This is a genomic window from Jutongia hominis (assembly GCF_014384965.1).
Classification (GTDB): Bacteria; Bacillota; Clostridia; order Lachnospirales; family Lachnospiraceae; genus Butyribacter; species Butyribacter hominis.
This window is the reverse complement of record NZ_JACRSW010000027.1, coordinates 288,358-346,028: the sequence shown is the minus strand read 5'-3', so window position 1 is coordinate 346,028 and position 57,671 is coordinate 288,358. Positions and strand designations below refer to the sequence as shown.

General features: G+C 38.7%; 42 protein-coding genes (1 of these 42 running past the window's edge). 8 read left to right on the top strand and 34 right to left on the bottom strand.

Annotation, left to right across the window (positions count from 1 at the left end; genetic code table 11):
- Positions 1-48: 48 nt before the first annotated feature.
- The 12 genes from H8700_RS07010 to H8700_RS06955 all read right to left on the bottom strand — a co-directional run bounded on the left by H8700_RS07010 (position 49) and on the right by H8700_RS06955 (position 13,642).
- Entirely contained in the window at positions 49-780 is a 732-nt protein-coding gene (locus H8700_RS07010; protein ID WP_249304618.1) for a PP2C family protein-serine/threonine phosphatase, read from the bottom strand.
- Positions 781-984: 204 nt separating this feature from the next.
- The gene (locus H8700_RS07005) at positions 985-2,451 is read right to left on the bottom strand and encodes a helix-turn-helix domain-containing protein (protein WP_249304615.1); all 1,467 of its coding nucleotides are present in this window, start codon (positions 2,449-2,451) and stop codon (positions 985-987) included.
- A gap of 691 nt (positions 2,452-3,142) precedes the next feature.
- Positions 3,143-4,072 carry a cation diffusion facilitator family transporter gene (locus tag H8700_RS07000; protein ID WP_249304769.1) on the bottom strand — a complete coding sequence of 310 codons (930 nt, stop codon included), beginning with the start codon at positions 4,070-4,072 and terminating at the stop codon, positions 3,143-3,145.
- A 144-nt stretch (positions 4,073-4,216) separates the two neighbouring features.
- Complete coding sequence (locus H8700_RS06995; RefSeq protein WP_249304612.1) at positions 4,217-4,726, bottom strand: DNA-deoxyinosine glycosylase; 510 nt, start codon at positions 4,724-4,726, stop codon at positions 4,217-4,219.
- A 41-nt stretch (positions 4,727-4,767) separates the two neighbouring features.
- Positions 4,768-5,637, bottom strand: coding sequence for an Rpn family recombination-promoting nuclease/putative transposase (locus H8700_RS06990; protein ID WP_249304608.1), 870 nt, complete (start codon positions 5,635-5,637; stop codon positions 4,768-4,770).
- A 636-nt stretch (positions 5,638-6,273) separates the two neighbouring features.
- Entirely contained in the window at positions 6,274-7,749 is a 1,476-nt protein-coding gene (locus tag H8700_RS06985; RefSeq protein ID WP_249304606.1) for a DUF4340 domain-containing protein, read from the bottom strand.
- A 55-nt stretch (positions 7,750-7,804) separates the two neighbouring features.
- Positions 7,805-9,385, bottom strand: coding sequence for a GldG family protein (locus H8700_RS06980; RefSeq protein ID WP_249304603.1), 1,581 nt, complete (start codon positions 9,383-9,385; stop codon positions 7,805-7,807).
- Between the two features lie 59 nt (positions 9,386-9,444).
- Positions 9,445-10,311: an ABC transporter permease gene (locus H8700_RS06975; RefSeq protein ID WP_249304600.1), complete on the bottom strand. Its 867-nt coding sequence runs from the start codon at positions 10,309-10,311 to the stop codon at positions 9,445-9,447.
- Positions 10,312-11,253, bottom strand: a complete 942-nt coding sequence (locus tag H8700_RS06970; RefSeq protein ID WP_249304597.1) for an ABC transporter ATP-binding protein — start codon at positions 11,251-11,253, stop codon at positions 10,312-10,314.
- A 361-nt stretch (positions 11,254-11,614) separates the two neighbouring features.
- The gene (rpmF, locus tag H8700_RS06965) at positions 11,615-11,797 is read right to left on the bottom strand and encodes a 50S ribosomal protein L32 (protein ID WP_022140658.1); all 183 of its coding nucleotides are present in this window, start codon (positions 11,795-11,797) and stop codon (positions 11,615-11,617) included.
- A gap of 163 nt (positions 11,798-11,960) precedes the next feature.
- Positions 11,961-13,148 (bottom strand): acetate/propionate family kinase, encoded by a 1,188-nt coding sequence (locus H8700_RS06960; RefSeq protein ID WP_283242219.1) that lies wholly within the window; start codon positions 13,146-13,148, stop codon positions 11,961-11,963.
- 317 nt (positions 13,149-13,465) lie between these two features.
- Positions 13,466-13,642 carry a hypothetical protein gene (locus H8700_RS06955; protein ID WP_249304595.1) on the bottom strand — a complete coding sequence of 59 codons (177 nt, stop codon included), beginning with the start codon at positions 13,640-13,642 and terminating at the stop codon, positions 13,466-13,468.
- A gap of 240 nt (positions 13,643-13,882) precedes the next feature.
- Between H8700_RS06955 and H8700_RS06950 the strand changes: the two genes are divergently transcribed.
- Positions 13,883-15,181, top strand: a complete 1,299-nt coding sequence (locus H8700_RS06950; protein WP_249304592.1) for a nucleotidyltransferase — start codon at positions 13,883-13,885, stop codon at positions 15,179-15,181.
- Between the two features lie 296 nt (positions 15,182-15,477).
- On the opposite strand, the gene nifJ is transcribed toward H8700_RS06950, so the two are convergent.
- The gene (gene nifJ, locus H8700_RS06945; protein ID WP_249304590.1) at positions 15,478-19,041 is read right to left on the bottom strand and encodes a pyruvate:ferredoxin (flavodoxin) oxidoreductase; all 3,564 of its coding nucleotides are present in this window, start codon (positions 19,039-19,041) and stop codon (positions 15,478-15,480) included.
- Between the two features lie 415 nt (positions 19,042-19,456).
- Here nifJ and H8700_RS06940 point away from each other — a divergent pair, with 415 nt between their 5' ends.
- The gene (locus H8700_RS06940) at positions 19,457-20,485 is read left to right on the top strand and encodes a 3-deoxy-7-phosphoheptulonate synthase (protein ID WP_249304587.1); all 1,029 of its coding nucleotides are present in this window, start codon (positions 19,457-19,459) and stop codon (positions 20,483-20,485) included.
- A gap of 310 nt (positions 20,486-20,795) precedes the next feature.
- Complete coding sequence (locus tag H8700_RS06935) at positions 20,796-21,056, top strand: DUF4321 domain-containing protein (RefSeq protein WP_022140665.1); 261 nt, start codon at positions 20,796-20,798, stop codon at positions 21,054-21,056.
- Between the two features lie 212 nt (positions 21,057-21,268).
- Here H8700_RS06935 and H8700_RS06930 read toward each other — a convergent pair whose 3' ends face one another.
- Positions 21,269-23,560: a hydratase gene (locus tag H8700_RS06930; RefSeq protein ID WP_249304585.1), complete on the bottom strand. Its 2,292-nt coding sequence runs from the start codon at positions 23,558-23,560 to the stop codon at positions 21,269-21,271.
- A gap of 161 nt (positions 23,561-23,721) precedes the next feature.
- On the opposite strand from H8700_RS06930, the gene pyrB reads away from it, so the two are divergent.
- Positions 23,722-24,645, top strand: coding sequence for an aspartate carbamoyltransferase (pyrB, locus tag H8700_RS06925; RefSeq protein ID WP_249304583.1), 924 nt, complete (start codon positions 23,722-23,724; stop codon positions 24,643-24,645).
- 80 nt (positions 24,646-24,725) lie between these two features.
- Positions 24,726-25,151: an aspartate carbamoyltransferase regulatory subunit gene (locus H8700_RS06920; protein WP_022140669.1), complete on the top strand. Its 426-nt coding sequence runs from the start codon at positions 24,726-24,728 to the stop codon at positions 25,149-25,151.
- A gap of 222 nt (positions 25,152-25,373) precedes the next feature.
- Here the strand turns inward: H8700_RS06920 and H8700_RS06915 are convergent, their stop codons facing one another.
- From H8700_RS06915 to spoIVA, 20 genes are all read right to left on the bottom strand, one after another.
- Positions 25,374-27,044: a formate--tetrahydrofolate ligase gene (locus H8700_RS06915; RefSeq protein ID WP_022140670.1), complete on the bottom strand. Its 1,671-nt coding sequence runs from the start codon at positions 27,042-27,044 to the stop codon at positions 25,374-25,376.
- Between the two features lie 162 nt (positions 27,045-27,206).
- Complete coding sequence (locus H8700_RS06910) at positions 27,207-28,139, bottom strand: ATP-grasp domain-containing protein (protein WP_249304581.1); 933 nt, start codon at positions 28,137-28,139, stop codon at positions 27,207-27,209.
- A 96-nt stretch (positions 28,140-28,235) separates the two neighbouring features.
- A complete protein-coding gene (locus tag H8700_RS06905) occupies positions 28,236-29,195 on the bottom strand; it encodes an ATP-grasp domain-containing protein (RefSeq protein ID WP_249304579.1) in 960 nt (319 codons plus the stop codon).
- Positions 29,196-32,711 carry a DNA translocase FtsK 4TM domain-containing protein gene (locus H8700_RS06900; protein ID WP_249304577.1) on the bottom strand — a complete coding sequence of 1,172 codons (3,516 nt, stop codon included), beginning with the start codon at positions 32,709-32,711 and terminating at the stop codon, positions 29,196-29,198.
- Positions 32,712-32,736: 25 nt separating this feature from the next.
- Positions 32,737-33,612, bottom strand: a complete 876-nt coding sequence (locus H8700_RS06895) for an undecaprenyl-diphosphate phosphatase (RefSeq protein WP_249304574.1) — start codon at positions 33,610-33,612, stop codon at positions 32,737-32,739.
- 122 nt (positions 33,613-33,734) lie between these two features.
- On the bottom strand, positions 33,735-34,403 hold the full coding sequence (locus H8700_RS06890; protein ID WP_249304572.1) for a ClpP family protease: 669 nt from the start codon (positions 34,401-34,403) through the stop codon (positions 33,735-33,737).
- A 134-nt stretch (positions 34,404-34,537) separates the two neighbouring features.
- Positions 34,538-35,035 carry a Gx transporter family protein gene (locus H8700_RS06885; RefSeq protein ID WP_249304571.1) on the bottom strand — a complete coding sequence of 166 codons (498 nt, stop codon included), beginning with the start codon at positions 35,033-35,035 and terminating at the stop codon, positions 34,538-34,540.
- Positions 35,036-35,240: 205 nt separating this feature from the next.
- Positions 35,241-37,928 (bottom strand): HD-GYP domain-containing protein, encoded by a 2,688-nt coding sequence (locus H8700_RS06880; RefSeq protein ID WP_249304568.1) that lies wholly within the window; start codon positions 37,926-37,928, stop codon positions 35,241-35,243.
- A gap of 197 nt (positions 37,929-38,125) precedes the next feature.
- Positions 38,126-40,213: a polyribonucleotide nucleotidyltransferase gene (locus tag H8700_RS06875; protein WP_249304566.1), complete on the bottom strand. Its 2,088-nt coding sequence runs from the start codon at positions 40,211-40,213 to the stop codon at positions 38,126-38,128.
- 202 nt (positions 40,214-40,415) lie between these two features.
- Positions 40,416-42,689, bottom strand: a complete 2,274-nt coding sequence (locus H8700_RS06870; protein ID WP_249304564.1) for an EAL domain-containing protein — start codon at positions 42,687-42,689, stop codon at positions 40,416-40,418.
- 162 nt (positions 42,690-42,851) lie between these two features.
- Complete coding sequence (rpsO, locus tag H8700_RS06865) at positions 42,852-43,118, bottom strand: 30S ribosomal protein S15 (RefSeq protein WP_022140679.1); 267 nt, start codon at positions 43,116-43,118, stop codon at positions 42,852-42,854.
- A 163-nt stretch (positions 43,119-43,281) separates the two neighbouring features.
- Positions 43,282-44,613 carry a S1C family serine protease gene (locus tag H8700_RS06860; protein WP_249304562.1) on the bottom strand — a complete coding sequence of 444 codons (1,332 nt, stop codon included), beginning with the start codon at positions 44,611-44,613 and terminating at the stop codon, positions 43,282-43,284.
- A 103-nt stretch (positions 44,614-44,716) separates the two neighbouring features.
- Positions 44,717-45,280, bottom strand: a complete 564-nt coding sequence (locus H8700_RS06855; RefSeq protein ID WP_249304561.1) for a 5-formyltetrahydrofolate cyclo-ligase — start codon at positions 45,278-45,280, stop codon at positions 44,717-44,719.
- On the bottom strand, positions 45,270-45,491 hold the full coding sequence (locus H8700_RS06850) for a DUF896 domain-containing protein (protein ID WP_022140682.1): 222 nt from the start codon (positions 45,489-45,491) through the stop codon (positions 45,270-45,272). The genes H8700_RS06855 and H8700_RS06850 overlap by 11 nt, the downstream gene beginning before the upstream one ends.
- An 86-nt stretch (positions 45,492-45,577) precedes the next feature.
- Positions 45,578-47,275 (bottom strand): NAD(P)/FAD-dependent oxidoreductase, encoded by a 1,698-nt coding sequence (locus H8700_RS06845; RefSeq protein WP_249304559.1) that lies wholly within the window; start codon positions 47,273-47,275, stop codon positions 45,578-45,580.
- A 30-nt stretch (positions 47,276-47,305) separates the two neighbouring features.
- Entirely contained in the window at positions 47,306-48,583 is a 1,278-nt protein-coding gene (locus H8700_RS06840; protein WP_249304556.1) for a BaiN/RdsA family NAD(P)/FAD-dependent oxidoreductase, read from the bottom strand.
- Between the two features lie 116 nt (positions 48,584-48,699).
- Positions 48,700-49,386 carry a BofC C-terminal domain-containing protein gene (locus H8700_RS06835; protein WP_249304552.1) on the bottom strand — a complete coding sequence of 229 codons (687 nt, stop codon included), beginning with the start codon at positions 49,384-49,386 and terminating at the stop codon, positions 48,700-48,702.
- 77 nt (positions 49,387-49,463) lie between these two features.
- Entirely contained in the window at positions 49,464-51,149 is a 1,686-nt protein-coding gene (locus tag H8700_RS06830) for a MutS-related protein (RefSeq protein WP_249304548.1), read from the bottom strand.
- 256 nt (positions 51,150-51,405) lie between these two features.
- Positions 51,406-52,671, bottom strand: coding sequence for a C40 family peptidase (locus H8700_RS06825; protein ID WP_249304546.1), 1,266 nt, complete (start codon positions 52,669-52,671; stop codon positions 51,406-51,408).
- 218 nt (positions 52,672-52,889) lie between these two features.
- Positions 52,890-54,365 (bottom strand): stage IV sporulation protein A, encoded by a 1,476-nt coding sequence (gene spoIVA / locus H8700_RS06820; RefSeq protein ID WP_249304544.1) that lies wholly within the window; start codon positions 54,363-54,365, stop codon positions 52,890-52,892.
- Positions 54,366-54,532: 167 nt separating this feature from the next.
- Between spoIVA and H8700_RS06815 the strand changes: the two genes are divergently transcribed.
- The 3 genes from H8700_RS06815 to H8700_RS06805 all read left to right on the top strand — a co-directional run.
- Complete coding sequence (locus H8700_RS06815) at positions 54,533-55,345, top strand: class B sortase (RefSeq protein ID WP_249304542.1); 813 nt, start codon at positions 54,533-54,535, stop codon at positions 55,343-55,345.
- Between the two features lie 78 nt (positions 55,346-55,423).
- Positions 55,424-57,277: a collagen-binding domain-containing protein gene (locus H8700_RS06810; protein ID WP_249304541.1), complete on the top strand. Its 1,854-nt coding sequence runs from the start codon at positions 55,424-55,426 to the stop codon at positions 57,275-57,277.
- A 205-nt stretch (positions 57,278-57,482) separates the two neighbouring features.
- Positions 57,483-57,671 carry the 5' portion of a cellulase family glycosylhydrolase gene (locus tag H8700_RS06805; RefSeq protein WP_249304539.1) on the top strand. It continues 1,491 nt past the right edge of the window, so only the first 189 of its 1,680 coding nucleotides appear in the window; its start codon is at positions 57,483-57,485; its stop codon lies off the right edge, out of view.

The following is a 57,671-nucleotide window of genomic DNA, read 5'->3' as shown; positions in this document are numbered from 1 at the left end:
TGTTTTGTACTTTTATTTTTCTTCCATTTACTTTTGTCTGCTGCCTGCTTATTCATGCATAAACACGGCAATTGCGGAATAATTATCCATATTCGTTCCTAACCCGTTTTTTAAGACGATTTCTCTCATCTTTTCTAACCACTCTCGCGGTGTTTTCGATTTCTTCAATGTTTTACACATCATTTTTTCATCGATCAGTTCCCAAAAACCATCACTGCATAGCAAAAAAGCACTTTTATCTGTAAGCATAACAGGTTCACTGATCTGATACTTTGGTGTACTCCATTCCACTCCCATTACACGAAGCAGACGACTTCTGTCTTCGTGATGGCGAATGTCTTTTTCTTTAATATCTCCGTTGTTGACTAACATCTGTGGCACGCTGTGATCTAATGTCCGCAACTTGTACTTGTTCTTTTCGAAATAATACACACGAGAATCCCCCACATGAGCAAAGCATGCTCTGCCGTTTGAAATCCAAAGCCCTGTCAATGTTGTCTTCATTGAGGATTCTTTCTTTTCAATCCTCTGCTTTCGCAATAGTCCGTTCTGTGCCCGCAAAATACTTTGATCGATTGGCATATGATCTGCCCATGCTTCCATCATTTCCTGTACAACAAAACCGGAGGCCGCATCTCCATCGCCATGTCCGCCTAACCCGTCACACAGGACAAAAAATGCATCCGATCCCTGCACATCACCTGCCAGCGAATCTTCATTCACTCTACGTTCCCCTTTGTCCGTAATACTGTAATAACTGATCCTTGCTTCCATTGCCATATTCGCAGCCTCCGTATTATATTCATATTGAGATTCTGTTATAAAGATTTCTTTGAAAATCTTTTACGAAAATCTTATTGTTTCTTTTGTTTTTTATTTCTGCCATTTGCGATATTCATATAAATTTAGTATAAGATAACTTACTTTTATGCTTCAATATGTGCTACTTACTGTGCTCGTTTTTTTTATTTTTTGCACGAAACGTTACGTTCTCTGATACAATTTATTGATCCACTTTTGAATGATCCTGCTGCTCTTTTCAAGCTCATAGACCAGCCCCATCTCATCCAAGGAATCAAAAAAGTCCTCGAATGCCTCACAAATACTGCTTTCTTCAATAAAAATCACCTTTTGCGGTTTTTTCTCCTGATATTTGATGATCGCTAAGCTTCCATTTTCAAAAAGTTCCATGCTGATTTTTTCCAGTCCAAAATATTGTGAATTGCACAGATATGACTTTCGCTCACCACTCCTGTTGCTTTCTACCATCTTCTCTAAAATGGCAATTCGTTCCCGTACACTAAATCCCTGCTCTTTTTCATTTGCCAGTTCCTGTACCGCCACACAGCCTGTATTACAAAAATACTCCAGACCCTGCTCTGAAAAGACATTAAAGCATTCCTCTTCTTCATTATCAAAAATCTGTCTGGAAATAATATCTGAATATTCTTCACACAGATCAGACTCTAGCATTGTTTTCATTCTCAAAACAGCATCTTCTTCCTTCAAGTGTTGTATGTAATTAGGACAATAACGTATGCTTTTTACCATTTTTCCATAATCCTGTATGGTATCCAGATAAAATCCATTAAAATCTTCTGACTCATTTCCTACTAATACAAATTTCTTCATGTTTTCCTGTGCTTTTTTAAGAGTATCTCTAAACAGACTTATCTGCTTTGCATTTGTAATACAGATCGCACTCGATAAATCCGCATTGTAGAACAAAGCGTATTCTTTTGTCAGTACATAATAGATCCATATCTGACTGACCAGATCCTCCGGCATACAGCTACTGTAAGAGTAATAAGGAACATATTCCTGACGTTCTGATATGATCCATGGAAAAATGTTATGCAGGATCTCTAAGTTGCAATTGGGATTCCGATATCTTTTCGGATTAGAATGTATCGTCAGATAATGATATACCGGAACCTTTTTATAGTAAGACATTGCATATTTTTCCATATACTCAAAAAAATACTGCTTTTCCACCGGAAAATTCGTCAGGATCGTCTGTTTTTTTCCATCTGAAAATGTATTCGATATCAACTGTTCTAACATCCTTTTGCCCTGCAGGCGGTCATTTGTGCTTGCTGCTATCTTAGATATCTCACTGTTTGTCGTAAGTAAAGGCTCTGTTTCTGTATCAACATGATGCATTTGCAAGGCATCCATATCACATAACATCTTCAAAATATAACTTCTATTTTGATACAATTCCTTTCCTATCTTTTCCTTCATATATAATTGCTGCAACTGCTCGTATTCACCCGGTGTAATCCGCAGCACACTGCAAAATCGATCTACAAAATCTTTTGCCGGCAGTCGTTTTCCGGCAATCATCCGATTCAAAGAAGTTCTTTCAATCTTAGCTTCTTTTGCAATTCCGTAAATCGTCATTTCGCAATTATCAATTAATTTTTTACAAAAAATACTAAACTCAGACATTCTTTCATCCTCCAAATATGACTTTTTGATCTCAGCACATGTTGCAAAGAAACCATACCGTTGTCCTTTTTCGTAAAATTTTCCTCATTTTTTGAAGTATAACACAGCAACATTTCCTTTCTTCGTTAACGGTCACAAGTCATACTTTTTCGGTCACAAAAAATGAATCAAAACGACAAATATATTCACACTATGATCATTTTTGTCTCAAATCTACTGTTTTTTATATTTATGAACTTTTAAGCTATACATATAAAATATTATCAGTTATTTGAGTATAATCCTATATGTGCAACTTAGTGTGCATACTTTTATTACTTTTTTGAACGAAACCATTTCGTTATTTTTCTCCTTTCGACACTTTCATCCTATCTTTTTTGTCGGTCTTATTGTCAGAAATGCCATTTTTAACGGATTTCGTGATTTTTTTCTTTTTTTTGACAAAATGACTGCTTTTTATGTCATGTACGTTTACTGTTTTTTCCCTTATACGCAATCCTGACAACTACTTCATACACAAAAAAAAGCTGCTACCTTACGAATTACGCAAAGTAACAGCTTTTTATCACTGTAGTAAAAAAGTGCAAAGCCAGCGCTTTGCACTCCAAGAATTGCTAAAGCAATTCTTGTTGATGTACCTCTACTGCACGAGCAGTTTCCTATTCCATAAAAAAATACAACCTATATTCTATTATTTTTCTTTCTCTGACACTTCCGCTTCACTGGTTTTCCCCTTATAAGGATTCACATGTACCATACAATGTTTTACAAGCACAAATTCCTTTTCAATCGCATCGTGTACCTTTTGTGCTATATCATGTGCTTCGATCAATGTCTGCTTTCCGTCTGCTTCTATTTCCACATCCACATAAATTTTTGAGCCAAACATGCGGGTTTGCAAACTACTGATGCCAAGTACACCATTCTGTGAATAAATGCATTTTTGTAATGCATCGACAACACTATCATCACAAGCTTTATCAACCATTTTATTAACAGCATCCATAAAAATGTCAATAGCAGCTTTCAGAATGAATGCGCAGATCAAAACACTCGCTAACGGATCTAATACCGGATATCCCATACGTGCTCCGATAATACCGATCAAAGCGCCGATTGAAGATAATGCATCCGAGCGATGGTGCCATGCATCTGCTTTTAATGCACTGGAATGAATCTTATCCGCAGCGATTTTTGTATACCAATACATCCATTCTTTAACAACAATGGATATAATCGCTGCAGCCAGGGCAAGCATTCCCGGAACAGCGATCGAACTACTGTTACCGGAAATGATCTTTTCAATACCGGACCATCCAATGCCTGCACCGGTCGCAAAAAGAACGACCGCAAGTACAATAGCAGCAACACATTCCAGTCTCTCATGCCCATATGGATGTTCTTTATCTGCTTTTTTACTTGATATATGTATTCCTATCATCACAATAATTGTACTAAATACATCTGATGCCGAATGAATCGCATCAGAGATCATTGCACCGGAATTGGCAATAATTCCGGCTAAAAGCTTTCCCGCTGACAGCAAAAGATTCACAATGATACTCACTCTCGATACTTTCATCGCCACTTTCTTCTGTGTGTCTGTTTCCTGCTGTGACATTTCCATAATAATCCCCCATTCTATAAAAAACAACCTGCGTATCCATGCAGATTGTTTTTACTTTCATATATATTCCGTTTATTGTAACACATTCCAAATGTTTTGTGAAGAAACTTTATAATATCTCTTTCCACGTATAAAATTTTATAATATCTCTTTCCATGCTTCGCAAAGCCGTTCAAAATCCCATGCTGCATTTGCCGGACTCGTAGATGGTAATTGATGCAGAGGATATCCTTCTACATCTGTAACATATCTCTGGAAAAGCCGGTATGCTTTTGCACCATTTGCATAGATTGCCTGAATTTTGCTGTTTTTTAAGATACTTTGAATATCATTGACTTTCACGTTCCGGATACTGCTATCACTGGAACCTATGATTTCACAGGAATCAATGACATCCCATATAGCAATATGCCGGCTTCGCAACAATCTTTTCTTTTGCTCAATCGTTTTCGGAACTTCCTGTCCGGTAATCTTAGCAATTACTTTCCAAAAACGATTTTGCGGATGCCCATAATAAAATGCCTGTTCTCTGGATTTTACAGATGGAAAGGATCCTAAGATCAAAATTTTAGAGTTTTCATCATATACCGGTTCAAAAGTATGTTTGACCGTTTCATATTGCTTTTTCTTCTGCTTTGTGGATGGCATATATTCTTTCCTCCAGCCTTCATCTGTTTATGTTTACCGGGTTATTTTTCTTCTTCGATAATCTCGCTTGCAATCTTCTTTTCATCCCATTCCGGATGGGCAAGGATCTGCTCTGTCATTTTTTGAATCATATTACAGTCAAATTCCAACAAAGATGCTAATTCTTCAACGGAATACTGTGACATATTTCTTTTTACCTGACGTATTCCTCTTGACAGATCACCTAATTTCTCACCAATCTCTTTTCCTTTTTCTATATTTTCCTGATCCCGCATCAACAATGTCATATATTCCCGCCTCCATTCTTCACTTGCCTTCACAGCATCTATTTCTTTTTCTAACGATTCTGTATATCGGTCCGAAGCTTTTCCATTTTTAAGGAAGTCCATAAATGCATGAAAACCTTTTCCTAGTTTCTCTTCCTGTTTTCCAAATGGATTTATAATAATTTTAACAGAGTCGTCTTCTAATTTCAATTCCTGATCGTCAACACAGATGCTTTCAAAACGATAAAAACATCTTCCCTTTTGAAATGGATCATATCTACAAATAAAGATAACATAGCTTTTCTTTAATTTATTATAATCCTCACCTTTATTTATAATATTCAGATCTATCATTCCCTGATAATAACGTGACCGCTTGGGAAGATTCTTTTCATTTGTAGCCTGTATTTCTATATCATATACTGTATTTTCATCATCCTCTATATAAACATCCAGCCGAATGCTTCTTGCATCATATTGCAAATTAATGGATTTTTGAAGTTCCGGGTATTGGATATCTTTGATCTTCTTTTGCAAGATCATTTCTAATAACGGCTTACACAATTCTTTGTTACTCATAACCGCACCAAACATAAAGTCATCCCATAACTCTAATTCTTCTAATTTTTTATATTTTCTTGTCATTCTACTCCTCCATATTATTTAAAAATGCTTTTCTATACAGAGAAATTTCCAAGCTCTAGATGATATTTCGACTGCTTTTATCTTTATTCACTAAAAACATAGCATGCAAATAAATTATGCTTTTTACATTATAAAATAACATTCTTTCTCTGGTATTTGAAAATTCATTTTTAGCATTACTCAATTTTTAAATTCCATCAGGATACTACTGCCAGATATGCAGTTTAAAAGAAGCCATCGGAAAAATAGTGACACCACACACTATAAAAGCCTATTTCCGATGGCGAAGAAACCAATAGAAAGATCTCGGTTAAAGAATTTTAGATTACGCGTAAAAGATCGTTGCTTTTCTAAAGTATAGCAATTTCATTATGGAGATACTATTGACAATGTTGCTAAATTCACTTTTTGATTTGTTGCACTTTTTCCTAAAAAAGCTCCAATTTTAACATTTTATGATTGTCATAAAAAATATCCGTCATTTTTACTAATTTTACAATGTGCATTTTATACTATATTTTCTTGCATAAAACACCTGCACGAATATAATTTCACCCAAAAAAAATCATTAAAAAAGTTCTTACAACACTTTACGAATATACATAAAGCATTGTAAGAACAATCGTTTTATATTTCTTATTTCACGGCTGCTAAATCTTTTAAGCAGCTGTCAACAGTTGTCATATCGGCTACAAACAAACATACATCATTTACTTTTACACGATAAAAGTTTGATCCGTCATATGGCAAGAACGATACCGTAAAGTTTTTATTATCTTCTGCAAATTGCAAAGTTGCAACCGGTGTATCCGATGAAGGCTTTACACCTGACTGGATCGCAGCAGAATATGTGATATTTCCTAATGCTTCATATGCTTTTCGGAATGTTTTGTCACTCACTTTCTTTCCATTGACTTTGGATGTATAGTTATATTCTTTCGATGAAGAGGTGCTTGGTTTTTCTTCTTTATCCAATGTCATCGTATACTTTTTACCCTGATAATTCAAAGTCAGACTCTTTAGTGAATCCGTATTTGCCGGGCACGGTGTCTTATAAACACAGCTAAATGCTTCAAACTCCGCAATCGATGCAATCGTGTCTGCTGACACCAGATAGATACCGTTACTGCCGGATGGCTGAACATAATAATTTTGCTGTGTATCATCCAGATTACCAACTAAAAGTTTAAATGTATGATATGTTTTATCTTTTTCGGCAATTTCTGTACTGTCAGAACTGTCATCGTCCGTATCATTTACAGTATAATATCTGACATTCAATGTATACTTAGGATTGCTGATACCATATTGTTTTTCTTCTTTTTTTGTTGCATGGTACACAACACCCTCTGTATATTCTAAACCGGAAAGAGCGGAAAATACAGTTTGTAGTCCATCCTCATCACCGGCAACGGTCTGATCATATGCTTTTGTGATATCCCATCCATAGATATCTTTATATTTGGCTTTCTTATTATCATAAGTTGCTAAAAAGTTCGTTCCTTTTTTCTTATCGACTTCATAGGATGTGACGTACTGTGCCGAAATATCCGGTGCATCCGGCAATGTCATAAGCTGTGCCTGTGTATAAGAAAAGTCATCTGTCACATTCGATGGCACCACATATACTTCTTTGGTATTATCACCGGTATAAGCATAACAGCCTTCGGCTGCTGCGGATTCCAGGCCATAAGAAATCGACTCTGTCTTTCCATTCTTATCTGTTAATTCTATGACCAGTGACGGAGAATCCAGTGCATATTCTGACAGATCATTACAATCTTTTGTAATTTGTCTGGATGCCGTCACGGCTGCCATGTCACTGACCATTGTTTTGACTTTACTCTGGTCAACCGGAAAATCCCTGTCATTTTCCAGTTTCCAGGTATTCTTTTCTTTTACAAATGTAATATTTGCATTGCTGTTCTTATAATGCAATTTCGTAATATCATTTTCTTTGAATTTGTATAATGATACACTTTTTGTTGCACTGCTCTCTTTCTTTTCTTTTGATTTCTGATAATTGCTAGCAAAAAGATACGCACCGCCTAACAGGATCAGGAGAAGCAAAAGAACAAGTATGGTAATTGTCTGTTTTTTCTGCTTTGTCATAATTCTCTCCATTTCTATATCATGTATTTAATAGAAAATACAATATTTCCGGCTGTTATTTTCTTCTTCTAAAGAACCAGATCAGGAAACCACATATCAAAAGTCCTCCCGGAATGATCACAATAATGATTGCTGCCCATAAAAGCTGCGTACCGGATGTCAGTGATACATAAGAATAAGAAAGATTTTTCTTATCAATGGATGCTTCTTTTACATCTGACTTTGACAAAGAACTTGCCGCTTTCTTAAATACCGTTGCATTTGCAAGCTGTGTTGTCTGTGTAAATGATTCTGAAAATGCTCCCGAAGAGGCAAATACCAACAAGTTTGTTTCTTTTTTGTCAACAGTCTCTGTAATCGAATAACCAACAGAAAACGGACCATCCACATCACCATCTTCTTTACTTGCACTACCCGAAGAAGGATCTACTTTAATAAATGAACTGTCTGATGTATCTAACAGATCTGTGATCTTAACGGTACTGCGAACAGAATCGCTCGAAGCTTTTGACAATCCTGCTGCATCAGGGAAGATAATATACCCCGAAAGATCCGAAAGCAATGAACTGTCACTTCCCACAGAAGGCACAATATAATTAGGATATGTTGCATAATTTCCGGTACCTTCACAGATAATTCCTGATGTAACATTGACACCATAATAAGCAAGTATTTCTTTAAAGTTCGTCATCTTTTCTGTTGTATAACCGACATTAATGATAGCCGAGCCGCCATTCTTCAGATAATCAAGAATTTTATCTTTCTCTTCTGTTGTAATATCCGTTGTCGGACCATTGATATATAATACATCACAATCCGAAGGCACACTATCTTTGGTTGCCAATTCCAGATCAGAGATTTCATAATTCATCTTTTCTAATGCAGATTTTAATGTATCACCAAGCTCTGTTTCGGAATGCTTTGTCAAGACATACATCTTTGTGGAAGAATCTGATATTACATTCTGAATGGCGGCTGTCACCTGACCTTCTACATCGAGAGAGGTAGATGATGAACCTGAAGAATACATACTGTTGCTCTCAATATACATATCTTCATTAGAAATGTATTTCGCACTCTTTGTTTTGTTATTTACAACAATAACATCATTTGAAGAAATCTCGTCATCAATGCCCTGCTTCTTTGCAAATCCCGGATTAACTACCGGATCGATCCTTTTGACCTTAACATGTTTTGAAACCTTATTATACTGCTTCAATGCATTGCTGATATAATCCTGTTCAGAACCATCCTGCACCATATAATAGATCGTAATATCCGAATCGACCTGTTTTAAGATCTTTTTAGTAGTCTTTGATAAGGTAAAGTAACTACCGGAACTAAGATCGGTTGACAGATCCAGCTTACCAAATACCAGATTGACAACAACAACAATTGCGATCACAAGTACCGTCAATACAGAACTGTATGCACCGGAACGGAATTGTTTATTTGTAAAAGATCGTTTGATATTATCAAATACCTTTTTTAAATTGAATTTCTTTTTCGTTTTCTTTTCCTGCTTTTTTTCTAGGCTATTATTTTCTGTTGCAACAGCATCTATTTTCTGTTCTGTTTCATTGCTTTCTTTTGACGCAGCAATATCCAGATTTTTTTCTTTCTTTTCTTCGCTCATACAAACCTCCAAATCTATCTTTTTTCTTATTGATTCATTTTTACAACATTCTAACCGGCTTATGAAAATCTCTTCTTCTTAATTGTCTGAATCGTTAAGAATACAAAGACAAATGCAAAACTTAAGTAATATACGATCGTATCATAGTTCAGAATACCAAGTGAAAAATCATCGAATTTTGTTGAGATTGCCAACACATTTAAAATATTATTTAAAAGGCTTTCATACAATGAAGATTTCACAAAATATAAGATCCAGATCACAGCTTCTCCGATCACGCCAAGCAAAACAGATACGGTCGGATTGTGCATCAGACTGTATGTGATTGCAGCAATCGCAAGCCAGATAATAGCGGTCAATCCACACTGTGTCAATGCATCAGTAGGAATCAGACTTGTCAGATTACTTAACAGATACATTAAAAGCAAAGTAATAAAAGAACCTACTGCTGCAATAACCTGGCTCTCTGTCAAAGAAGAAATAAACATACCGATTGCAATACATGCCGTTCCCAGTAAGAAAAATCCAATGATACTGCTATATGCCAGAGATAAACGGACATCCGTACCATACATATTTAAGATCAATGGGTACAGACAGATCACTAAAATTCCAATACCAAAAAGAGAAACGACTGCAAAGAATTTACCAAGAATGATCTTTGTAATAGATACCGGAGCTGTATATAAAAGCTGGTTCGTTTTCTGATGATTCTCTTCAGCTACAATTCGCATTGTCAAAATCGGGATCAAAATTACAAATAAGAAGGAAATACTTCCCAATGTTTCTTCAAAATTACCAATGCCTCCGGACAGATTATATGCCCATGTATAAATTCCTATGATCACAAGGAAAAATGCTAAAAAGACAAATCCGATCATAGAACTAAAATATTGTCTTAATTCTTTCTTATAGATTGCTAACATTTATTGACCCTCCTTCTGTGTTAATGCTAAGAATGCATCTTCAAGAGAAGTTTCTAACAGATGCATTTCCAAGATCGGACAATCAAATTCTGCCATAGCATAAAAAATCTTTTCTCGAATATCCTGATCTCTTTCTGTATAAACAGTCATATCAATTGCCCCATCTTCTGCGGTTTCATCATATTGTACTTTTCCGATTTCTGTAATCTTATTGAGAGCTTCTTTGATCTTAGAACGTTCTCCTCTGATCACAAGATGGATTCCTCTAGACTGCATCATCGCTTTTGTCAGATTGTCCGGTGTATCGCAAGCGATCATTTTCCCTTTGTTAATAATAATGATCTCATCACACACCGCAGATATTTCCTGCATAATATGTGAACTTAATAAAATCGTATGCGATTTACTCAATTCACGGATCAACTCACGAATTTCAATGATCTGGCTTGGATCAAGTCCTACTGTCGGTTCATCAAGGATCAGAATGTCCGGTGATCCGAGCATTGCAGCAGCAAGCCCTACTCTTTGCTTATATCCTTTCGACAAATGACGAATCAGACGTTCTGATACATCCTTTGTCTTTGTTTCTTTCATTGTATTATAGACAGCCAGGTTTCTTTCTTTTTTAGGCAGTTTCTTTAACTCTGCTACAAACTGTAAATATTCTCTGACTCGTAAATCCTGATATAACGGAGGAATTTCCGGCAAATATCCTATGTTCTCTTTCGCTTTCTCCGGCTCTTGCGACATATCGATTCCATCGATCAGAACCGTTCCTTCTGTAGGTGCTATATACCCTGTAATCATATTCATCGTAGTGGATTTTCCTGCACCATTTGGTCCTAAGAAACCGACTACTTTTCCGGTATCTACTGTAAAAGACAGATGATCTACCGCTGCATGATTTCCATATCTTTTTACAAGATCTTTTACTTCAATCACTTTTAACTTCCTCCTGCATTTTGATTTTGTCTCATTAGACACTCTGTTACAAACAATAGCATATATTTGTCACCAAATTGTGAACTTCTATTTCAATATTCGTAAATCATCATTTGATACAAGATAAAAAAGTGCAACGCCGGCGCGTTGCACTGCAAGAATTGCTAAAGCAATTCTTGTTGATGTACCTCTACTATATGAGCAATTTCCTATTCCATAAAAAAGTACAAGAATTGCTAAAGCAATTCTTGCTGGTGTACCACTACTGTACGAGCAATTTCCTATTCCACAAAAAAGCTGCCACTATATTGCTATAGTGACAGCTTTCATTTTAAATTTTATCCTAATTCTTAATTTCGGACTATTCTGCGTCTGCAAGAATTTCTTTCTTATTATAAGAACCGCATGATTTACATACTCTGTGAGACATCATTAATGCTCCACACTTGCTACACTTAACTAAGTTTGGTGCAGACATTTTCCAATTAGCTCTTCTCTTGTCTCTTCTTGATTTTGAAGATTTATTTTTTGGACAAATAGACATTCTATTCCACCTCCTGATTTTTACTCGCTTTACAACACTTTTTCGATTATATCAATATGTGCAAATTTTGTCAATATCTTTTTACAAATTTCTCGCTTTCATTCCGATTTCGGCAAGGTATCATTATTTCACAGACCTTATCTGAGCAATTCATCTGCTTTTTCTACTTTGTTAAACGTGCTGTCTCGCGGGCAATTGCAAGCTCTTCATTTGTAGGGATCACATAAACAGGAATCTTACTTTCCGGTTTTGTCAAAAGTTCTTCTACACCACGAACAGCATTTGCTTTTTCATCCATAACGACGCCCAGTGCAGAAAGACCACTCATGATCATTGCACGGATCTCTGCATTATTTTCGCCTGCTCCAGCAGTCAGGGCAATCGCATCAGCTCCCCCTAAAGCTACATAATATGCACCGATATATTTGATCACACGATATACCATTACTTCAATCGCATTCTTGGCATCTTCATTTCCGCTATTTCTGGATTCAATCAGATCACGGTAATCATTTGATATACCGGATAAACCTAACGCACCTGATTTTTTATTCAGAATCATTGTCATCTCTTCTACGGAAATATTTTCTTTCTTGCAAATATATTCAATGATAGCCGGATCGATATCACCGGAACGTGTTCCCATCATCAGACCTTCGAGTGGAGTCATACCCATGCTCGTATCAATACTTTTACCATCTTTAACAGCAGAAATACTTGCACCGCTTCCGATATGACAAATGATCATCTTAGAATGATTGATGTCTAAACCGGCAATCTCAGCAAGACGTTTTGATACGAAACTGTGACTTGTTCCATGGAAACCATAACGACGAACACCATATTTCTCATAATATTCTTTTGGAAGACCATACAGGTATGCTTTCTTTGGCATTGTCTGATGAAATGCCGTATCAAAAACCGCTACATTCGGTACACCCGGCATAACTTCCTGACAGGCACGAACACCCAAAATATTGGCAGGATTATGCAAAGGTGCAAGATCATTACATGTTTCAATTTCTTTGATCACCTCTTCTGTGATCACAACGGAAGAAGAAAACTTCTCTCCACCATGTACCAGACGATGACCTACAGCATCAATTTCTTTTAAGGATTTGATCACACCGATCTTTTCATCCAAAAGACTGTCTAATACTTTCTTTAATGCAACGCCATGATTAGGAAGATCTATTGTTTCCTGATATTTTTCACCATTCTTTTTATATGTAATACTTCCATCCAGACCAATTCTTTCACATAAGCCGGAAGCACTTACCTGCTCTGTTTCTGAATCAATCAGCTGAAACTTCAATGACGAACTTCCACAATTAACAACAAGTATTTTCATAATGAACCTCTTTCCGCCATAACGGCTTGCTTTCTTTTCTATTGTAAATAATTCGAAATAGCTCAAAAGAGTTATTAGGCTTTGTTACACACATTATCAAGTATACTTGATTCCGTTTTTTTTGTCTAGTAAAATGCGTCAATTCGTTACATCTTTTCGAATTAGCTCTTTTCGAATTAAACTTCCTGCTTTGCCACTTTGAGCAGATCCTGCATACGGTCTGTGATCTGGTTCAAAACACTGCTGTTCTCTTCCTGTTCTGACATGGAAGATACACTTTGCAATAATTTTTCTGTCTTTTCCTGTGCCTATTTCATCTACTCAAGCTTGCGGTCACTGTTATATTCCAATGTTTTTGCTGCATAGATGGAATACATACCAACAAGGATCATGATTGCTACCTGGACAACCGCTTCATCTGCTCCCTTATATCCAAACTTGCCGGTCATGCCACCACCGATTGTCATGATCAGGCTTAAAATAACCGTTCCCATATTGATCTGCAAGGAAAACTTATCAGGAATTAACGGCATTCTGTTTTGCTGTTTCCGAAATTCCTGCTTGTATGAATGCAAAAATCTATGTTATCATAAATTCGAAACACAAGAAAACTTATTTTTAACTTATGAATTCGAAACGCAAGAAAGCTTGCTTTAAACTCACAAAAATGACTAAATATCCTGATTGAAATATATTTTATACAAATAACCACTTACCAAGAAAAGGAGCAAAACATGAAAACGCTTGGCATTATTGCAGAATACAACCCTTTTCATAATGGGCATCTATATCAGATCCAAAAAGCAAAAGAACTTACAAATGCAGACTGTGTCGTCATTGTCATGAGTGGTGACTTTGTCCAAAGAGGAACGCCTGCATGGACAGATAAATATCTGCGTACTAAAATGGCACTCTTAAACCAGGCAGACCTTGTATTTGAAATGCCTGTTGTTTATGCTTCTTCAAGTGCTGAAACTTTTGCTCTTGCCGGAGTCAGTCTTTTAAATTCATTAGGTTTCGTCGATATGCTTTGTTTTGGAAGCGAATGCGGTGATCTGTTAAAATTACAAGATATTGCAACTTTTATGCAGCACCCGCCAAAAGATTTTTATCAGACCATCACTTCTTATACCGCAAAAGGATTTTCTTTTCCTCTTGCACGAAAAAAAGCTTTTCTTGATTGTTATAAGACTTCCAATCCCGACACCACACAGACGTCAGATTTCTTAAATGAATATGCTTCTATTTTAGATGATCCCAATAACATTCTTGCAATTGAATATTTAAAAGCAATTCAAACCTGTAACAGCCCGCTAAAACCGGTTACGATCAAAAGATCAGATGCAGGATATCATAACACCGATCTGAATGCACAAATGCACCTGGCTTCTGCCAGTGCCATTCGGCAAAACTTTTTTGATTCGCACACTCTGACACAGGTGCAATCTTACCTTCCTGCATCTGTTTATCAGCTTTTGCAGAAAAAAAACAACCGTTTCCCAATTACCGAAAATGATTTTTCTGATCTTTTATATTACAGACTTTGTCATTTGAATGAATCCGACAAAGATATTTTAGACCTGTCCGATGAACTTTTCTTTCGAATCAAAAAAGAACTTTCTTCTTATACGGACTATCGTTCTTTTATCGAAAAGATCAAGACAAAGCAATATACTTATACGCGGATCAGTCGTGTACTGCTTCATCTGCTTTTGGATATCCGGCAAACAGATATCTTTCCAACACAAGGTTTGATCCCTTTTGTACCATATGCACGACTTCTTGGTTTTTCGAAAGCCAAAAGTTCCTATCTGCGACAGGAGACAAAGATTCCTATCATTACAAAACCTGCTGACGGAGTTTCACAGATCTGTGATTTTTACGAATCGTCAGATTCTTCTTTGCTGCAAGCAGTCTGTGCACTTTATGAAAAAGATCTTTTTGCTTCTAATCTCTATCAACGCGTGCAAAGTCGTGTTTTAAGTTGCCCATTGAACGATGAATATCGTCAAAAGCCGGTTATGCTCTCTTGAATCCGTAAACTAAGAAAGCATACTCTCCTGCATAAAATTCATAATCTCTCGCAAAGCTGCTCTTACAAAATTTCTCTTTCCGTTTCATAAAATTTTGCTCACCAATTCATCTTGAAAACCAAAAACTCCTCAAAACATCTTACGATGATCGGATACCGAAATCTCAGTACCTGCCATATAGTAAGTGTTTTGAGGAGTTTTTTACTCATCGAAACAGTATAATGAAAACTGTCTGATCATACAGAATGAGTTCATATACAATGCTCTCATTCTGCTTTTATGATCAATGACATATCTTATTTATAAAGCTCAACTAACTTCTGTAAGTGATCATAACGAGCCTTAGCTGCTTCTTCAGACTTCTTGAAGAGCTTATCAGCACGCTCAGGGAATGGCTTAACAAGACGTGTATAACGTGCTTCATTGTTAAGGAATGCCTGATAATCATCGAAGTTTACACCCTTCTCAGATGTGAATGTGAATGGGTTCTTACCATCTGCTTTGTTTGCAGGGTTGAATGAGAAGAGGTTCCAGTAACCAGCCTTAACAGCTTTCTTCATCTCATCCTGGCAGTGGTTCATACCACCCTTAGCAATACCGTGTAATTCACAAGGAGCATAACCGATGATCAATGATGGTCCCGGATAAGCTTCTGCTTCTGCAATTACCTTAACTGCCTGAGCAGGGTTAGCACCAAGAGCGATCTGTGCTACGTATACATATCCGTAACTCATAGCGATCTCTGCAAGGCTCTTCTTACCAACTTCTTTACCGGCTGCTGCAAACTGACAAACTTCACCGATGTTAGAAGCCTTAGATGCCTGTCCACCTGTATTAGAATACATTTCTGTATCGAATACCATTACATTTACATTTTCGCCGGATGCAAGTACATGGTCAAGACCACCGAAACCGATATCGTAAGCCCAACCGTCACCACCGAAGATCCATACAGACTTCTTAGAAAGGAAATCTTTCTTATCAAGTGCTGCCTTAGCATCAGGACAACCAGCAGCTGCTGCTTTTTCAAGTTCAGCTACCAATGCTGCTGTTGCAGGTGTATTTGCTTTTGTCTCTTCTTTTGTCTCTACGAACTTATCAAATGCTGCTTTTAATTCTGCACTAGCCTTATCAGACTCTGCACAAGCCTTAGCAGACTCAATAGCCATTTCACGAACGTACTTCTGACCAACATACATACCTAAACCGTGCTCTGCGTTATCCTCAAATAATGAGTTAGACCAAGCCGGACCCTTCTTAGAGTCTTTGTTTACTGTATATGGTGAAGTAGCTGCAGGGTTACCCCAGATTGATGAACATCCTGTTGCATTAGAAATGTACATCTGCTCACCAAAGAGCTGTGTAACAAGTCTTGCATAAGATGTCTCTGCACAACCTGCACATGATCCTGAGAACTCAAGAAGTGGCTGGTTGAACTGGCTTCCCTTAGGTGTATTATCAGCGAATCCGCTGTCTTTCTTACCAACGTTAGCTACTAAGTAATCAAATACAGGCTGCTCTTCTGCCTGTGATTCCTGCGGAACCATCTTGATAGCACCCTTAGCTGCTGCAGGACATACAGTAACACATTCGCCACATCCCATACAATCTAATGGTGATACGCTCATTGTGAACTTGAACTCGCCGGCCTTTGGCTTTGTATCAGCAAGCTTGATGTTAGAAGGAGCTGCTTTTACTTCTTCATCTGAAAGTAAAAATGGACGGATTGTAGCATGTGAACATACGAATGCACAGTTGTTACACTGAACACATGATTCAGGATCCCATACAGGAACCATAACGGCCGTACCACGTTTCTCATATGCTGAAGCGCCTGTCTCGAACTGACCGTCAGGATTGTTGATGAATGCAGATACAGGAAGGCTGTCACCATCCATCTTAGAGATTGGCTCTAAGAGATCTTTAACCATCTTAACAACCTCAGGACGACCTGTGATCTCCTTAGCAGGAGCATCCGGTTCTGGGTTAGACCATGAAGCAGGAATTTCTACTTTATGTACAGCGTCCAAACCTGCATCGATTGCTTTGTAGTTCATTTCTACGACAGCGTCACCCTTCTTGCTGTATGACTTCTTAGCTGCTGCTTTCATGAAGTCAACTGCTTCGTCGATAGGCATTACATCTGCTAATTTGAAGAATGCTGACTGAAGGATTGTGTTAGTACGTTTACCCATACCGATTTCGATTGCTTTATCAATAGCGTTGATCGTGTAAAGCTGGATGTTGTTGTCTGCGATGTATTTCTTAGCTTCTGCATTTAAGTGCTTGTCTAATTCTTCATCAGACCACTGGCAGTTGATCATGAATACTCCGCCCGGCTTAACATCCTGAACCATCTTCATACCCTGAATAACGTATGCAGGATTATGACAGGCAACAAAGTCAGCCTGATTGATGTAGTATGGACTTCTGATTGGGTTGTCACCAAAACGAAGATGTGAAATTGTAACACCACCAGTCTTCTTTGAATCATACTGGAAGTAAGCCTGAATATACTTATCTGTATGGTCACCGATGATCTTTGTAGAGTTCTTGTTAGCACCTACTGTACCGTCACCACCAAGTCCCCAGAACTTACATTCTTTTGTACCAGGAGCTGATGTGATAGGAGCCGGCTTAACCTCTGGTAAGCTTAAGTTTGTAACATCATCGACAATACCGATTGTGAAACGGCTCTTAGGAGCATCCTTCTCTAATTCTTTGTAAATTGCAAATACTGATGAAGGTGGTGTATCTTTTGAGCCAAGACCATAACGTCCACCTGTAAGAATGATATCGTTTAAACCTGCTTCACGAAGTGTAGCTGCTACATCAAGGAAAAGAGGATCACCTAATGCACCAGGCTCTTTTGTACGATCAAGTACAGCGATCTTCTTAGCTGTCTTAGGAATTACTTTTAAGATAGCTTCCGGAGACCATGGACGATATAAACGAACTTTGATAAGACCAACTTTTTCGCCCTTAGCTGTTAAGTAGTCAATTACTTCTTCTGCTACGTCACAGATAGATCCCATTGCTACGATAACACGATCAGCATCAGGAGCACCATAGTAGTTGAATAAGTCATAGTCTGTGCCTAACTTTTCATTAATCTTCTTCATGTACTTCTCTACTACTGCAGGAAGTTCATTGTAAGCTGTGTTACATGCCTCACGATGCTGGAAGAATACGTCACCGTTTTCATGAGAACCACGAGCTGCAGGATGTTCCGGATTAAGAGCATGCTTACGGAATGCTTCTACAGCATCCATAGGACACATTTCTTTCAAATCTTCATAATCCCATTTTTCAATCTTCTGAATCTCATGAGATGTACGGAAACCATCAAAGAAGTTAATGAACGGAACTTTTCCTTCTAATGCTGCAAGATGTGCAACAGGACTTAAATCCATTACTTCCTGTGGGTTTGTCTCTGCTAACATAGCGAAACCGGTCTGACGACAGGCGTAAACATCACTATGATCACCAAAAATGTTAAGAGACTGTGTAGATACAGTACGTGCAGATACATCAAATACACAAGGTAACTGCTCACCTGCGATCTTGTACATATTAGGGATCATCAGAAGAAGTCCCTGAGAAGCTGTAAATGTAGTTGTAAGAGCACCAGCTGCAAGAGAACCATGTACTGTTCCTGCTGCACCTGCTTCAGATTCCATTTCTACAACTTTAACTGTGTTTCCAAAAATGTTCTTCTGTCCAGCTGCTGACCACTGATCAACGGAGTCAGCCATTGGGCTTGAAGGTGTGATAGGATAGATTCCGGCAACTTCTGTGTAGGCATATGCTACATGAGCTGCGGCTGTATTACCATCCATAGATTGTTTAGCTCTAGCCATTTTTGTAAATTCCTCCTTAATTTGAATTCTCTCAATATTTTAGCACTTACCATGACAAAAGTAAAGAATTGCAAGGCTTTTTTTGTCGACTTTTGTTAGTATGTTTATATTTTAATGCAAATTAAAACAAATTATTTGTTTTTTGTATATTTTTTGTATAAATATACAAAAATTTGATCTTTTCTTGCGATATTCGTCGTATCTTTACTTGACGTGTCATGTGATTTAGCATAGAATTAAAAATTGCGTGGCAAACGCTGCGAATACAAAATTATAAAAATAAGCTCTGATAAATACAATTTTTAATATGAAATTAAGAATAAATGCTTTGCGTTTTATTAATATCGCACTGAGCTTGAGCATCTTATCTTAATTATATTATAAGATTACATTATGAGCGGAATGGAGGAACAAAATGGGCGTAACATACGTAAAAGAAGTAATGTCACCAGAAGAACTGCTTGCAGAGTATCCATTACCTGAAGCACACAAGAAGTTAAAAGATCAAAAAGATGCGGAGATTACCAAAGTCTTTACTGGTGAATCAGATAAATTTTTAGTTATCATTGGACCTTGTTCTGCTGATAATGAAGACTCGGTATGTGATTATATCAATCGTCTTGCCAAAGTACAGGAAAAAGTTTCTGATAAGATCATTATTATCCCAAGAATCTACACAAACAAACCAAGAACTACCGGAGAAGGTTACAAAGGTATCGTACACCAGCCTGATCCTGAGAAAGCACCTGATCTATTAGAAGGTCTGATCGCTATGAGAAAAATGCATCTTCGTTCGATTGCCGAGACACATCTTTTTGCAGCCGATGAAATGCTTTATCCTGAAAACTGGCCATATATCGCTGATATCTTATCTTATGTTGCTGTAGGTGCACGTTCTGTAGAAGACCAGCAGCATCGTCTGACGATCAGCGGAATTGATATTCCTTGCGGTATGAAGAACCCTACCAGCGGTACATTAAGCATTATGTTAAACTCTTGTACCGCTGCCCAGGGAAGTCATACTTTTATGTACCGTGGATGGGAAGTAAAAACAGATGGTAATCCTTTAGCACATACAATCCTTCGTGGTGCTGTCAATAAGCATGACCAGTCTATGCCAAACTATCATTATGAAGATCTTCAGCTTTTACTAGAAATGTATGACCAGTGGGGACTGAAAAATCCTGCATGCATCATTGATGCCAATCACGCAAATTCTAATAAAAAGTATTATGAACAGCCTCGCATCATTTCTGAGGTTCTCCATAGCAGAAGCGTATCAAATGATATTAAAAATTTAGTCAAGGGTGTTATGGTCGAAAGTTACATTGAGCCGGGCAACCAGACAATTCATGATCATGTTTACGGAAAATCCATCACAGATCCTTGCCTTGGATGGGCTGAATCCGAGAAGCTGATCTACGATATTGCAGAGAAGTTATAATATTTTTCTGAATATAACGAAAAAGAAGTATATCACCCGGATATGTCCCTTAATCAAAAACTTAACGATTAAGGGATTGCATAACGCAATATCCAATACGTGATATACTCTTTTTTTATACAAAAAAAATTCTTATTCCGCTAAAAATGATTATAAGGATTCTTAACATACAATATGATGCTGTTATCTCGCAGGCAGCATATCATTTGACTGTATGAAATGATTTCGATATAATATAAAAGCTGTCTGTTTTGCAGGCAGCTTTTATAGATTATATTTTTCATACATAATATTTTAGGAGGTTACAAAAATGGCACGAGGTGCAGGAAAAAATAACTGGGCACTTTTTCTCTTACTTTTGGCAGGTATCGTTCTTGGAAGTTTTATTGCACAGGCTACTTCAGGAATTTCTGCTCTGTCCTGGTTAAATTACGGACAAAAATTCGGTTTAACATCACCTTTTACTTTAGATCTTGGCATTTTAGTTCTGACTTTTGCATTTTCTATCAAGATCACGATCGGAAGTATCATCGGTGTTGTACTGGGTATTATCATTTATCACTTTATCTAGAAAAGCATTGCAAATTCATACTATAATAATTCCACTTAAAAGGATTAGGTGGTGATACTATGAAGAAAGAAGAATTTAAAACGCTCAAGCCATGCTGAGTCTGTCACCGGAAGTAAGATTATAATTCTGACTTCCGATAGCACTCAATCATAGCTTGAGCGTTTTTATCTTCTAATCTTTACTATTTTCCTATAATGTATTCTCGACTTGTCTTACATCTGAGAACGATAATAGTTGATCAGGCAGCCTTTTGTGATGATATCTCTTTCATCATCTGTCAGATTGCCTAAACGAAGTTCAAATTCTTTCATGTCTTTGTTGACAACATACGCCTTGATCACTTCATCCTTATTGGCGATTGCTTTCTTGATATCTTTGATCAGGATATAATCTCCGTTTTCAAATGGGATCTCATCCGGATATAAGAATGGAAGCATGCCCCAGTTGATCAGGTTAGAACGATATCTCTTCGTTGCATATTCTTTTGCAATATTTGCCATACCGCCAAGAACTTTCTGACAGGATGCAGCCTGCTCACGGGCAGAACCATCACCGGGTTTTACCGCATAGATCATACTACCGATCTGTGTTGTCTTAGGATCAACAGTAAACTTCTGATTGATCTTTTCAAAGACTTCTTTTGCTTCCGGAAGAGCTGCATAAATGTCTTCTCCCGCTACACGGGCTTTTTCACCTAACTGAACCGCTTTTGCTTTTCCAACATATTCAGGATCTTTACGTGATAACGTAAATTCTGCAAGTCCTAATGGATTAGAACGGAAAGAAGAGGTCTCGCCGGATGGGATCAATTCATCTGTTGTTGTAACAGGATCATGGATCTCTGATACGACTTTTAAAACCATATCATCTGTCAGTGCTGTCATTTCCGGCCAGTCCTTGATATTCGGACCAAACTTGATCTCTACGCTTGGATCCGCTTTTCCAACACCATCATAAACACGATTCTCATAAATCTTACTATCGAAGAAGTATTTTGGTTTTGTAAATTCTACATCCATATCGGCTGCTGACGTCAGATATCCTTTGTTTGCAGCTGTTGCCGCGATCGATCTTGCATCCATCAAAGCAACTGATGCGATCTGACCGTTTGTCACCTTAGAACCTTCACGGTTCGGGAAGTTACGTGTAGAATGACGGATTGATAATCCATTGTTTGGAGGCACATCTCCTGCGCCAAAGCATGGACCGCAGAATGCAGAACGTACGGTTGCACCTGTTTCCATCAGATCAGCGATCGTTCCATTTTTAACAAGTTCCATAAATACAGGCTGGCTTGACGGATATACACTAAGAGAAAACTCATCTGCTCCAATGTATTTTCCACGAAGAATATCTGCTGCATCACATACATTTTCAAATCCACCGCCGGCACATCCGGCAATAACACCCTGCTCTACATAAAGCTTACCATTATGTACTTTATCTTTTAATGTATATTTGATTGCTTTGTTATTGTCTAAGCTGACTAATGCCTTCTTCTCTACATCATCAAGAATATCCATTAAGTTTGCATTCAACTCATCGATCGTATAAACGTTACTTGGATGGAATGGCATTGCGATCATTGGCTTGATCGTTGAAAGATCTACATAAACCATACCATCATAATAAGCGACATCTGCCGGTTTTAATTCTTTATAATCCTGTGGACGCTTATGAATCTCATAAAATTCTTTGATCTTATCATCTGTCTGCCAGATAGATGACAAACAGGTTGTCTCTGTTGTCATAACATCAACACCGATTCGATAATCTGCAGAAAGGTTTGCAACACCATCTCCGACAAATTCCATTACTTTATTTTTCACATAACCATTGTCAAATACTGCACCGATAATTGCTAAAGCAATATCCTGAGGACCAACACCCTTTTGAGGTTTTCCTGTCAGATAGATTGCTACTACTCCGGGTTTGGCAATATCGTATGTACGGTTTAAAAGCTGTTTTACAAGTTCAGGACCGCCTTCGCCCATCGCCATCGTACCTAATGCACCATAACGGGTATGCGAATCTGAACCAAGGATCATCTTTCCTCCGCCTGCAAGCATTTCACGGGCGAACTGGTGAATAACCGCCTGATGAGGTGGTACATACATACCGCCGTATTTCTTTGCACAGGAAAGGCCAAACATATGATCATCTTCGTTGATTGTTCCACCAACAGCACATAAGCTGTTATGACAATTTGTAAGGACATATGGAACCGGGAATTTTTCCAGTCCGGAAGCTCTTGCTGTCTGGATAATACCAACAAATGTGATATCATGTGATGTCAATTTATCAAACTTTATCTGGAGATTTTCCATATTGCCGGATGTATTATGCGCCTCCAGAATGCCATAAGCCATTGTGCCCCTTGCTGCTTCTTCTTTCGAAGGTGCTTTACCGCATTTACTTTGCAATGCCTGCACAGCATCTTTCGTGTCTTCTACGATTTCAGTACCATTTACCAGGTAAACGCCTTTGTCGTATAATTTAATCATATATCTGTCCTCCTCTTTTAAGGTTCGTTTATAGTAATTACACCAAAATATATTATTAGTGAAATCGAAATAAAAGTCAAGACTTTTACTTGCACACATTATAAAGTTGTAGTAAGATATCTGTTAAAAGAATTTTCAAAAAAATACATAAGGGGGTCGCTATGAAACACTTAATCAGTCCACTTGATCTATCCGTTGAAGAGTTAGATTCCATTCTTTCTCTTGCTCAGGACATTATGGATGATCCTGACAAATATTCACATGTATGTGATGGAAAAAAATTAGCTACTTTATTTTATGAACCAAGCACCAGAACCCGTCTTAGTTTTGAAGCTGCAATGCTTAACTTAGGCGGTAAGGTACTTGGTTTTTCTTCTGCTGATTCGAGTTCAGCAACAAAAGGAGAAAGTGTTGCCGATACGATTCGCGTCATCTCCTCCTTTGCAGATATCTGTGCCATGCGTCATCCAAAAGAAGGTGCTCCGACAGTTGCAGCACTCCACTCCGGTATTCCCGTGATCAATGCGGGAGATGGCGGACACAACCACCCAACCCAGACACTAACAGACCTTTTAACAATCAAAACATTAACCGGACATCTTGATAACATGACAGTTGGTATGTGTGGTGACTTAAAATTCGGACGTACTGTACATTCTCTGATCAATGCTATGGTTCGTTATCCAAACGTTCGCTTTATCTTAATCTCACCGGATGAATTAAAGATTCCCGATTATTTGAGAAAAGAAGTTCTTGATGAAAAAAATATTGATTATATCGAAACTAATAATCTTGAAAAATATCTTCCTGAGCTTGATATCTTATATATGACACGAGTTCAAAAAGAGCGTTTCTTTAACGAAGAAGATTATATCCGTTTAAAAGACAGCTTTATCTTAGATGCCGAAAAAATGAAGTTGGCAAAGAAAGATATGTATGTATTACATCCACTTCCCCGTGTGAATGAAATTTCTACCGATGTCGATAATGATGAACGCGCCGTCTACTTTAAACAGGTTCAGTTCGGTGTCTATGCCCGAATGGCTTTGATCATGACATTATTAAATCTGTCAGTAGATAAATGATACCATTCTCACATCATAACCTGACACAATAGAAAAAAATCTGATGCTTACATTTATAGCAATCAGTAAGGAGGTTGATTATGTTAAATATCAGTGGTTTAAATCAAGGTGTTGTTATTGACCACATACAGGCAGGCGGTGCAATGAAAATCTACGAATACCTGAATATGGAAAAACTTGATTGCCAGGTCGCTATCATAAAAAATGCAAAAAGCAATAAAATGGGAAGAAAAGATATTATTAAGATCGAAGGACCGATCCAGATTGACCTGAATGTACTTGGAATCTTAGATCATAATATCACGATCAATATCATTGAAAATGATAAGATTGTTCGCAAACACACATTAGAGCTTCCTGATGAAGTTACAAACATCATCCGTTGTAAGAACCCAAGATGTATCACTTCGATCGAGCAGGAGCTTCCGCATAAGTTTAAACTGACGGATCGCAAAAACCGCATTTACCGCTGTATTTACTGCGAATCCAAATTCAAAGGGAACTAAGTATATGCAATAAAAAAAGTTTGTAACAGAAATTGTAAAAAGTTCCTGATCTTTCTCTCATGATTATCAGAAAAGAAACGCCTGTTCCGGCAATACCGGTTCAGGCGTTTCTTTCATTTGTTCTTCTTTTTGAATTTGTTCTTCTTTTTGAACATGGATCGTTCTTCCTATTTTTCTTAGCAAAAAACTTCTTTTACCGGTATTTCCATAAACAGCAACTGCCTATGATAAACCTACGATCACACCATCGTCTGTAACATCAATGCGCTCTGCTGCCGGATGCAACGGAAGTCCGGGCATTGTCATAACGGTTCCGGTGATCGCTACTACAAATCCGGCACCTGCATTGACATATACCTCACGGATCGTAATCTCAAAGTGTTCCGGTCTTCCAAGCTTCTTTGGATCATCGGATAATGAATATTGATTCTTTGCCATACAGATCGGTGTATTTCCATAGCCAAGCTTTTCTAAGCGGTCGATCGCCTGTCTGGCAGCCGGTGCATAATTCACTTTCGCTGCACCATAGATCTCTCTTGCGATCGTTTCGATCTTTTCGCAGATAGAAAGGTTGACATCATACAGCGGAGCAAAATGGCTTTCCTTTTCTTCGATTGTCTTTAATACTTTATTGGCAAGCTCAATTCCGCCTTCACCGCCTTTTTCCCAAACTTCCGATAAAGCGAATTCACATCCGTGCTCTTCACAGAATTCTTTTACAAAAGAAAGTTCTGCATCAGTATCTGTTACAAAACGGTTCAATGTTACGACACATGGAACGTTGAATTTAGCTACATTTTCGATATGCTTCTCTAAATTGGCAATTCCTTTTTTGAGTGCGTCAAGATTTTCTGTACCAAGATCATCTTTTGCAACACCGCCATTATATTTTAATGCGCGTACCGTAGCTACTAAAACAACGGCATCCGGTTTTAAATCAGCCATACGACATTTGATATCAAAAAATTTCTCTGCACCGAGATCGGCACCAAATCCGGCTTCTGTTACAACATAATCCGCAAGCTTTAACGCTGTTTTGGTAGCCCGCACACTATTACAGCCATGTGCAATATTTGCAAATGGTCCACCATGTACAAATGCCGGTGTGTTCTCAAGTGTCTGAACCATATTCGGTTTGAGTGCATCTTTTAGCAGTGCTGCCATCGCACCTACTGCATTTAACTGACCGGCTGTGACAGGCATTCCTTCATAATTGTATGCAACAATGATCTTAGAAAGTCTTTCTTTTAAATCTTTGATATTTTCTGCCAGACAAAGAATAGCCATGATCTCTGATGCAACAGAAATAATGAAATGATCTTCACGAACGACACCATCAACAGGTCTTCCGAGTCCGACTACAATATTTCTAAGAACACGATCATTCATATCCATACAGCGTTTCCATACGATCTGATTCGTGTCAATCTGTAATGCATTGCCCTGCTTGATATGATTGTCTAACATCGCTGCAAGCAGGTTATTTGCTGATGTGATCGCATGAAAATCTCCTGTAAAATGCAAGTTTAGCTCTTCCATCGGAACAACCTGTGCATATCCGCCACCTGCTGCTCCGCCTTTGATTCCAAAGCATGGTCCAAGAGAAGGCTCTCTTAATGCAATCGCTGCCTTCTTTCCCATTCTGCCAAAAGCTTCTCCAAGACCTACGGAAGTCGTTGTCTTTCCCTCGCCTGCAGGTGTCGGGTTGATTGCTGTAACAAGGATCAGCTTTCCGTCTTCACGATCCTTTACTTCTTCCCAAAGTTCATCTGTCAGTTTTGTTTTATATTTTCCATACATTTCAAGATCATCTTCGCTGATGCCAAGCTGTTTTGCAACATCGCGGATATGGATCATCTTTGCTTCCTGTGCAATTTCAATATCTGATTTCATTTTTATCCTACCTTCCTTTATCGTCATCTTTTGTCATATGGACTTCTTTCTCCAAGAGTGCTTCTTATCGTTTCTTAAGCATTCTCAAGTATTTCATATCTATTGTTTCTATGACAATACTTATATTCTATCGCATATCACCTATTTATGGCAACTGTTATTTTATACAAATCTTTTTATCCATCTGACATAATCTTTTACGATATCTTTTGAGGTTGTCTGGTATAACATCCTGCATCCGACCATTTCTTCAAGTTCATTAAAGATCCATCTTTCCTGTTCATCGATCAAAAAATCAATTCCAGCCATACCAAGCGTTCTTTTTGAAAATGCTTTTACAAAAGCATTTACCCATTCTTTTTCTTCTTCGTTCATAGAATATGCAGATACTGCCCCACCCAGAGAAAAATTCGAACGGAAATCTTCTTTTCCCTGACGAAGCACAGCCTGATAGATCATATTACCAACAATATATACTCTGACATCACGACTCTTTGATGCAATCTTTTCCTGTATCAAAACGTCTTTTCCCCGATATGTTTCCAACATGGCAAGCAGCTTTTGTCTGTCCTGCCCAGACTGTTTAGACAGTGCTTCTTGCAGGTTCTGTCCTTTTTGAATTGTGACCGGAAGCAATGCAACTTCACTGCCTCCATGCCCATTGACACTTTTGATCACAATTTCGGTTTCTTTTTGTGCCTCAAAAATGTTCGAACCAAATGACGGGAAGTTATCTAGCCATTCTATAAGCTGATCTTTAGAAAGAAAGAAGCTTTCCGGTTTCCACTTTTTCATTTTGACTGCGTCAGGCAGATGATCTTCTAAAAAGCGTAATGTCTTTGCCTTGTGATTTCCAATCTCCGTGATCAGACTGTCATGAAAAACGACAATATTTTTATGTTCATACCATTGACTGACTTTTGTATCTCTGGTCCGGTTCAATACAAAGTCCGGCAATGGCATTTTAGAATATTCTTCTTTTGCGACAAAAGAAAAAGCAATGTTCTCTAACTCTCCTGCCTTTTGAAACATCTGAATAAATCTTTCATTCTTCTTTGCTTCCCATGCTTCATAGATCAAATATCCCTGCTTCACTGCTTTTTCTCCTTTGCTCTCTTTTGTCTGTTCTGTCAATATAAAGGCCCTTCATCATCTGTCACCCGGATTTTAACGTTATTGCATTGCAAAAGGCTAATGTTCATTTTTGACCAGTGCATCTTTTATATAATGCATAATATGATCCGCTACATTGACATTTGTACATTGAAAGATATTTTTAAAATGTGCATTCGAATTAACTTCACATACCACATTTGCTCCATGCTTTGTACCATTTGCAAATAACAGATCAACACCGGCAAAATCAAGTCCCAGCGCTTTTGTAGTCCGAACGGCTAATTCACATTCTGCTTGGGATGGTGTATAACATTTCATGCTTCCGCCATTTGTAATATTGGCACGAAAATCTCCATTTTCGGAATAGCGGTACATCGAAGCCACAACCTTGCCGCCAACAACCTGAATGCGTACATCTTTTCCTGTACTCTTTTGTATCATTTGCTGATAAAGAAATGGTTTACCACCTAATTTTTTCGTATATCTTATCAGATCTTCTTTGTCTCTTGCAATATAAACCTGCATTCCAAACGAACCGAAACATTCTTTGATGATCATTGGAAATTCCAGTGTTTCAATGACTTTGTCTAAGAAGTCCAGTTTGGTATAACCAATATTTGCATATGTCATCGGAGCAGCGATCGTCGGGATCAATGGAATCCTTTCTGAATCATTTTGCGTCATATTCCATTCCCACAGAATGCGATATGTCTCCATTTTATTATCACATGCTGCAATCGCTTCGATCGAGTTAAACATTGGTACCTTTTTTTTCTTACAAATATCCTGTAATAGTTTTCCATATGAAACATCTTTATCCCAGAAAAGCACAAAATCCACTTCTGATACGACCTTTTCTAATTCTTTCGGAACAAACATTTCTCCTTTGCCCGGTATCAGGCAGAGCAGATCTGTATTTTCAAGAAGCGACAGGGCAATATCATATTGCTCTGCCGCTTCTTTTAACCATTCATAATGTTCCACAAACTTGTCAGTTCTTAAAAATGCATTTGTTACTAAAACACCGTGAAACATCTATATTTCCTCCATTGTTGCAACATTTTCTTCTGTGTCGATAATCGCAGATTCTATAATCTCCTGCTCTTGCGCTATACTGCTGCTATCGACAGTTTCTATTTCTTCGCCATGAAGCATTGCCTCAAACTCTTCCATTGTCATTAGCACTTTTCTTGGCTTTGTACCAACTGCCGGACCGACAACGCCTGCCTTATGAAGCTGATCAATAATTCTGCCGGCACGGTTAAAACCAATTGAAAATCTCCTTTGAAGCTGTCCTGCTGCTGCTCTGTCCGATTCGATCACAAATCTTCCTGCGTCTTCAAAATATTCATCATTTTCCGGCGCCGCTTTCTTCTCTGCCGGCTCTGTCTCCGGTTCTTCGACAATCTCTGTTACAGAATGATCGTATTCCGGAGTCGCGTTATTTTCACGTAAAAAATCTACCACATCGCTGACTTCTTTATCCGATACAAATGCACCCTGTACACGGATCGGTTCCGAATATCCTGTTGGGAAAAAGAGCATATCTCCCTTTCCGAGCAGTTTTTCTGCTCCACCACGATCTAAGATTGTTCTCGAATCAATTGCAGAAGATACGGAAAATGCAATTCTTGACGGAATATTTGCTTTGATCACACCGGTAATGACATTGACAGACGGGCGCTGTGTCGCAAGCACGAGATGGATTCCGGCTGCTCTGGCAAGCTGTGCTAAACGGCATACGGCATCTTCTACGTCTTTTGATGCAACCATCATCAGGTCTGCAAACTCATCAACGATAACGACCAGATATGGCATTTTTGAATATCCTGCCGCCTGTGCATCTTCCATTTTCTTAATCTTTTCATTGTAGCCTGCAATATTTCTTACACCAAGTTCTTTGAACTTATTATAACGGTCTCCCATCTCACGTACTGCCCAGTTTAATGCAGCAGCCGCTTCTTTCGGATCTGTCACAACCGGACAGAACAGATGCGGAATTCCATTATAAACACTTAATTCTACTACTTTCGGATCAATCATGATCAATTTTACATCTCTTGGATCCGCCTTATATAAAATACTCATGATCAATGTATTGATACAAACCGACTTACCGGAACCGGTTGCTCCGGCAATCAATAAATGAGGCATCTTGCCAACATCAGCCATAATCAGTTTTCCTGCTATGTCTTTTCCGACTGCAAAAGTAAGATCGGACTTAGAAGATGCAAACGTATCTCCTTCTAACAGCTCTCGAAAAGCCACAGGACTTGCTGTCGGGTTTGGTACTTCAATACCCACCGCTGCTTTTCCCGGAATCGGTGCTTCAATACGGACACTGGTTGCTGCCATACTTAACTTGATATCATCGGCTAAGTTTGTGATCTTATTGACACGTACTCCCTGCTCCGGTAAAAGTTCGTATCTTGTAACGGTAGGACCACAGATCACCGCACCCATTTTTACATTGACATTAAAGCTCTTTAATGTATCCTGAAGCTTTTGTGCGGTTAACCGCAATTCACTATCACTAACCGCATTGCCTGCATTCTTCGGAAGCGAAAGCAGATCAAGCGGCGGAAACTGATATGGTTTTTCATCTACAGGTGCTACTTTACTTTCATTTAAAGCGTTGAAAGTATCTGATGCCGACACATAATCATCCCCGCCAAATTTGCCATGTCCTTTGACCGTTCTGGTATGATCTCTGTCTTTTGCCATTGCCTGTGCCATCACAACTGCTCCGGCGCTGATCGCTGTTTCTTTTGGAATTGTGTCAGATGCCTGTACAGTCTTTGCCTGCTCCTGATTCGTTGCATTCTTTTCAAAATCAGACTGCTTCTTGAAAAGATGATCTGCGTCTTTCTCTAAACCGGTATGCTCTCCAAAGACATCATCTGTATCTTTTTCAGAACCGGTATGCTCTCCAAAGACATCATCTGTATCTTTCTCTGAACCGGTATGCTTTTCAAAGACATCATCTGTATCTTTTTCTGAACCGGTATGCTCTCCAAAGACATCATCTGTATCTTTCTCTGAACCGGTATGCTCTCCAAAGACATCATCTGTATCTTTCTCAAAAACGATATGCTTTTCAAAGACATCATTTACATTTTTTTCAGAACCGGTATGCTTTTCGAAAGAATTTTCAATGTTTCCTTTGATAGCAGACTGTCCTTTAGGATCCTTATCGCTATTCTCTTCTGCATAGTGCAACTCAGCTAAGATATCGGCTGCACTTTCTTCTAAACTTTCCGACTCACAGGAATGATCTTTAAAATATTCTTCCGGTCCTGCTGCATCTTTTGGTACCGGCTTTTTGGTTTTCTTATGCTCTCCAAATTTTTGACGCATCTCATTGCGATAGATTGGAATCGAAAGCGTTTCTTCTGCCTGCATCACTGCCGGTTCTTTTGTTGCTGTTTCCTGCATCACCGCCGGTTCTTTTGTTGCTGTTTCCTGCATCGCAACCGGTTCTTTTATCGCTGCCTCCCGCTTCTTGCTCTTTTGTGCCGCTTTTTTATTGGCAGTCCGTGCTGACTGTTCTTGCAAGGACTGTTCTCTTTGTTCCTCAATAGATTCCTGTACTGCTTTTTCCATCTGGTCCAGACGTTCATTGATCTTTTTCAGGTCAAAGCTTAGTACACGCTCTTCTTCCTTCTCTTCTCTTGTCTTTGGCAATGGATACTTAGATGTCACATGCTCTTTAAATACTTCCCTTGAATTTTCTTTTCCTTTGTTTTGGAAAACACGATAGGACGGTTCATTATACTTTTCCTCTTTGCTGATCTGATCATATACTTCCTGCATTTCTTCGCGATAGGCATTTCGTTTTCGAAGCATCCGCATCATTTCCATGCCATAGAATATGTAAATGCAAAGGACCAACAAAGCCAGTAGGATAAATACAGCACCGATCTTTCCGATCAGACCGGAAAATATTGTGCCAACCGCTCTTCCGATCAAACCGGCGTTCCCTTTTCCCTTTTCCATCACATCCTTGCATGTCCGAAACATACAGTCTGCATAAGCAGGGTGCATCACATGATTCGTTGTATAATATTCTGTAATGATCTGTTGCTGAAACAATAGATCACATAACCCAAGCACCGATAGGACAATTCCCATAAAACCAATGATCTTTCTCCATACCATTTTATTGCCACGGTTGACCAGATAAACGGTACTGCCCAAAATAGCAACAACAGGAACCAGCCATGCAAACCAGCCAAAAAAGCCAAAGAAGAGTCCGCCTACAACCGTTCCTGCTTTTCCTGCAAATCCCAAAAAACACAGGTATAGGAAAAAAGACAAAATAGCGATGACCAAAACGGTTACGCCCAATTCAAAGGCAAGCTTGTCTTTATATTCATTGATCTCTTCGATGGAACGTCTCCGTCCTGTTGCACTCTTTCTGCCTGTCTGTGTATTTTTCTTTTCCGTTGTATTTCTTCTTGTAGTTGTTCTTTTTGCTGTTCCTCTTTTTGTACGACTATTTGCGGTACTATGTTTTCGGCTCCCGCTTTGCGATTTCTTTGTTGCAGCCATACTAACCCTCACTTTTTCTTATATATTAACTAAAAAAATAATATCCGATAGTGAACATTCCCATGATCACACAATAAACAGAAAATCCGATATATTTTTTATTACGTACCATACGCATCATCAGACAGATTGACAAATAACCCACAATGGCAGCGATCACGGTCGCAATACCACAGGATACCATATCTGCACTGTTCAGATGCAATGACTTAAAATCCTTCAATTCTAAGACAACCGCTCCTAAAACTGCAGGAATGGACATGATAAAAGAATACTTTACAGCAAACTTCTTATCAAATCCACACAGCAGACAAGCAGTGATCGTTGTTCCGGATCTTGAGATACCGGGCATCGTAGCAAGTCCCTGTGCCGTACCGATCGCGCAGGCCTCTACATATCCTGCTTCTTTTGGCTTTTTTGTACCAACTTCCGCATGATCGGCAATCCATAAAAAAGCTGCGGTGATCAATAGACAGATACCCGGTACTAAGATCATTGTATTTGCAGCTTCAATCGTATCTGATAGCAGCACGCCGATGATTCCGGTCGGAATCGTCGATACGATCACCAACATCACAAATTTGCGATAAGAAGTGCGGATCACATGATGATACTTAAGGTCCTGTCCCATTCTTCGAAAAATAAAGATCAAAGCATTTCTAAAAACATCTCCTATAATATGAAATCCTTCTACGATCATCCGACGGATATCCGCCCAAAATGCCACAAAAATAGCAAGAAGTGTTCCTAAATGCAGCATAACATCAAAAAAAACACCGCCATTATCTAAATCTACTTTCAATATTTCTTTTACGATCACTAAATGACCTGAACTGCTTATTGGAAGAAATTCCGCAGCCCCCTGAATAATTCCTAATAGAATAGCTTTCCAAATCGGCATAATTTTCATCCTTTCCCGTACAACTAACGATTACGCATTTTATTATTATACCGATATTTGTTCGGAAATGCAAACAAATGTCCGCTATCTTCTCGGTCTGCCTTTCTGTTATCTGCTATCTTCTATCTGTTGTCTGCCTGCTTTTCCCTCTGACTGATCTGTTCTTTTAACTGCTCCAGTGCATCTTTAATACCGCCTACACGCTGGAACAATCCGGCATCGACGGCTTCCTGTCCGACAAAGATCGTACCAAGATCGCGGCTTAAAATCCCCGGTTTGACCATCCATTCCTGAATCTTTTGCTGTGAAACGCCTGTATGGGAGGAAATAAAACCGGTTATTCTCTCCTGGATCAATTGAAAATACTCATAGGTCTGCGGTGCACCAAGTATCGGTCCGTTCATACGCACCGGGTGAATGATCACCGTTGCACTTGGTGCGATCACTGTCTGATCGGCTGCTACCGAAAGCGGTAGTCCGATCGAATGACTGTCTCCTATGACCAAAGCAATGGTCGGCTTTGACAAAGAAGCAATAAAATCTGCCATGGCAAGTCCGCACGATACATCTCCACCTACGGTATTGATAAGGAAAAGAATTCCTTCTACTTCTTCCTGATTCTCTGCTTTTGTAAGCAACGGTAACACATGTTCATATTGTGTTGTCTTAGTCTGCTGTTGTGCACTTTCGTGTCCTTCGATCTCGCCAATGATCGAAAACATCCAGATCACCTTACTTTCTCCAACACCTTTTAAGATTGTAAGTCCGTATTCTTTCATATCTTCATCCATAAATTACCTGCCTTTCCGGTCAAGAGCACACATATATCTGTCCTGATTTGCAACCTGATAATAAAAAAAGAAGAAACTACATATCTGATAAGATATGCTATTTCTTCTTTTTTTATTCTTTGTTATTTTTCTGATCATTCCGAAAAAATAGGATGCAAGCGTTTGACTAACATACTTGCGATCAGACCGATCACAACTCCGGCAATCACTCCGGATACCAGTAAAACCGGCAGATAGTAGATGATCTTTTCGGTTTGCAAAACGATCATCGCAACAATGATCTGACCAATATTATGACTGACACCACCTGCTACGCTGACACCACAAGTTGAAAAACGTACACTTCTTTTTAGCAAAACCATCACAATCAGACTTAACAATCCACCTGCCAGACTATACAAAAGTGAATACAGATTTCCAAATGTCAAACCAACCAAAAGAATTCGCACAAAAGAGATTCCTATCGTTTCTTTCATCGAACTTTCATATAAGCATAATACAACGACAATATTCGAAAAACCTGCCTTGACTCCCGGAACACCAAGGTTTAATGGAAGTACAGATTCTATATAGCTGAGAACAAAAGCAACTGCCACAAGCATAGCAATCCTTGCTATCTGTTTTGTATGCATCTGCAAGATCCTCCATTTTCTGTTAATGTACTCTCAAAATCTTCTAAACGAGAAATTCCGATTGCTCTAAGTTTTCTCAGTTACACCTTCTTGCCCTTCGGACAAGAAGTGTCCCTCGCTCAAAGAGCTCGGTCAATTTCGATTTATCAAACTCATTTTATACTCCATCTTCTCGCCAAGCTCGGTCAATTCCGAGCATCAATATCTATGCATTAAAGTAATTTGCACACAGATAATCTGATATGTAAAATAATACGAATTTATCATCTACTGTATGATAAAAAACAACACGCATCTTATTGTCCTTATGTACAAGAAGCTGATCATTAATAATCTGTGGTTCTCCAAAAATCTCTGTCAGCTTTAACAAAATATCATTGACCTTACTTGGAACCAACAAAAAAGCACCGAGATTTACAAATCCCTTAAAGAAATAATAATAAATACTGCTAACACCACTATCTTTGCTTGTCTGTCCAAACAGCAGACTCTTTGTTTCATTTTCAAAAGATAAGATCATTGGTTTTTTCTCTAAGAATTGTGCATTATTAAATGTCTCGCCCCAGTCAAAATGCATAAAACCGCTACGGCAATTAAAGTCAACCTCCATTGCCCCTCTGCTTGGAATCGGATATTCTACTGAAATATATTTACTGTATTTTTCATAAAAATCACAGGCGATCCGAACGGATTTATCGGTATTAACATCTACTTTTTCTACAACCTTCTTACCACTGACAGGCGGAATCCATCCCGGAGGACACATATGTTCAATGAAAACATCTGCGATGTCGGAATCAAACTCTGTACCACGTCCAAGATAAATAATATTTAATGCTTTTTCAATCTCCCATGCCTCTTTATAGCGACGTTTGCTTGTCAATGCATCAAATACATCGGCAATCTTGATGATCTTTGCAAATAATGACAGTTGATCTCCTTTTAAACCATCCGGGTATCCTTTTCCATCAATTCGTTCATGATGATGACGTACACCATCAATAATCTCTTTGCTGATACCAACCTCAGATAACATTTCTGATCCACGGATCGTATGGAATTTCATCTGTTCAAAATCATTCTGCGTATACACACTTGGTTTGTTCAACACATAATCCGATACACCGATCTTACCAATATCATGTAATAACGCCGTAAATTCCAGATCGTACTGTTCACTTTTTGAAAGCTTTAACCAGATACCGATATCTTTTGATATACTTGCAACTCGCTGCGAATGTCCTGCTGTGACAGGATCTTTTGCATCAATTACAGAAATCATCAAAGATAACATAGAGAAATACATTCTCTGATGCTCTCCTCTTTCATGCTGTGCTTTAAAATAAATATACATAGAAAACAACATCAACGAAATGTATGATGCATTCTGTGTCTTTAACTTTCTTTTCAGGCCAATTGCCGTATAGGTAATCTTTTCTGACTCCAGATCAAATACAGGCAATGGCACAAAAGCAATATAATTGATCCCCTGAAACAGATTGGAACGTACCTGTACAACAGAAGATGTAACTGCCGTACTATTCCAGAATTCCGTTTCAACAAACTTTTTATTGCGATGGTTCTCTGCTGCCAGTTCTTTTAACATAAATGAATTCTTGTCCATAACAGGAAGCAGCAAAGAAGCAGAAAGATCCTGTTCAATCTCACTTCTGTTCTTCATCAGATACTCCGAATAAGATACCGAATGATCAATATTAATGATTGCATCCGAGAAACGTATGACTGCATCAATCGGCAGATTCTTCATATTCAGTCTCGCAAAAAGCTGTTTGAATACACATAATACTATAAATGTACCGCTGATAAATATTATAAATCCTACAATCGGCACATAATAAATGCCCTTATCATACAGCAATATATTAGCAAGAACGATCAGTACGATCTCTGCAACATAAACAATTGCCCCCGCCCACACAGGCAGGAACAAAAGTACAACTCCAAGTAACAATCCGGCAAAAAAGATCACAAAAATCTTTTGTAATATTGAAAAGGATGGTATGCTGACCTCATTTTCAATCGTACCTAAGACATCAATATAATAATCTGCAAGATCCTGCGTTTCCCCTTCACCATTTGTTACTGTAACAGATGTGTCGTTACTGTTATCCTGAATAAAGAAAACTGCCCCCGCATATTGATCCGGGTTATGAAAGTGTATTGCTTTTTGATAAAACTCCTGAAAATCCAGATACTTTACGTTATATTTTGCTGTTTTATGTACGGTAACCATACCATTTTCTGATGTATAAAGTGTATACGATCCACCGGTCTTTTTCTTAACTGTCAGTCTTTGTTTTGCACTATCATATCTTACTTTTTCTCCATGCATTGTCATCATATAATATGGAAGATAATTCTTAGCATATTTTGCTTTTGCAATAACCGAAAACTTCTTCAAATTTCCGGTTGGAGCATCCATATAATCAATCTGACCACATCGGTCATCTTCATGATAATATCCAAGATTTTCATTATTATAACGCCAAAATACATTCTTTGCATTACGGAATGTTGATAAAAAGGTTCTTTCTGTAGATGGCTGCTTTAAAAGATCCGTTCCTAAAATAAATATACCATCTGCTTTTATAAGACCTTCCGAAACAAGATAACGAAGTCCGTTTTGATATTCTGTATTGATCTTTTCTTTTTCTGCAGTTGTCAGATCATCATCCTGGCTGGTATCTATTGTTAAAACATATACTTCCTGTTTTAATCCAAGGCTTTCTTCCTGTCCGATATATCTTGAATGTACAAAATCTTCCAGATCAATTCCAAGTGAATGGAACAGTAAAATTCCACCTATGCTAAAAAGCATACAGACCGCCAATACGATCAAAAGTCTCAATTCTATTTTACGAACTTTCTTCATTTTGTTTATCTTCTCCTTCTATTCCCACTCAAACTGCCGAAAAAAGCTTTCTTCCGGGCGAATTTAAGAACCTTCAGCCAGAAAAAAGACAGCCCACTTATTATAATAGCATGGACTGCCTTTTGTGAAAAGCTTTTCTTTATTGAAATTATATAAAAACTCTATAAATTATACCTTTTCAAAACTTTACTTCCGCATTATTGTGCATCTTTGATGCTAAAGCTCATTCTTCCCATCTTATCTTTGCCTAAGCATACTACTTTGACATGATCCCCTAATGTAAGAACATCTTCTACATGGTTAATGCGCTCTTTTGCAATCTTAGAGATATGAACCATACCTTCCTTGCCCGGTGCAAACTCGATAAATGCACCAAACTCTTTGATATTGATAACATCACCTTCTAAAATCTGACCTTCATAGAAATCTGTTGTAATGATCTCTATCAGACGTTTTGCTTCTGCCATCTTTTCTTTATCCTCACCACAGATTGATACGGCACCTTCATCAGAGATATCAATCTTAACACCGGTACGCTCAATCAATGTGTTGATCGTCTTACCACGCTGTCCTACTACATCACCGATTTTCTGTGGATCGATCTGCATCTGGATGATCTTTGGTGCATATTTGCCAACTTCTTTTCTTGGCTCTGCGATTGTTGGAAGGATTGTATTCTCTAAGATATACATTCTTGCTTCTCTGGTACGCTTGATCGCTTCTTCTACAATCGGACGTGTCAGACCATGGATCTTAATATCCATCTGGATTGCTGTAATACCATCTTTTGTGCCGGCAACCTTAAAGTCCATATCCCCAAAGAAGTCTTCCAATCCCTGAATATCGGTAAGAACAATATAATCATCATCTGTGTCACCTGTTACAAGACCACATGAAATACCGGCAACCGGCTTCTTGATCGGTACACCTGCCGCCATCAATGACATAGTAGACGCACAGATACTTGCCTGTGAAGTAGAACCATTTGATTCAAATGTCTCAGAAACCAGACGCATTGCATATGGAAACTCTTCTTCGGAAGGTAATACAGGGACAAGTGCCTTCTCCGCTAAAGCACCATGACCGATTTCACGACGTCCCGGTCCACGGCTAGGCTTTGTCTCACCTACAGAGTATGAAGGGAAGTTATACTGATGCATATAACGCTTACTTGTTACATTAGGATCTAATCCATCAATCTTTTGTCTTTCTGACAATGGAGCTAATGTTGTGATCGTACAGATCTGTGTCTGTCCACGCGTAAACATAGCAGAACCATGTACTCTCGGAATAATATCCACTTCACCGGCTAACGGACGGATCTGTGTGATTTCTCTGCCATCAGGGCGCTTGTGATCTTTTAAGATCATCTTACGAACTGTCTTTTTCTGATACTGGTATACTGCTTCATCCAATACAGCAAGCCATTCTTCCTTATCTGCAAATGCTTCTGCAAGCTTTTCTGTGACATTACGTACATTTTCTTCTCTGGTCTGCTTATCATCTGAGAAAACTGCTACTTCCATTTCTGCCGGAGGCACGATCTCCTTGATCGCCGCAAACATCTCTTCCGGTATTGCACAGCTTGTATATGCATGTTTTGGCTTACCAATCTCATCTACCATCTTGTTGATAAATGCAATGATTTCCTGATTGACTTCGTGACACATATAGATTGCTTCGATCATCTTGTCTTCCGGAATCTCATTGGCTCCGGCTTCAATCATAATTACTTTCTCACTTGTAGAAGCAACGGTAAGGTTTAAGTCACCGTTATCCCACTGTTCCTGACTTGGATTGACAATGAATTTTCCATCGATCATACCAAGCTGTGTAGTTGCACAAGGACCTGCAAATGGGATATCAGAAATACTTGTTGCAATCGCAGAGCCCAGCATAGCCACTAACTCCGGTCTGCATTCCGTATCAACAGATAACACAAGGTTATTTAATGTACAGTCATTTCTGTAATCCTTAGGAAACAAAGGGCGCATCGGACGGTCAATAACACGGGCTGTCAACACAGAGTTTTCTGAAGCTTTTCCCTCTCTCTTATTAAATCCGCCCGGAATTTTTCCAACCGAGTACATTTTTTCTTCAAATTCTACCGAAAGTGGGAAGAAATCAATTCCCTCTCTTGGTTTTTCAGAAGCTGTTGCGGTACAAAGTACCGTAGTATCACCATAGTGCATTAATGCAGCACCATTAGCCTGCTTTGCTACTCTTCCTACATCAACAGTAAGTGTTCTGCCTGCAAGCTCCATGGAATATGATTTGTATGCCATGTAAAATCTCCTTTCCGGGTTATCCCCTGACGACTAGCGTCTTATCTTCATTGAAAAAGTGCAGACAGAATCCGAAACAACTGAAAAACTCACCATGCTGATGAGCATTTCAGAAGTCTCGGCAATGGCCTGCACACCAATAATAAATATACCACGAACCCCCATGATATGCAAGAAGTTCGTGGTATCAGCCGCTTATATGTTAAAAAATATGATACTTGTCTTCAAACTCATTCGTTGGAATTGGTTTTGAAAAATAATACCCCTGAAAAATACCACAGCCCATATTACTTAGCATCGTAAGCTGTTTTTCCATCTCAACGCCTTCCGTTATCACGTCCATTCCAAGCTTGCCGGCAAGTACAATGATACTTTCTAAGATATCCATTCCTTTTGCTTCATTTTCGGATGCACGTAAAAATCCCATATCAATCTTTAATACATCTGCACTGATATCTTTTAACATATTCAACGAAGAATATCCACTTCCAAAATCGTCTATCTCAATCTTAAATCCATATTCCTGAAGCTGTTTTAAAATCTCCATATTTTTATCAAAGTCAGACATTAATGCTGTCTCCGTAATCTCAAGATTCAGACGATCCGGACGGATATCATACTTTTCTATGAGTCCTGTAAATATCTCATAAATATCTACAAAATAAAAATCCTTCGTAGAAATATTAACCGATATATGATATTGCTCTGCTCCCTTGTCCTTCCATTCTTTTAACTTTTGTGCAGCGCTTTCCCATATATATCGATCCAGTTTATAGATCAGTCCTGCTTTTTCCAAAACATCAATAAACATCGCTGGTGAAAGCAGTCCTCTTTGTGCATGCTGCCAGCGTACTAAAGCTTCTGCACCATACAGTTCACCTTTCGCATTGACCTGAGGTTGTAAAAACATCACAAATTCTTTGCGATTTAATGCACCTTCAAACTCACCGATGATTCTTCTTTCTTCGATTGATCGGTCAAAGAGATTCTTGCTATAAAAAGCAATATCACTATGATAATCGTTCTCAATCGTTGTGCTTGCAAGATTTGCTTTGTCACACATAATGCTGATTGGTTCTTCAATATTTATGATATCATATACCCCCACAAAGATATGCATACGGAACGCACTGTTTTGTGTTTCCTCCTGTAATTTAAAAATCACTTCATGAACTACATTTTCTCTGAGATCCTTTCGTGGAATACACATTGCAAAACGGTCATTTTGCATTCTCGCTAATAAGGTTCCTTTTGGGGTATACTCACGCATGAGTTCTGCCTGACGAAGCAGAACAGTATCTCCTTTTTCCATTCCAAACAATTCATTGACAAACTTAAAATCTTTAATATTACTGCAAACCAGACAATATTTTTTATCCGGATTCTGATGGAGCAGCTCATAAACATCCTGATAAAATTGTTCTTTGTTTAACAAGCCCGTCATACTGTCATGAGAAGCGCGATATTTCTCATACTCTAAAGACGCAATTTCTTCCGTCCTGTCATTAAATATAAAACAATCACAAATCCAGTTTTGCTTATCGTCATAAATTCTTTTATATGTAACTTCATATGTTTTTTCTGCTTCTTCCTTTTTGACAGAAAAACGGAATTGCATGGCATCCTTTACCTGATCCGTCGTATGCAGCCATTTATGATATTTTTGTTCTAAAATTTCTACATTGCCGTCTGTATCATATAATTTCTGAATCAATTCATTTGTATAAATACACTTTCCACTGTTATCAAAGCAAACAATTCCATTGTTCATGTCTTTAATCACCAAAGACATGGTATTTTCAATCAACATATTTGGTACATATTCCAATGTAAAATAATAAATCAGGATTGACATACATCCAAATGCAAGCATAGATATATTATAAAGAAAATGAGAATACATTGAGCTCAGATCCAAAATAAATCCCACAAAAATCACTATAAATACAACTTCATAACGAAAACGATAAAATTTAGAGGAACGCAAGATCATAATTAAGTAAGACAAAATAACCATTATCATAAAAAGATAATTGACTATAAAATGCAAATCAAACAAATAATAATTATGTACAATGCGCATCGCTCTTTCTGCATTATCGACATATTGATATTCAAAAATGTGATGAGTCCATGTATTAGCAAATAACGATACAGAGTCAATCATTGCATAAACATATGTTATATACTTAATAGCACGTATCCCTTTAAACAAACCGGTATAGTATTCCGTATAAAGCATCAGCAGAATCAGAAGCCAGTCAAAACAGATAAGTGTGATACCCTTGGAAAAATTCTTAATTGCTAACTGCGGTACATAAGTATAGATTGCAAAAAAGATGCTGCAAACAAAAGAAAGTCCACTATAATAATATACGATACGTCCTGCTTTTTTCGACGCTGTTCTTGCTCTCCATGTACAAAATCCCAAAAGAAACATTTCTGCATATAAGATAATACCAAATATAATATCCATATATCTTCCCTCCGTGAATTCTTTCTTTTCATCCATTTAATATTATAACTTTATTTTATAAGGAAAACAATATGATTTTCATCGGATTATTACCTTTCTTCACTCTTACAAGAAAAATCGCCATGCATAGCATGACGATCTCTGTTAAGATATCATATAAAATTATTTTCTTAAACCTAACTTCTCGATCAACTGACGATAAGCATCAAGATCTTTCTTCTGTAAGTAAGCTAAAAGGTTACGACGCTGACCTACCATTTTAAGAAGACCACGTCTTGAATGATGATCTTTGTGGTTTTCTTTTAAATGCTCTGTTAATTCTGCAATACGAGCTGTTAAGATAGCAATCTGTACTTCCGGAGAACCTGTATCTCCTTCTGAACGTCCGTACTCTTTCATAATTGCTGCTTTCTTTTCTTTACTGATCATAGTAAAATCCTCCTATATTTTCTTTTCGTCCGCCGGTTACTAAGAAATGGTTGGAGTTTCCAATACCTGAGTAACGGCATAACAACTTGTTTACTATACCATATCTTTTATCTGCTGTAAAGTAGTTTCTTTGCCATTCTTTTTATTTTCTGCTGTTTTTACTTTAGTTGCCAAAAAAACTGTTGCCGGAATTTCCATTGTTTCCATAGCTATTGCCACCGGAATTACCGTTTGAGTTATTATTTCTATTGCCAAAGCTATTGCTGTTTCCCGAATTGCCGTTAGAGCTGTTGCTGTTTTCACTGTCTGAACTGCTGTTAGAACCGCTCTCTGATTTCTTTCCTAATGTGATCGTTAATGTCTTTTCTTTATATTCACCATTGTCAGAACGTTTTACAACAATCTTTACCTTTGTGCCTGCTTTTGTATTGGACAGCTTTTCCTGCAGACCTGTCATGGAAGTAATCTCTTTTCCGGCAAATTTTACGATGATATCACCTTTTTTCATACCGCCATTCTGAGCCGGTGAATCAGAGGATACTTCACTGACATATACGCCCTGTGGCATATTATAATATTTTGCATATTCTTCGCTGACATCGGTACCTTTGATTCCAAGATATCCCTGCTCATCTTCTGATACGGCTTCTGATTTGATAATATCATTGATGATCGGTACTGCGGTAGAGATCGGAATTGCAAATCCCATCCCTTCGACTTCTTCATCTGCATACTTTGCTGAGTTAATGCCGATCACGGCACCGGAAGCATCGACTAAAGCACCACCACTGTTGCCCGGATTGATCGCTGCATCTGTCTGAAGAAGTTTCATCGTAACATCTTCTGCTGAAACTTCACGTTCTTTGGCACTGATATACCCGACTGTTACGGAAGTTCCATACCCTAATGCATTACCGACCGCGATTGCCTGATTACCAACCTTGACATCATCTGAATTTCCAAGTGTTGCTACTTTAATATTCTTTAATGTCTTGCTTGAGAGCTTTTTCATTGGTATTTCAACCACGGCAAGATCTGAATCGGAATCGGTTCCTTTAACAGTTGCATCATAAACGCTTTCATCATTAAACTTAACGGAAACCTTTGTTGCATCACTTACTACATGATTATTCGTTGCAATATATAAATACTTGCTGTCCTGTGCTACGATAATACCGGAACCACTGCCTGTAGCATCCTGTGAGTAAGTTCTTCCAAACACATCACTTGATGTTTCTGTTACGGTTACATCAATCGCAACGATTGATGGCAGCACATTGTTTGCCACGGTAGAAACGCCGCTGTCTGATGTTGTATTTTTTGTTGAAGTAGAAGACAATGTCGTTGCTGAAATATTCTGTGTCGATGCTGTTGCACTCGATTCTGCTGCAATATTATTTTTGTAAATATGATTTGCTCCTTCAAATGTCATGCCACCTACTAATCCAAATACTGCCGCATATGTTGTTGCTTTTAAAAATGTTTTCTTTATCATATATAACACATCCTTTCAATATCTATCATCTGTTTTCTCTTTGTATCTTACAATGACTATCTTACAATCAGCTTATGAATAAGATGTGTTGTAAATGTGATGATTATGTGTCCTGCATAATAGTTTCGCATTCCGTTACGATACAGTCTGCCGTCTGGTCATGTTCCTGTACTGTGATCTTAGAAAAAACCTGCTTATAATAAGCGAATGCCACTTTATATAAGCTGTTTTTCTGACTTGCTATATAACGGTCATAAAAACCACCGCCATAACCGATCCTGTGTCCCATCCTGTCAAATGCAAGTCCCGGCATAACCATAATGCCGGAGATACCATGAACAGGTAAAAGTGTATCTATCGGTTCTAAGATATCCCTGTATCCCTTTTTCAGATCCTGCATCGAGGTGATCTCATAAAAGTCCATCTCTCTTCCGTTTACTTTTGGAACATAAACGTGCCTGCCTTCTTTCCAGAGCATTTTGATCAAAGAAATGGTATCTATCTCGGTTCCAAACGAAGTATATACAAAAAAATGCTGTGCGTTTTGTACTCGTTCTATCTCAAAAAAATGTGTCAAAATCGCCTGATCCATCTGCTTTTTTTTCTCTGTTTTTAAACCGGCCCGATAGGCTTTCATCTGCTTTCGGATTTCTTTTTTATTTTCCATATTTTTTTCTGTGTTCCTCTCCTAAATCCACTTTCTTTCCGTCAGGATGAACAACAACTACATTATTTAACTGGCTCGTAATATTATTTCGGATCGATGCTAAATATTCTCCGCGAAGTTCCTGCTGTTCTTTCTTTTCAGCCGCAGTCAGTCCTTCTGCCTTTGATTTGTGATATAACTCATTGATCCTTGCTACTTTCTTATCATCCATATTTGTTTTCCTCTCATTTCTTATACTTATTTTATATCATGAATTTTGCTTCAATACCGCAAGCCGACTCTATAACATTTTCTGCTTTATAATAATAACATCTGTGCCACACGGATGCCATCCATCGCAGCCGATGTGATCCCGCCTGCATATCCGGCACCTTCTCCGCAAGGATATAACCCCTGTATATTCGACTCTAATGCTTCATTACGCACCATACGCACCGGAGAAGATGTTCTGCTTTCTACACCTGATAAAATCGCATCCTCTCTTCCATATCCTTTGATCCTGCGGTCAAATGCCTGTATCCCCTCTGCAATTGCGTCACCGATAACAACCGGCAAGATTGCACGCACATTTGCAAAATCATAACCGCCTTTCATCTGCGGCATAAAACTTCCGAAACCTGTACTGCACCGATTAGCCAGAAAATCACCAAACAACTGTACCGGTATCTTTCCATTAGACGCTTCATAGGCTGCTTTTTCGAGTTTACGCTGAAAAGCAACTCCTGCCAGAACATCCGCTGAGCCAAAATCACTTGGATCAACGGTGACTACGATCGCACTGTTTGCATTCGCACTATCCCTTCCAGAATAACTCATTCCATTGACAGCTAACATGCCTTCTTCTGAGGATGCATTGACAACATATCCGCCCGGACACATACAAAAAGAATAGACACCTCTTTTTTGTGCTGTCTGGTGTGTTACTTTGTACTCTGCTGTCGGAAGCTTGGTATACCATTCCCCATATTGCGACCGGCCGATCATTTCCTGCGGATGTTCTATGCGGACACCTACGGCAAATGCTTTTTGCTCCATCTTTATCCCGCTTTCCTTTAGCATCGAAAACGTATCTCTCGCACTATGTCCGATTGCAAGGATCAGCGCATCACACAAAAAATTCTTTTTCTGACCGTCAATCGTTGCCATTACTTCCTGCACCTTGCCATCTTTTATGATAATGTGTTCCATTTTTGCGCCAAAATAAATCGTGCCGCCAAGAGACAGTACCTCTTCCCTGATATTTTTAACGACTTTTTTTAAGACATCGGTTCCAATATGCGGTTTTTGCAAATATAAGATTTCTTCCGGTGCACCAAATTCCACAAAAGTGCGAAGTACCTGTTTGTTTCTTCCGGATGGATCTTTTACCAAAGTATTGAGCTTTCCATCCGAAAAAGTACCGGCACCGCCCTCGCCAAATTGTACATTGCATTCGGGATCCAAACCTTTTCCTTTCCAGAATGCATCTACTTTATCCTGTCGTTTTTCAACTTCAAGACCTCGTTCCAAAACAACCGGCTGCTTTCCGGCTCTTGCAAGTTCTAACGCTGCAAACATTCCGGCAGGTCCAAAACCTGCGATCACTGTTTTTTTTGTATCATTTCCATTCTGAAACACCTGTTCTTTAGGATCACTTGTCTGATTGCTTTGTCTGCCATTTTTGCACCGTTCATCTGCCGGTATATTTTTTATTACACAATCTTTTTCATAAGAAACATCATTTTTCCCATATTGTTTCACTCGTTTTTGTTCTTTGCTTCCTGATAAAGAGACACGATAAATGTATTGGATATTGTTTTTCTTTCGTGCATCCATCGATTTTTTTTCAATACAGAAAAAAGTAATCTCTTCTATCGGCATTTTGATCAGCTTTGCAGCCGCTTTCTTGACAAGTTCTTCTTCTGCCTTTCCAATCTTTCCTTTGCAAAACAATTCCGGTTCTGCCTTTTTTACCAGTTCTTTGACCGGAACTTTTACCTGACTCATATGTATCATGTCATTCCTCACTTATGCTTTCTTATCTTTTTAACGTTCTTTATGACGCATCCCACAGGCTTTTCCTGCCAGATAACCGGATGTCCATGCCCATTGCAAATTATAGCCTCCACAGATTCCGTCAATGTCTAAAAGCTCACCAGTAAAATATAAACCTTTGCATAATTTTGATTCCATGGTATCCGGATCGACCTGACCGGTTGCGAGACCGCCTGCCGTAACCTGTGCTTTTTCAAAGCCGCTTACTTCTTTGATCGTAAGGACATTATGCTTGATCTTTTGGGCAAGCTGCTGTATTTTCTTTGGCAGGCACTGTTCTGCTTTACTTGCCGGATCAATATGACATTGCTGCAAAAGAACCAGTCCAAGCTTATCAGGAAGCAGTCCTTCTATCAGATCGCCAAAAGACTGTTTGGGATTCCATTCTGCCCTGCGTACAATCTGTTTCACGATCCATTCTTTGGAATGATCCGGCATACTGTCTAATACAAGATATGGCTTTCTTTTCTTTTGTAATTCGACCGCGGCAAAACGGCTGACCTGAAAGACCGGAATGCCTGATATTCCGTAAGCAACCATCTGAATCTCCCCCCGGTCTTTAGCAAGCAGCTCGTCATCCTGATCGTATAAGAAAACTTCTCCCTGTATTCTGATACCGCTCCACTTTTTCATAAAGTTGCCTTCTAATACAATAGAAGTCAATGCACTGGCAGGTAATACCAGTTGATGTCCGAATGCCGCAGCAAACTCATAGCCGTCTCCCGTACTTCCATGCACCGGAGCAGCCATCCCGCCTGTTGCAACGATCACTCTTTTTGCTACATAACTGTCTTGATCCGTTGTAACTACAAAGCCATCGTTTCTTTTGGAATCTTTTTGTACCGAAAGCACTGCTTCTTCGAGTTTCACTTCGACTTTCTGACGCTTTAATTCGTTTTCTAAAGCATGTAATACCACGGTTGCCTGATTTGCTGCCGGATACATATAGCCGTTTTTATCTGTTGCCAGGATACCGATTTGGTCAAACCATTCAATCGCATCTTCTGCCGAAAAATGCTGCATGGCATTCCATGCAAAGTTTGCATCTTTTCCACGATAGCATTCTTTTTTTTGCACTTTGTTTGTAAAATTGCATCTGCCATTTCCGGTTGCTAACAATTTTTTGCCAAGCCGGTTCTTTTTTTCTAGGATCATCACATGAGCATGTTCTCTTGCCGCCATGATCGCTGCCATCATCCCGGAAGCTCCTCCTCCGAGAACAAGCACTTCTATACTGCGCATTTCTTTTGTTCCCTTTCTTTCTATCATAAAGATATATGATCAGATTGTTTTTAGCATATAAACTTTCTTTTCTATCATAAAATGAATTGTATGGTTAAATTATTTTTTTCCTTTTATGCAAAAGAACCATCTGCTTTGCATCATCAGGAAGAATAATTTTCCAATATACTATATAACTCATTTTCATCTTTGACTTCTACGCCTTTTTTTAACTGTGTTCTTTCTTCTGTGGTCAGATTTTTTGTCTCGATCCCGGTATATTCATAGATCGTATTCTTATCTCCATAATATACAACAACTTCTCCGTCTATTGCAATCAGATAATAACGATATGTCACTTTACTGCTGTCATAGATCTTCTTTACGATCAGACGGTCTTTTGCAAACGCAACAACGCCAAAGCTTTGCAAACCATCTAAATATTCCTGCACCGGCAGACTGCTCATATATTTTTTGCAATATGCATCTGTCTCGTCACGGTCAAGTCCTACAAGCTCTTTGGGAAGTGTCTCATATTCCGTTGTAGTCTGTTTGCTGGCGGCATCATATTTTTGTACCTGATAGACCGTATCGACACTAAGCTTCTGGTTTGAGGCTTCTGCCTGAATGCTCTTCATATTTTCTTTCACCGCATTTTTTGCTGCTGTCGAAGCTTCCTTCTTTACATTTTCATCGATCGAAGCTGTCATTTCCTTTTGCATTTCTTTTTCAAATGTCTTTTGACTGCTTTTCACATGATAAAACGCACAAAAATATCCGGTCAGTCCGCCAAAAACCACACTGCATACCATCAACAATGCGACCAGCCAATAAGATGTTTTCTGTTTCATATTTTCACCGTACCTTTCTTTCCTAGCACTTCTCTCTTTCTACTAGTATTGCACGGTTTTATAACTTTATACAAAAGCTATTCCCAGATTCCTTTTTGTAAGAAACGATCGACTCTTTGCTGTGAACGCTTTACGACTTCTTTATCAAAACCGATCACTTCTAAAAGTCTTATCGCATTTCTCGAATTTGCTCTTCCTTCTTTTAACAGGTAATCAAAGGAAACATCACCATCCTGTAACACTTCTTCAAAATGACAATTCTGATATATATCTTCTAATAAATACGTTAATTCAATATCATGCGTTGCCGCAAAGCATAAAGCATTCTTTTTAGCAATTTCTTCTAGTAACTGTGAAGATGCTGCCACACGCTCAACGGTATTTGTACCTCGCAATATCTCATCAATAAAGCAAAGTACCGCAACATCATCTTCTCGTATTTTGGTAAAAATACGTTTTAAGGATTTGAGCTCAACGATGAAATAACTTTCCTGTGATAAAATATCATCACGCAATGCCATCGACGAATAGATCCGGTAAAAAGACGAACAATATTCGTCTGCCAATACCGTATGTATCGTCTGTGCAAATAATACATTGATCGCTACTGCTTTTAAAAATGTCGATTTACCGGATGCATTGGAACCGGTAAAGAGTATACTTTTGTCGGTATCAATTGAATTTTTGACCGGATTTTTGATCAACGGGTGGTATAGCATTTGCATTTTTAGCTGCTTGGAATGCTCCTTTTCCATCTCAAATTGCGGAATACAATATGTTTCTACACTGTCACGAAAAGAGGCAATTGCGATGATCGCATCCAGATAGCCGATGATATCATACAATTCTAATAATTCTTTCTCATATTTGCAAACTTCTTTGATCATTGTTCCTATTTTGATCAGATCGACATGACACAAGATTCTGACATAGTCAAAGACTGCATCAAACAGACTGCCTGATATCGAACTTCCACCGGATACCAAAAAAGAAAATCTCGAAAACTTCCGAAACTTGCCTGCAAGCTCTTTCATCCGCCTTCGTTCGTTTTTTGCTGCCACAAAATCAACGGAACTGATCGCATCACATTTTTTGATCGTTCGCAAAATAAAAGAAAACAATGCCAGATACGATGTCATTTCTGCTTTTGCCTTATAATAAAAATATGCATTGACCGCCATAACAACAAACAGCAAAAGGATCATTTCTGACGGAAAGAACGGCAGCATCACAACAGAACCAATCATTGCAAGACATGCGATCAGATGCGGAAAACGCTTTACCTGTAGTTGATCTAACTCTTTTGCCAAACTTAAAAATTCATACACGGATATCTGGTCTGTCTTACCAATATCACACAATGCCATTTCAAGATCATAACGCTTGTCTTCCTGTTTTGTGATCTCTTCGATCAACTGTTCTCTCTTATCTAATTCTTCTTCCTGATAAAGAGGGCTGCGTAGCAAATGGTACAGGTATTCTTCACCGGCTGATGTTCTGGTATGATTTAATAACATAAAGATCTGATCCATCTCCAGATCATTCCATGTAATATCATCGATGTCTGACTCTTTTTTCTTTTGTTCATGATAAAAGCAGATATTCCGAAAGATCTTATCGCTATATTCGTCTCTTGTTTCCATTCCCCATTCCTGTTTTAACAGAAATTGTATCTTATCTTTATACTTTTGCCGATCATAAAATCCTTTTAACAAAAAAAGAATTACAAATATAAGAATACCAACTAAGATTTTAAAAAGCATTTTAGTTTCCTCCCAAAACGTTAAAATGTATAACGATCCGTTTTTCCACTGTGTGGTAATTGCATCCTCACAGAGCATTTTATGCTTTATAGGAAACAACGGATTTTCTATTCCACAAAAAAGATACACCACAGGATTTTCCTATGATGTATCTAAATATACCATATTTTATTCCATATGCCAAAAGCATGTCTGTATTCCTGTCATTCAAAAAAATCTGCCTTCTTATGTGACATACAGGAATAATACATCCTTTTTATGAAAAACGTCCGATCTTTAACGGCTTACGGTAGTATGCATTTGAGATCTTAATACCATCTCTGGCATTACTTGCATGAATGATCTTTCCTCCGCCGATATACATTGCTACATGGCTGACATGACCGCTTCCATAGAAGAACAGATCGCCCGGACGTACCTCGGAGCTTTTCACGCTACGGGATGCAGATGCCTGCGCCGCAGATGTTCTAGGGATCGAAATACCAAAATGTCTGTAGATTCCCATTGTAAATCCCGAACAGTCTGTTCCGTTTGTCAAGCTTGTACCACCCCATACATAGCGGTTCCCCAAAAATTGCATTGCATAGCTGACCATAGAACCATTACCTGAATCAGAAGAAGAACTGCTGTCAGACTCTTTGAAAGATACTGCACTCTTTAGCTTATACTTGATCGAAACAAAATCCTTGCTGACAAACACCTTTTCATCATCGATCGAAAGCATGACCCAGTTAGAAAGGTCATCATACATTGCATCCAGATCTACACCTTTTGTCGCATTCTTGCTGCTTTTCTTTTTGACATAGTTTTTCATATATTCAACGGTAAGATTTTCTTTTTCTACCGTATAATCTTCATCCTCTGATAACTGATCATAGATCGGTGCATCTGTACTTGGCAGATAACGTACATTTAATGTCTCTGTCTTTACGATTGCTTTTAAGGAAGCAACTTTCAATGCTTTTTGCTGTGCTGCCTCTCCCTGTATCAGATATTTTGTTTTGACATAACCTTTGACTTTTCCTGAACGGATCTTTGACCAGCCTTTTTTCGTCGAAAGGATATCGCATCCTGTATTTTTTGTCATCTTTCCGACTAAAGCAGAGTTTTCACTTGCCTTCTTTCTGACATTCAAATATGTGTCTACTTTTACAATACCTAAATTCTTATATTTTGCACTTAATTTAATCTTTTGTTCCGGCTCTTTTGTTGCCTGCGGAGTAAGATCTGTCAATGTAGTCTGATCCGGTGCAGCCGTTGCTGCTACATCCTGTACCTCAGCAGACTGCTGTGTTGTATTGACCGCACCTGTCTGTACATTTTGTGCTTCTTTTTGTGCCTGTGCTGCATCTTCCTGTGCATCAGCGATCACAGTTTCACAATAATGATCTAATGACAGTGTGATTCCGGCAAGCGGCTTTTCCTTTGAAATTGAAACAGCCTGTCCATGTATTGAAACCAAACTTCCTGTCAATACAACAATCGTGCCTGCCATAATAAATTTATGATATCTTTTTTTCATGGTATTCCTCATTTCCAATCACTTTTTATACAGAACAAGGTATTTCCTATTTAGAAACACCTTGTTCCTTTGTTGCAAAAAATTCACAAATGTTACAAAACTATTACAAGTATAGCAAGTGATGTAATAATTGTCAACCAGCTTACAATTTTTGCCATGAATATTATACATTATAAGTTTCCACATAGTCATATGTACTCTTACCATTTTTCACCGGATCAGATAATAATACAGACCAGGCCACCGTTGCTGTCATTGATAACCTTTTGCAAGGTATCCTGTAATTTCATCTGGCTTTCCTCTGTCAGCCGGTTCACTTTCGAAGTCATGCCTTCTTCTACCAGCTGTCTGACGGTCTTTCCAAAGATATTCGTATCCCAAATGGACTCTTCTGCCTCCGCATTCTGCCCGGCAATATAATGGATCAGGTCTTCTGCCTGCTGCTGTGTGCCAACGATCGGTGCAATCTCTGTTTCTATGTTCGCCTGGATCAGATGAACAGACGGACTGACTGCTTTGATCTTGACACCAAACTTGTTCCCATGACGAATGATCTCCGGTTCCGAGATGACAATTTCTTCTGTTCCCGGTGTGATCACTCCATAACCTTTTGCATGCACCTCTTTCCATGCATCCGACAGCTTTTCAATCTCTTCTTTCTTTCCTACATATTCCTTTAACAGATGGATCAGCTGATATTCGCCTTCAATCGGTGTTCCCACCAGTTCACTGATGATCTGATAATACCGGCTGTCATCAAAAAGTGCCTCAATCTGCACAATACCGTTTTCCATGCCTATACTATCTATCTTAAATTCACGGATCATATCATTATCGACAGCGAAGTTATCGCGGATCACATCACGCACAAGTGATATTTTATCAAGGATCTTACGCACACTTTCGATCAGCTCTTTCTTTAACCAATGATCGATCGGCAGCATTTCTACCCATTTGGGAAGACGGAAAACAAGCTGGCGAATCGGAAATACCGATAACATCTGTTCCATGATACGTCCGATATCTTCATTGCGAAGCTGGTTACAATTTACAGGAAGTACCGATACCTCATATTTTTCACTGAGTTTTCGTGCCAGTTCTTTGGCTTCCTCTCCAAATGGTTTTACAGTATTTAAAAGAACGACAAATGGTTTTCCGATACTTTTTAATTCCTGTATGGTTCTTTCTTCTGCCGGAACATATGCTTCTCTTGAAATTTCGCCAAAGCTTCCATCCGTTGTCACTACGATGCCAAGTGTGGAATGATCATGGATCACTTTACGTGTTCCGAATTCTGCCGCTTCGGAAAACGGCATCGGCTCTTTTGACCATGGTGTCATGACCATACGCTCATTTTCTTCTTCACGAATACCTTCTGCTTCCTGAACAATATAACCGACACAATCGATCATGCGGACTTTTACCTGATTTTCCCCATATAAGTCGACCGAAACGGCTTCTTTCGGAATAAATTTCGGTTCCGTTGTCATGATCGTCTTTCCATCTGCTGACTGCGGTAATTCATCTGTTGTTCTTTCTTTTTCATTTTCATCTTCTATTCCGGGAATTACCATTAATTCCATGAATCTCTTTATAAATGTAGACTTTCCTGTACGAACCGGACCACATACGCCAAGATAGAATTCTCCATTGGTTCGTTCTGCTAAATCCTGATACACTTTAAAGCCACTCATATTTTTCCTCCATTCCTGCCTTTTTGTCTGATTCTTTCTTTAGTCTTGTTACCACTTTATGAAACACAAAAGAAAAATATTCCACAAAAAGGGAACAAGCCAAATGGCATATTCTCTTTTTTTTCAAATACAATGTCAATACAGCCTGACAAAACAGGAGGATTTCTTTGCGTCTTTTACGACCTTGGAAAAGAAGCTTCTTTTGGCTGTCAGTAACAGCCTTTCTTATTACACTGATACTCTTTGGTATCTATTCTTTACGATATGATCAACAACTCCGACAGGCACAATCGCAATACCGGTCACTTCAAAAAAAGGCGATCCAGCGCAGCCCGCCACAGACCATTTCAAAGAAACAAAATTATTCCAAAAAGAAATACCAAAAAAGAACGGTAACCATACCAAATATTGATTTTCCGCTTCTATGGAAATATAATTCTGACATTTATGCCTGGATCATGATCCCGGATGCCAATGTCTCTTATCCAATCTTACAACATTCTAAATATGATACATACTATCTAAACCACAATCTGAGCGGCAGTACCGGATATCCGGGCTGTATTTTTTCTAAGACACAATCAAAAAAAGACTTCACCGATGCACTCCTTATACTCTATGGGCATAATATGAGAAATGGAACGATGTTTGGTGCACTTCGTCAGCTTGATAAGTCGGATTTTGTAAAAAAAGTCTATTTTATCTACATCATTACTCCTACTTCTAAAATTTTATATCGTATCCGATCCAGTGCTGTATGGTGTAACAAAGACATTCTTTATACATTTTCTAATACACCTGACAGCATATATCACTTTGTCCGGGCGATTGATCTGCATGGAACCTCCCAAAGCAAAATACTTCTTTTAGACGCTTCCAAAGACAAAAAATCACAATGGTTAGTTTTATCAACTTGTGGTTCTGATTCCAAAACCCGTTTTTTTATCATTGCACAAAAACAAAATGAATGGAGGAAATAACTATTGAAACATCCTATTCGAACTTTAACATCCTTTTTTCTTTGCCTGTTACTGGTATGTAGTACAGCATGCAGTGTGATGTACGGAAAAGCCGCTTCCCCATCCTATACAGACACACAAAAAACGTATACGATCCGTCAGCTTACAAGTGATTATCAATTCTTTGTCCGAAACGAATTGCAAAGCAATAATCACTTTGTCGGAGCAGCAGCCTGTGGTGGCAAAGCCTATTTAAATACGTTTGGAGACGGTGCGATCGTTCCTTCTTATTTTGATACTGTTCTCTCCCTGAATAACTACAACGGACAAAATAACAGCCACTATCTTGCATCCGATTCCAAATATAAAGATCTTTGCAAGCAGCCAGCATATTATAAAAATGCAAACCGTAATTACCCTTCTTTGACAAAATATCCTGATAAAAACAATGCATATATCCGATTTGATTCTGCTTTTACATCTCTGATCCGTGAATCAGCCGATATGATGGATCAGGCTTCCTTGACACTGTCAATGGATCAGATGCACTATGTATCGTTTGATGGCAACAACGGATGGCTTTTGACGATTCCATTTAGTAAAACCGTCCATTCCGTCCGGATTCCTAAACGGATCATCAAAAAAGCAGACTGGATCCTGATCGATGGTGTGAAAGATTTAAAAGAATTAGCAGAAACCGATCACATTATTAGTATAGAACAAAGTGATCCGCTCTCCATCGGTGGCAGCTATTCTTTTGTCCGTCCGGACGACTGGAAAAAAGCAGTCTTTATCGCTACGAATGACAGACAGAGCAGTCTTTTTACAAACTTCTTTGGAACGTACCAGAAAAAAGCTCATCTGCTTGATGATGCACATGGTTTAAAAAACATCGAAGGTGCGGAAACGATACGTGCCGGACAAATGGATCTTTCCGGTGTCAAATTGATCTGGAATTTTCCACAAAACAAAAAACTTCATTGCGAATATATGCCGGGGCATGTTGTCGCTCCGAATGCAACGGTTTCGATCACAAACGGCTGTTTTGAAGGCAGCTATATTGTAAACAATCTCTATTGTTGCGGTGCTGAAGGACATTTCTATCCTTATAAAGAAGTTACGCCACCAAGCCCAAGTGCAACCCCAACGATCAAGCCGACTCCTACTCCAACTGTAAAACCAACTCCTACTCCAACCGTCAAGCCGACTCCTACTCCAACGTGGAAACCTACCCCTACTCCTACTCCAACGTGGAAACCTACCCCTACTCCTACGATAAAACCGTCTCCCACTCCGACCGTCAAACCGACTCCTACTCCAACGGCGAAACCTACCCCTACTCCTACGATAAAACCGTCTCCCACTCCGACTCCAACTGTCAAGCCGACTCCTACTCCTACGGCAACACCTACCCCTACTCCTACGATAAAACCGTCTCCCACTCCGACTCCAACTGTCAAGCCGACTCCTACTCCTACGGCGAAACCTACCCCTACTCCTACGATAAAAACATCTCCCACTCCGACTCCAACCGTCAAGCCGACTCCTACTCCTACGGCAACACCGTCAATCACTCCGACGATAAAGCCTACTCCTACCGTCAAACCGGCAACTACTCCAACGACAACACCATCAACCACTCCGACAATAACACCGGCTTTTACTCCTACCGTACCGCTAAGTCCGATACCTACCGCTACAACAGCACCAACTCCATCGGTTACACCTGCACCAAGTAACACACAGATCACGGCCTCTCCAACTGCTTCTCCGACAAGCAGACAGGTAACAGTCACAAAGAAAAAAGTAACATTTGTACAACCGGCACCAAGACCAATTCCACAAACTTTGTCAAAATACTCTCCAGCTACCGGTGAAAAGACATTGCATTGGATCTTTGGCGGTTTACTTCTGATCACAGGAGCCGGTATTTTGCTATTCCGGAAAAAATAAAATTTAAAATAATAGCACCGGATAAGAAACGCTAGCTTACCAGTTTTTGTCATTCATAGCCAATTATTCTCATATTTTATGTAATTTTTTATATATTTTGTATACTTTATTTTTATTTAACCTTTCCTTTGTAGCACTATGCACAATGCCATGCTATAATTCAATAGCAAAGTATAATTTTTATACAAAAGGAGAGGTAAACCAAATGCAAATCAAAAAACTTTTAGCAGTCGCACTCGCTGCGGCAATGACACTGTCAACCTTAAGCACCACTACTCTGACACAGCCAAAAAAAGCCAGTGCAGCTACTTTTACAAATCTGAATCAAAAACAGATGGTTACTGCAATGGGGGCTGGCTGGAATCTTGGAAACCAATTGGAAGCAGCAAACAAT

Excerpts from the sequence above, each read along its gene's own strand:
- H8700_RS07010 (WP_249304618.1), bottom strand. The coding sequence starts at position 780 with ATGGCAATGGAAGCAAGGATCAGTTATTACAGTATTACGGACAAAGGG.
- H8700_RS07005 (WP_249304615.1), bottom strand. The coding sequence starts at position 2,451 with ATGTCTGAGTTTAGTATTTTTTGTAAAAAATTAATTGATAATTGCGAA.
- H8700_RS07000 (WP_249304769.1), bottom strand. The coding sequence starts at position 4,072 with ATGTCACAGCAGGAAACAGACACACAGAAGAAAGTGGCGATGAAAGTA.
- H8700_RS06995 (WP_249304612.1), bottom strand. The coding sequence starts at position 4,726 with ATGCCATCCACAAAGCAGAAGAAAAAGCAATATGAAACGGTCAAACAT.
- H8700_RS06990 (WP_249304608.1), bottom strand. The coding sequence starts at position 5,637 with ATGACAAGAAAATATAAAAAATTAGAAGAATTAGAGTTATGGGATGAC.
- H8700_RS06985 (WP_249304606.1), bottom strand. The coding sequence starts at position 7,749 with ATGACAAAGCAGAAAAAACAGACAATTACCATACTTGTTCTTTTGCTT.
- H8700_RS06980 (WP_249304603.1), bottom strand. The coding sequence starts at position 9,385 with ATGAGCGAAGAAAAGAAAGAAAAAAATCTGGATATTGCTGCGTCAAAA.
- H8700_RS06975 (WP_249304600.1), bottom strand. The coding sequence starts at position 10,311 with ATGTTAGCAATCTATAAGAAAGAATTAAGACAATATTTTAGTTCTATG.
- rpmF (WP_022140658.1), bottom strand. The coding sequence starts at position 11,797 with ATGTCTATTTGTCCAAAAAATAAATCTTCAAAATCAAGAAGAGACAAG.
- H8700_RS06960 (WP_283242219.1), bottom strand. The coding sequence starts at position 13,148 with ATGAAAATACTTGTTGTTAATTGTGGAAGTTCGTCATTGAAGTTTCAG.
- H8700_RS06955 (WP_249304595.1), bottom strand. The coding sequence starts at position 13,642 with ATGGGAACGGTTATTTTAAGCCTGATCATGACAATCGGTGGTGGCATG.
- H8700_RS06950 (WP_249304592.1), top strand. The coding sequence starts at position 13,883 with ATGAAAACGCTTGGCATTATTGCAGAATACAACCCTTTTCATAATGGG.
- nifJ (WP_249304590.1), bottom strand. The coding sequence starts at position 19,041 with ATGGCTAGAGCTAAACAATCTATGGATGGTAATACAGCCGCAGCTCAT.
- H8700_RS06940 (WP_249304587.1), top strand. The coding sequence starts at position 19,457 with ATGGGCGTAACATACGTAAAAGAAGTAATGTCACCAGAAGAACTGCTT.
- H8700_RS06935 (WP_022140665.1), top strand. The coding sequence starts at position 20,796 with ATGGCACGAGGTGCAGGAAAAAATAACTGGGCACTTTTTCTCTTACTT.
- H8700_RS06930 (WP_249304585.1), bottom strand. The coding sequence starts at position 23,560 with ATGATTAAATTATACGACAAAGGCGTTTACCTGGTAAATGGTACTGAA.
- pyrB (WP_249304583.1), top strand. The coding sequence starts at position 23,722 with ATGAAACACTTAATCAGTCCACTTGATCTATCCGTTGAAGAGTTAGAT.
- H8700_RS06920 (WP_022140669.1), top strand. The coding sequence starts at position 24,726 with ATGTTAAATATCAGTGGTTTAAATCAAGGTGTTGTTATTGACCACATA.
- H8700_RS06915 (WP_022140670.1), bottom strand. The coding sequence starts at position 27,044 with ATGAAATCAGATATTGAAATTGCACAGGAAGCAAAGATGATCCATATC.
- H8700_RS06905 (WP_249304579.1), bottom strand. The coding sequence starts at position 29,195 with ATGTTTCACGGTGTTTTAGTAACAAATGCATTTTTAAGAACTGACAAG.
- H8700_RS06900 (WP_249304577.1), bottom strand. The coding sequence starts at position 32,711 with ATGGCTGCAACAAAGAAATCGCAAAGCGGGAGCCGAAAACATAGTACC.
- H8700_RS06895 (WP_249304574.1), bottom strand. The coding sequence starts at position 33,612 with ATGCCGATTTGGAAAGCTATTCTATTAGGAATTATTCAGGGGGCTGCG.
- H8700_RS06890 (WP_249304572.1), bottom strand. The coding sequence starts at position 34,403 with ATGGATGAAGATATGAAAGAATACGGACTTACAATCTTAAAAGGTGTT.
- H8700_RS06885 (WP_249304571.1), bottom strand. The coding sequence starts at position 35,035 with ATGCATACAAAACAGATAGCAAGGATTGCTATGCTTGTGGCAGTTGCT.
- H8700_RS06880 (WP_249304568.1), bottom strand. The coding sequence starts at position 37,928 with ATGAAGAAAGTTCGTAAAATAGAATTGAGACTTTTGATCGTATTGGCG.
- H8700_RS06875 (WP_249304566.1), bottom strand. The coding sequence starts at position 40,213 with ATGGCATACAAATCATATTCCATGGAGCTTGCAGGCAGAACACTTACT.
- H8700_RS06870 (WP_249304564.1), bottom strand. The coding sequence starts at position 42,689 with ATGGATATTATATTTGGTATTATCTTATATGCAGAAATGTTTCTTTTG.
- rpsO (WP_022140679.1), bottom strand. The coding sequence starts at position 43,118 with ATGATCAGTAAAGAAAAGAAAGCAGCAATTATGAAAGAGTACGGACGT.
- H8700_RS06860 (WP_249304562.1), bottom strand. The coding sequence starts at position 44,613 with ATGATAAAGAAAACATTTTTAAAAGCAACAACATATGCGGCAGTATTT.
- H8700_RS06855 (WP_249304561.1), bottom strand. The coding sequence starts at position 45,280 with ATGGAAAATAAAAAAGAAATCCGAAAGCAGATGAAAGCCTATCGGGCC.
- H8700_RS06850 (WP_022140682.1), bottom strand. The coding sequence starts at position 45,491 with ATGGATGATAAGAAAGTAGCAAGGATCAATGAGTTATATCACAAATCA.
- H8700_RS06845 (WP_249304559.1), bottom strand. The coding sequence starts at position 47,275 with ATGATACATATGAGTCAGGTAAAAGTTCCGGTCAAAGAACTGGTAAAA.
- H8700_RS06840 (WP_249304556.1), bottom strand. The coding sequence starts at position 48,583 with ATGATAGAAAGAAAGGGAACAAAAGAAATGCGCAGTATAGAAGTGCTT.
- H8700_RS06835 (WP_249304552.1), bottom strand. The coding sequence starts at position 49,386 with ATGAAACAGAAAACATCTTATTGGCTGGTCGCATTGTTGATGGTATGC.
- H8700_RS06830 (WP_249304548.1), bottom strand. The coding sequence starts at position 51,149 with ATGCTTTTTAAAATCTTAGTTGGTATTCTTATATTTGTAATTCTTTTT.
- H8700_RS06825 (WP_249304546.1), bottom strand. The coding sequence starts at position 52,671 with ATGAAAAAAAGATATCATAAATTTATTATGGCAGGCACGATTGTTGTA.
- spoIVA (WP_249304544.1), bottom strand. The coding sequence starts at position 54,365 with ATGAGTGGCTTTAAAGTGTATCAGGATTTAGCAGAACGAACCAATGGA.
- H8700_RS06810 (WP_249304541.1), top strand. The coding sequence starts at position 55,424 with ATGTACGGAAAAGCCGCTTCCCCATCCTATACAGACACACAAAAAACG.